The 57,172-nt window shown below is 63.4% G+C and carries 50 protein-coding genes (2 of these 50 only partly in view); 28 read left to right on the forward strand and 22 right to left on the reverse strand.

Features of this window, described 5'->3' with window-relative positions:
• On the forward strand, positions 1-495 hold the 3' end of the coding sequence (locus ACYG97_RS26840; RefSeq protein ID WP_023732500.1) for an amidase. 879 nt of this gene lie to the left of the window's left edge; only the last 495 of its 1,374 coding nucleotides appear in the window; its start codon lies off the left edge, out of view; it ends in the stop codon at positions 493-495.
• On the opposite strand, the gene ACYG97_RS26845 is transcribed toward ACYG97_RS26840, so the two are convergent.
• Positions 489-1,562 carry an NAD(P)/FAD-dependent oxidoreductase gene (locus tag ACYG97_RS26845; RefSeq protein ID WP_023732499.1) on the reverse strand — a complete coding sequence of 358 codons (1,074 nt, stop codon included), beginning with the start codon at positions 1,560-1,562 and terminating at the stop codon, positions 489-491. The genes ACYG97_RS26840 and ACYG97_RS26845 overlap by 7 nt on opposite strands.
• Positions 1,563-1,702: 140 nt before the next feature.
• On the opposite strand from ACYG97_RS26845, the gene ACYG97_RS26850 reads away from it, so the two are divergent.
• The gene (locus tag ACYG97_RS26850; protein ID WP_023715580.1) at positions 1,703-3,295 is read left to right on the forward strand and encodes a peptide chain release factor 3; all 1,593 of its coding nucleotides are present in this window, start codon (positions 1,703-1,705) and stop codon (positions 3,293-3,295) included.
• A gap of 163 nt (positions 3,296-3,458) precedes the next feature.
• On the opposite strand, the gene ACYG97_RS26855 is transcribed toward ACYG97_RS26850, so the two are convergent.
• Positions 3,459-3,944, reverse strand: coding sequence for a VOC family protein (locus ACYG97_RS26855; RefSeq protein ID WP_023715581.1), 486 nt, complete (start codon positions 3,942-3,944; stop codon positions 3,459-3,461).
• A 271-nt stretch (positions 3,945-4,215) separates the two neighbouring features.
• Here ACYG97_RS26855 and ilvD point away from each other — a divergent pair, with 271 nt between their 5' ends.
• Positions 4,216-6,060: a dihydroxy-acid dehydratase gene (gene ilvD, locus ACYG97_RS26860; protein WP_023692643.1), complete on the forward strand. Its 1,845-nt coding sequence runs from the start codon at positions 4,216-4,218 to the stop codon at positions 6,058-6,060.
• Positions 6,061-6,126: 66 nt separating this feature from the next.
• Here the strand turns inward: ilvD and ACYG97_RS26865 are convergent, their stop codons facing one another.
• A complete protein-coding gene (locus tag ACYG97_RS26865; RefSeq protein ID WP_023685110.1) occupies positions 6,127-7,884 on the reverse strand; it encodes an ABC transporter ATP-binding protein in 1,758 nt (585 codons plus the stop codon).
• A gap of 175 nt (positions 7,885-8,059) precedes the next feature.
• Between ACYG97_RS26865 and ACYG97_RS26870 the strand changes: the two genes are divergently transcribed.
• Positions 8,060-9,340, forward strand: coding sequence for an amidohydrolase family protein (locus ACYG97_RS26870; protein WP_023732498.1), 1,281 nt, complete (start codon positions 8,060-8,062; stop codon positions 9,338-9,340).
• 72 nt (positions 9,341-9,412) lie between these two features.
• On the forward strand, positions 9,413-10,336 hold the full coding sequence (locus ACYG97_RS26875; RefSeq protein ID WP_023732497.1) for a DMT family transporter: 924 nt from the start codon (positions 9,413-9,415) through the stop codon (positions 10,334-10,336).
• 1 nt (position 10,337) lies between these two features.
• On the opposite strand, the gene ACYG97_RS26880 is transcribed toward ACYG97_RS26875, so the two are convergent.
• Complete coding sequence (locus ACYG97_RS26880; protein WP_023732496.1) at positions 10,338-11,240, reverse strand: phosphotransferase family protein; 903 nt, start codon at positions 11,238-11,240, stop codon at positions 10,338-10,340.
• Positions 11,241-11,346: 106 nt separating this feature from the next.
• Between ACYG97_RS26880 and ACYG97_RS26885 the strand changes: the two genes are divergently transcribed.
• Entirely contained in the window at positions 11,347-11,979 is a 633-nt protein-coding gene (locus ACYG97_RS26885; RefSeq protein WP_023732495.1) for a class I SAM-dependent DNA methyltransferase, read from the forward strand.
• 28 nt (positions 11,980-12,007) lie between these two features.
• Here ACYG97_RS26885 and ACYG97_RS26890 read toward each other — a convergent pair whose 3' ends face one another.
• On the reverse strand, positions 12,008-14,461 hold the full coding sequence (locus ACYG97_RS26890; RefSeq protein ID WP_023732494.1) for a GcvT family protein: 2,454 nt from the start codon (positions 14,459-14,461) through the stop codon (positions 12,008-12,010).
• On the reverse strand, positions 14,458-15,342 hold the full coding sequence (locus ACYG97_RS26895; RefSeq protein ID WP_023732493.1) for a phosphotransferase family protein: 885 nt from the start codon (positions 15,340-15,342) through the stop codon (positions 14,458-14,460). The genes ACYG97_RS26890 and ACYG97_RS26895 overlap by 4 nt, the downstream gene beginning before the upstream one ends.
• 420 nt (positions 15,343-15,762) lie before the next feature.
• Between ACYG97_RS26895 and ACYG97_RS26900 the strand changes: the two genes are divergently transcribed.
• The 10 genes from ACYG97_RS26900 to ACYG97_RS26945 all read left to right on the forward strand — a co-directional run bounded on the left by ACYG97_RS26900 (position 15,763) and on the right by ACYG97_RS26945 (position 25,478).
• Positions 15,763-16,527 carry a DeoR/GlpR family DNA-binding transcription regulator gene (locus tag ACYG97_RS26900; protein WP_023685103.1) on the forward strand — a complete coding sequence of 255 codons (765 nt, stop codon included), beginning with the start codon at positions 15,763-15,765 and terminating at the stop codon, positions 16,525-16,527.
• Between the two features lie 157 nt (positions 16,528-16,684).
• The gene (locus ACYG97_RS26905) at positions 16,685-16,870 is read left to right on the forward strand and encodes a hypothetical protein (RefSeq protein ID WP_156933986.1); all 186 of its coding nucleotides are present in this window, start codon (positions 16,685-16,687) and stop codon (positions 16,868-16,870) included.
• 55 nt (positions 16,871-16,925) lie between these two features.
• On the forward strand, positions 16,926-17,537 hold the full coding sequence (locus ACYG97_RS26910; RefSeq protein ID WP_023732491.1) for a DedA family protein: 612 nt from the start codon (positions 16,926-16,928) through the stop codon (positions 17,535-17,537).
• 80 nt (positions 17,538-17,617) lie between these two features.
• Positions 17,618-18,529, forward strand: coding sequence for a LysR family transcriptional regulator (locus ACYG97_RS26915; RefSeq protein WP_023673412.1), 912 nt, complete (start codon positions 17,618-17,620; stop codon positions 18,527-18,529).
• A gap of 210 nt (positions 18,530-18,739) precedes the next feature.
• The gene (locus tag ACYG97_RS26920) at positions 18,740-19,894 is read left to right on the forward strand and encodes an ABC transporter substrate-binding protein (protein WP_023692632.1); all 1,155 of its coding nucleotides are present in this window, start codon (positions 18,740-18,742) and stop codon (positions 19,892-19,894) included.
• 210 nt (positions 19,895-20,104) lie between these two features.
• Positions 20,105-21,103, forward strand: a complete 999-nt coding sequence (locus ACYG97_RS26925; protein WP_023732490.1) for an ABC transporter ATP-binding protein — start codon at positions 20,105-20,107, stop codon at positions 21,101-21,103.
• A gap of 220 nt (positions 21,104-21,323) precedes the next feature.
• The gene (locus ACYG97_RS26930; protein ID WP_023732489.1) at positions 21,324-22,289 is read left to right on the forward strand and encodes an ABC transporter permease; all 966 of its coding nucleotides are present in this window, start codon (positions 21,324-21,326) and stop codon (positions 22,287-22,289) included.
• Positions 22,279-23,094 carry an ABC transporter permease gene (locus ACYG97_RS26935; RefSeq protein WP_023673416.1) on the forward strand — a complete coding sequence of 272 codons (816 nt, stop codon included), beginning with the start codon at positions 22,279-22,281 and terminating at the stop codon, positions 23,092-23,094. The genes ACYG97_RS26930 and ACYG97_RS26935 overlap by 11 nt, the downstream gene beginning before the upstream one ends.
• A 104-nt stretch (positions 23,095-23,198) precedes the next feature.
• Positions 23,199-24,626, forward strand: coding sequence for a gamma-aminobutyraldehyde dehydrogenase (locus tag ACYG97_RS26940; protein WP_023732488.1), 1,428 nt, complete (start codon positions 23,199-23,201; stop codon positions 24,624-24,626).
• Positions 24,627-24,779: 153 nt separating this feature from the next.
• The gene (locus tag ACYG97_RS26945) at positions 24,780-25,478 is read left to right on the forward strand and encodes a DUF3592 domain-containing protein (protein WP_023732487.1); all 699 of its coding nucleotides are present in this window, start codon (positions 24,780-24,782) and stop codon (positions 25,476-25,478) included.
• 28 nt (positions 25,479-25,506) lie between these two features.
• Here the strand turns inward: ACYG97_RS26945 and ACYG97_RS26950 are convergent, their stop codons facing one another.
• From ACYG97_RS26950 to ACYG97_RS27000, 11 genes are all read right to left on the reverse strand, one after another.
• Positions 25,507-25,821 carry a hypothetical protein gene (locus ACYG97_RS26950; protein ID WP_023732486.1) on the reverse strand — a complete coding sequence of 105 codons (315 nt, stop codon included), beginning with the start codon at positions 25,819-25,821 and terminating at the stop codon, positions 25,507-25,509.
• A 54-nt stretch (positions 25,822-25,875) separates the two neighbouring features.
• Positions 25,876-26,238, reverse strand: a complete 363-nt coding sequence (locus ACYG97_RS26955; RefSeq protein WP_023688799.1) for a nuclear transport factor 2 family protein — start codon at positions 26,236-26,238, stop codon at positions 25,876-25,878.
• A 76-nt stretch (positions 26,239-26,314) separates the two neighbouring features.
• Positions 26,315-26,794 carry a carboxymuconolactone decarboxylase family protein gene (locus tag ACYG97_RS26960; RefSeq protein ID WP_023688798.1) on the reverse strand — a complete coding sequence of 160 codons (480 nt, stop codon included), beginning with the start codon at positions 26,792-26,794 and terminating at the stop codon, positions 26,315-26,317.
• 110 nt (positions 26,795-26,904) lie between these two features.
• Positions 26,905-28,458 (reverse strand): alpha/beta fold hydrolase, encoded by a 1,554-nt coding sequence (locus ACYG97_RS26965; protein WP_023732485.1) that lies wholly within the window; start codon positions 28,456-28,458, stop codon positions 26,905-26,907.
• 134 nt (positions 28,459-28,592) lie between these two features.
• Positions 28,593-28,907, reverse strand: a complete 315-nt coding sequence (locus ACYG97_RS26970; RefSeq protein ID WP_023688796.1) for a formate dehydrogenase subunit delta — start codon at positions 28,905-28,907, stop codon at positions 28,593-28,595.
• Positions 28,897-29,724, reverse strand: coding sequence for a formate dehydrogenase accessory sulfurtransferase FdhD (gene fdhD, locus ACYG97_RS26975; RefSeq protein ID WP_023698930.1), 828 nt, complete (start codon positions 29,722-29,724; stop codon positions 28,897-28,899). The genes ACYG97_RS26970 and fdhD overlap by 11 nt, the downstream gene beginning before the upstream one ends.
• Complete coding sequence (locus tag ACYG97_RS26980; protein ID WP_023688794.1) at positions 29,724-29,948, reverse strand: hypothetical protein; 225 nt, start codon at positions 29,946-29,948, stop codon at positions 29,724-29,726. The genes fdhD and ACYG97_RS26980 overlap by 1 nt, the downstream gene beginning before the upstream one ends.
• Before the next feature lie 32 nt (positions 29,949-29,980).
• Positions 29,981-32,893, reverse strand: coding sequence for a formate dehydrogenase subunit alpha (gene fdhF / locus ACYG97_RS26985; RefSeq protein ID WP_023732483.1), 2,913 nt, complete (start codon positions 32,891-32,893; stop codon positions 29,981-29,983).
• Between the two features lie 10 nt (positions 32,894-32,903).
• Positions 32,904-34,460: a formate dehydrogenase beta subunit gene (locus ACYG97_RS26990; RefSeq protein WP_023732482.1), complete on the reverse strand. Its 1,557-nt coding sequence runs from the start codon at positions 34,458-34,460 to the stop codon at positions 32,904-32,906.
• Entirely contained in the window at positions 34,457-34,930 is a 474-nt protein-coding gene (locus ACYG97_RS26995) for a formate dehydrogenase subunit gamma (protein WP_031261903.1), read from the reverse strand. The genes ACYG97_RS26990 and ACYG97_RS26995 overlap by 4 nt, the downstream gene beginning before the upstream one ends.
• Positions 34,931-35,129: 199 nt before the next feature.
• Positions 35,130-36,029: a LysR family transcriptional regulator gene (locus ACYG97_RS27000; protein WP_023688790.1), complete on the reverse strand. Its 900-nt coding sequence runs from the start codon at positions 36,027-36,029 to the stop codon at positions 35,130-35,132.
• Positions 36,030-36,187: 158 nt separating this feature from the next.
• Between ACYG97_RS27000 and ACYG97_RS27005 the strand changes: the two genes are divergently transcribed.
• The 3 genes from ACYG97_RS27005 to ACYG97_RS27015 all read left to right on the forward strand — a co-directional run bounded on the left by ACYG97_RS27005 (position 36,188) and on the right by ACYG97_RS27015 (position 39,105).
• Complete coding sequence (locus ACYG97_RS27005; RefSeq protein ID WP_023673429.1) at positions 36,188-36,829, forward strand: DUF47 domain-containing protein; 642 nt, start codon at positions 36,188-36,190, stop codon at positions 36,827-36,829.
• A gap of 3 nt (positions 36,830-36,832) precedes the next feature.
• Positions 36,833-37,837: an inorganic phosphate transporter gene (locus tag ACYG97_RS27010; RefSeq protein WP_023703518.1), complete on the forward strand. Its 1,005-nt coding sequence runs from the start codon at positions 36,833-36,835 to the stop codon at positions 37,835-37,837.
• 77 nt (positions 37,838-37,914) lie between these two features.
• The gene (locus tag ACYG97_RS27015; protein WP_023732480.1) at positions 37,915-39,105 is read left to right on the forward strand and encodes an Mrp/NBP35 family ATP-binding protein; all 1,191 of its coding nucleotides are present in this window, start codon (positions 37,915-37,917) and stop codon (positions 39,103-39,105) included.
• Between the two features lie 142 nt (positions 39,106-39,247).
• Here ACYG97_RS27015 and ACYG97_RS27020 read toward each other — a convergent pair whose 3' ends face one another.
• A complete protein-coding gene (locus ACYG97_RS27020; RefSeq protein ID WP_023732479.1) occupies positions 39,248-39,724 on the reverse strand; it encodes an SRPBCC family protein in 477 nt (158 codons plus the stop codon).
• A gap of 143 nt (positions 39,725-39,867) precedes the next feature.
• On the opposite strand from ACYG97_RS27020, the gene ACYG97_RS27025 reads away from it, so the two are divergent.
• The 3 genes from ACYG97_RS27025 (at position 39,868) to ACYG97_RS27035 (ending at position 43,959) form a co-directional block, all read left to right on the forward strand.
• Positions 39,868-41,673, forward strand: a complete 1,806-nt coding sequence (locus tag ACYG97_RS27025) for an IlvD/Edd family dehydratase (RefSeq protein WP_023688786.1) — start codon at positions 39,868-39,870, stop codon at positions 41,671-41,673.
• Positions 41,674-42,005: 332 nt separating this feature from the next.
• Positions 42,006-43,487 carry a flavin monoamine oxidase family protein gene (locus ACYG97_RS27030; protein WP_023732478.1) on the forward strand — a complete coding sequence of 494 codons (1,482 nt, stop codon included), beginning with the start codon at positions 42,006-42,008 and terminating at the stop codon, positions 43,485-43,487.
• 73 nt (positions 43,488-43,560) lie between these two features.
• Positions 43,561-43,959 carry a hypothetical protein gene (locus tag ACYG97_RS27035; protein WP_031193314.1) on the forward strand — a complete coding sequence of 133 codons (399 nt, stop codon included), beginning with the start codon at positions 43,561-43,563 and terminating at the stop codon, positions 43,957-43,959.
• Between the two features lie 17 nt (positions 43,960-43,976).
• Here the strand turns inward: ACYG97_RS27035 and ACYG97_RS27040 are convergent, their stop codons facing one another.
• Together ACYG97_RS27040 and pdxR are read right to left on the reverse strand one after the other, a co-directional pair.
• Complete coding sequence (locus tag ACYG97_RS27040) at positions 43,977-45,596, reverse strand: trimethylamine methyltransferase family protein (RefSeq protein ID WP_023732476.1); 1,620 nt, start codon at positions 45,594-45,596, stop codon at positions 43,977-43,979.
• A 206-nt stretch (positions 45,597-45,802) separates the two neighbouring features.
• Complete coding sequence (gene pdxR, locus ACYG97_RS27045; RefSeq protein ID WP_023669484.1) at positions 45,803-47,296, reverse strand: MocR-like pyridoxine biosynthesis transcription factor PdxR; 1,494 nt, start codon at positions 47,294-47,296, stop codon at positions 45,803-45,805.
• Positions 47,297-47,723: 427 nt separating this feature from the next.
• Here pdxR and pgi point away from each other — a divergent pair, with 427 nt between their 5' ends.
• From pgi to ACYG97_RS27060, 3 genes are all read left to right on the forward strand, one after another.
• Positions 47,724-49,367, forward strand: a complete 1,644-nt coding sequence (pgi, locus tag ACYG97_RS27050) for a glucose-6-phosphate isomerase (protein ID WP_023732474.1) — start codon at positions 47,724-47,726, stop codon at positions 49,365-49,367.
• Positions 49,364-50,095 carry an HAD family hydrolase gene (locus ACYG97_RS27055; protein ID WP_023688783.1) on the forward strand — a complete coding sequence of 244 codons (732 nt, stop codon included), beginning with the start codon at positions 49,364-49,366 and terminating at the stop codon, positions 50,093-50,095. Before pgi ends, ACYG97_RS27055 begins: the two co-directional genes overlap by 4 nt.
• A gap of 69 nt (positions 50,096-50,164) precedes the next feature.
• A complete protein-coding gene (locus ACYG97_RS27060; RefSeq protein WP_155922478.1) occupies positions 50,165-50,386 on the forward strand; it encodes a hypothetical protein in 222 nt (73 codons plus the stop codon).
• 84 nt (positions 50,387-50,470) lie between these two features.
• Here ACYG97_RS27060 and ACYG97_RS27065 read toward each other — a convergent pair whose 3' ends face one another.
• On the reverse strand, positions 50,471-51,178 hold the full coding sequence (locus ACYG97_RS27065; RefSeq protein WP_031198174.1) for a class I SAM-dependent methyltransferase: 708 nt from the start codon (positions 51,176-51,178) through the stop codon (positions 50,471-50,473).
• A gap of 28 nt (positions 51,179-51,206) precedes the next feature.
• Positions 51,207-53,198 carry a long-chain fatty acid--CoA ligase gene (locus ACYG97_RS27070; protein WP_023732473.1) on the reverse strand — a complete coding sequence of 664 codons (1,992 nt, stop codon included), beginning with the start codon at positions 53,196-53,198 and terminating at the stop codon, positions 51,207-51,209.
• A gap of 475 nt (positions 53,199-53,673) precedes the next feature.
• On the opposite strand from ACYG97_RS27070, the gene ACYG97_RS27075 reads away from it, so the two are divergent.
• The 3 genes in view from ACYG97_RS27075 to ACYG97_RS27085 are tightly spaced (at most 47 nt apart) and all read left to right on the forward strand, a layout consistent with a single transcriptional unit that may run on beyond the window.
• Positions 53,674-55,272 carry an ABC transporter substrate-binding protein gene (locus tag ACYG97_RS27075; protein ID WP_023732472.1) on the forward strand — a complete coding sequence of 533 codons (1,599 nt, stop codon included), beginning with the start codon at positions 53,674-53,676 and terminating at the stop codon, positions 55,270-55,272.
• 47 nt (positions 55,273-55,319) lie between these two features.
• On the forward strand, positions 55,320-56,327 hold the full coding sequence (locus ACYG97_RS27080; RefSeq protein ID WP_023669492.1) for an ABC transporter permease subunit: 1,008 nt from the start codon (positions 55,320-55,322) through the stop codon (positions 56,325-56,327).
• A 26-nt stretch (positions 56,328-56,353) separates the two neighbouring features.
• A protein-coding gene (locus ACYG97_RS27085; protein ID WP_050485757.1) for an ABC transporter permease subunit crosses the window boundary here: on the forward strand, positions 56,354-57,172 show its 5' portion. 66 nt of this gene lie beyond the right edge of the window; only the first 819 of its 885 coding nucleotides appear in the window; the start codon lies at positions 56,354-56,356; the stop codon falls past the right edge of the window.

Genomic DNA, 57,172 nt, shown 5'->3' on the forward strand with positions numbered 1-57,172 from the left:
GTAGGGGTGATTGTGGAAGAAGCGAACTTGCCGAAGCTCGATCTGCATGACGATCTGAAGCAGGGCGGCGATCTGATCGGCATGATGCTGGAGGCAGCGCAGCCCGAACCGCCGAAGCAGTCAACGCCGATCACCAATTGGTTCGAGGCGCTCGCTCGCCGCGACCGCTCGATCCTGGCCTGGGACAGGTTCTTCGAGACCTGCGATGCCTTGCTGTGTCCGGTCGCCATGACCACGGCCTTCGCGCATTGTGAGCCCGGCACGCCGATCGAAGTCGACGGCAAGGAGCAAAGCTATTGGATGCTACCGGCCTATGGCGCGGTCTTCAATTATTCCGGCCATCCGGCACTCTCGCTGCCCTGCGGGCAAGACCGCGACGGCCTGCCTATCGGCCTGCAACTGGTCGGCAAGCGCTGGTCGGAATCGCGGCTGCTCGGCATCGCCAAGGCGATCGAAGCGCTGACCGGCGGCTTCAAGCGTCCGCCGGGCTACTGAGCAAACCGACCCAACCCATAAGGCGTCAGCAGCGGATCACGCTCGCCGTCGAGAATTTCGCGCGTGGCGAACAGCCCGACCGCCGGCGCCAGCGTTATGCCGGAATGCATGACGGCGACATAGAGACCTTCCGTGCCCTCGGCGCGGCCGATGATCGGAAAGCCGTCGATCGGCGTCGGCCGGTAGCCAACCGTGTGGAAATCAAATTCCAGTTCGTCGGCGCCGCGCAAAGCCGCCTTCATTGCTGCAAACAGCTCGCGCGCCGTGGCGTCGGGATTCTCACCGGGATCGCTCCCCGCGAAATCCGAGCCGGCGATGATGCGGCCCTCCGCCGTCTGGCGCATATGCAGCTTTTCGGCATGCACCAGCCCGTTGAGGAGCTTCTTGTAGGGCTGCGAGTGGACGATCAGACCGGGCGGCGTCTCGATCGGCAGCTTGATGCCGGCGGTAGCGGCAATATCGGGCGCCCCGACACCGGCTGCGATCACCACCTCGTCGGCTGCCATCAGCCCATGCGATGTATCGACACCGGCAATCCTGCCATCGGTCTGGACAAGTGCGGTTACAGAACTGGAAAGAATGCGCGCGCCGCGCCGTTCTGCATCGGCCAGCAGCGCCTTGGCCGCCGCAACCGGTTCGGCCACGCCTTCCTCCGCGACATAAACCGCGAATTCAGGCGGCTCGACCAGTTTGGGCTCGATCTGCGCGGCTCGCTTGGCGTCAACGCGCTCGATGCCGTAGCCCCAGGCCGAATGCTTGGCCGCGTAGGCTTCGAGCCGGTCGGCCGGCAAATCCCAGCACAAGCCGCCGCACCAGGCGAGCGGCAGTCCAGGCAACTCGTCTGCCAGCCGCTTCCACTCGGCCATGGCGCGGGTGCGCAGCCGGAAATAGGTTTCGGGGTTACCCCAGCTGGCGTTGATCCAGGCAAAGGAATTGGGCGTCGCGACGCCACCGGCGCCGCTCTCCGAAACCACCGTCACCCGCGCGCCAGCCTTGGTCAGGTGCCAGGCGATGGAAGCGCCGATAATGCCGGCGCCGATGACGATGACTTCCTTAGCGCTGCTCATACCGGACCTCTCAGAATGGGCTCCTCTGATGCCACCACAGCGGGTTAAGCTCAAGGGCGGTCGAGGCCTGCCGGCCCGAAACTGTCGACAGGCCAGCAATGCGCTGCTAGAAGCCGGCGCCACAGACAGGATTCCAGAAATTGGCAGAAGACATCGAACAGGCGGTATCGCGCCGCCGCACTTTCGCGATCATCGCCCACCCAGACGCCGGCAAGACGACGCTCACCGAAAAGCTGCTGCTGTTCGGCGGCGCCATCCAGCTTGCGGGCGAGGTCAAGGCCAAGAAGGACCGCATCCAGACGCGGTCCGACTGGATGAAGATCGAGCGCGAGCGCGGCATTTCGGTCGTCACCTCGGTGATGACCTTCGAATACGAGGACAATGTCTTCAACCTGCTCGATACGCCCGGCCACGAGGATTTTGCCGACGACACCTACCGCACGCTGTCGGCGGTGGACTCGGCCGTCATGGTCATCGACGCCGCCAAGGGCATCGAGCCGCGCACGCTGAAGCTGTTCGAGGTCTGCCGGCTGCGCGATATCCCCATCATCACCTTCATCAACAAGATGGACCGCGAAAGCCGCGACCCCTTCGAGATTTTGGACGAGATCGAGCAGAAGCTGGCGCTGGACACTGCCCCCATCACCTGGCCGATCGGCCGCGGCAAGACTTTTGCCGGCACCTACCACCTGGCGCTCAACGCTGTGCGCAGGGGCGATGCCGAGAAAGACCGCACGCCGGTCAACGGCCCCGACTCCAACCGCGTCGCCGGCCTGCTGCCGGAAAACGAGCGCGAAGCCTTCATCGAGGAGCTGGAACTCGCGCGCGAGGCCTGCCGACCTCTTGATATTGACGCGTTCCGTGAGGGCCATCTGACGCCGGTCTATTTCGGCTCGGCGCTGCGCAATTACGGCGTGCGCGACCTGATCGAGGCGCTCGGCGCCTTCGGCCCGCCGCCGCGTGCGCAGGACGCAGACACCCGCAAGGTCGAGGCGACGGAGGAGAAGATGACGTCCTTCGTGTTCAAGATCCAGGCCAATATGGACCCCAACCATCGCGACCGCATCGCCTTCGTGCGCGTCTGTTCGGGCAAGCTCGAGCGCGGCATGAAGGCCAAGCTGGTGCGCACCGGCAAGCCGATGAGCCTGTCGGCGCCGCAGTTCTTCTTTGCCCGCACCCGCGTCACCGCCGACGAAGCGTTTGCCGGCGATGTCGTCGGCATTCCCAACCACGGCACGCTGCGTATCGGCGATACGCTGACCGAAGGCGAGGAGATACTGTTCCGCGGCGTACCCAACTTCGCGCCGGAAATCCTGCGCCGTGTGCGCCTCGGCGACGCGATGAAGGCGAAAAAACTCAAGGAAGCGCTGCACCAGATGGCCGAGGAAGGCGTCGTGCAGCTGTTTTCGCCCGAGGATGGCTCACCTGCCATCGTCGGTGTCGTCGGCGCGTTGCAGCTCGACGTTTTGAAGGAGCGGCTGAATTTCGAATACACGCTGCCGGTCGAATTCGAAATGTCGCGCTTTTCGGTCTGCCGCTGGATTTCGGCCGACGACAAGGCCGAAACACTTCGCTTCATCGAAGCGCATCGCGGCGACATCGCCCGCGACCTCGACAACGACCCTGTGTTTCTGGCCCAGCACGCCTTCTCGCTGAACTACGAAGCCGAACGCTGGAGGGCGATCCGCTTCGCCACCATCAAGGACTACCAGGTCCGCGACAAGGCGGCGTAAGGCGCCCCTTTTCCTTCTGCCCGCTTACGCGGAGAAGGTGCCCGAAGGGCGGATGAGGGGCAGCGCCGACCTTGAAGGGTCAATTGGCTCCAACGCGCGCCGGCCGTTCGCATGGCTCAGGGCGTTCGAAGCTCGAAAAGCCAACCAATTGGCTTTTCGTCCGCTACGCGGACCCCTTCTCACCCTCCGCAGCTTCCTCGATCTTGGCAATATCGATCTTGCTCATCTGCATCATCGCCGACATCACCCGCCCGGCCTTGGCCCGGTCCGGATCCAGAAGCAAGCGCGGCAGTTGCTCCGGCACGACTTGCCAGGAGACGCCGAACTTGTCCTTCAGCCAGCTGCATTGCGACGGTTCGCCGCCGCCTTCGATGAGCTTGTCCCAGAAATAATCGACCTCTTCCTGGGTCTTGCAGTCGATCGACTGTGACATCGCCTCGTTGAACTTGAATTGCGGTCCGCCGTTCAGTGCCTGGAACTGCACGCCGTCGAGTTCGAACGTGGTCACCAGCGCCTTGCCGGCATCGGCATGGCCTTCGGGCCAACGCAGCACGCTCAGCACCTTCGAATTCTTGAAGATGGAGACGTAGAAATTCATCGCCTCTTCGGCCTGGCCATCGAACCACAGGCAGGTGGTGATCTTTTGCATGTCATGCTCCTCGGGGTGTTTTGTTGCGGTTACAGGTGAAGCGGCTGACTTATAGAAATGGTGCCATTCCCTTGCCGTCGTCCCAAGGACGAATGCCGGGCTAGCGATCCGACACTGGCCGGCAATCTTTTTCGAACCCTGATTTTCAGCGAGACTCTGGCGCATTGCAAAAATGTGGTCAGACCATACTTGCCGGTCTATAAACCCTGCGATCCAAGTTCCGCGCCGCCACGCTCCGCACCGGGCGCAGCCAGCCAGCCAAGGAAAATTCATGCCTGCCTATCGCTCCCGCACCACCACCCACGGCCGCAACATGGCCGGCGCCCGCGGCCTGTGGCGCGCCACAGGCATGAAGGACTCGGATTTCGGCAAGCCGATCATTGCGGTGGTCAACTCCTTCACCCAGTTCGTGCCCGGCCATGTGCATCTGAAGGACCTTGGCCAGCTGGTGGCGCGCGAGATCGAGAAGGCGGGCGGCGTCGCCAAGGAATTCAACACCATCGCCGTCGATGACGGCATCGCCATGGGCCATGACGGCATGCTCTATTCGCTACCATCGCGCGAGCTGATCGCGGACTCGGTCGAATATATGGTCAACGCGCATTGCGCCGATGCCATGGTCTGCATCTCCAATTGCGACAAGATCACGCCCGGCATGCTGATGGCCTCCTTGCGCCTCAATATCCCAAGCGTCTTCGTCTCCGGGGGGCCGATGGAAGCCGGCAAGGTGGTGCTCGCCGGCAAGACACAAGCGCTCGACCTGGTCGACGCCATGGTTGCCGCCGCCGACGACAAGATCTCCGACGAGGACGTCAAGGTCATCGAACGCTCGGCCTGCCCGACCTGCGGCTCGTGCTCCGGCATGTTCACCGCCAATTCGATGAATTGCCTGACCGAGGCGCTCGGCCTGTCGCTACCCGGCAATGGCTCGACCCTCGCAACCCACGCCGACCGCAAGCGGCTGTTCGTCGAGGCCGGCCATCTCATCGTCGATCTCGCCCAGCGCTACTACGAGCAGGATGATGAGTCGGCACTGCCGCGCAGCATCGCCTCCAAAGGCGCCTTCGAGAACGCCATGACGCTCGATATCGCCATGGGCGGCTCGACCAACACCGTGCTGCATATCCTGGCCGCCGCCCATGAGGGCGAGGTCGATTTCACCATGGAAGACATCGACCGGCTGTCACGCCGCGTTCCGGTGCTGTGCAAGGTCGCACCAGCCAAGTCCGACGTGCATATGGAAGACGTCCACCGCGCCGGCGGCATCATGGCGATCCTCGGCCAGCTCGACAATGCCGGGCTGCTCAACCGCAACCTGCCCACGGTGCATACGGCGAGCCTCGGCGAAGCGCTCGACCATTGGGACATCTCCCGCACCTCGAGCCAGAGCGTCCGCGACTTCTTTCTCGCCGCTCCGGGTGGCGTGCCGACACAGGTCGCCTTCAGCCAGGACCGCCGCTGGGACGAGCTCGACCTCGACCGCGAGAAGGGCGTCATCCGCTCAGCCGAGACGCCGTTCTCGAAAGACGGCGGCCTTGCCGTGCTGAAAGGCAATCTGGCGCTCGACGGCTGCATCGTGAAGACGGCCGGCGTCGACGAGTCGATCCTGAAGTTCACCGGCCCGGCCCGCGTGTTCGAAAGCCAGGACGCTTCCGTGAAGGCGATCCTGTCCAACGAAATCAAGGCCGGCGATGTCGTCGTCATCCGCTATGAAGGACCGCGCGGCGGTCCCGGCATGCAGGAAATGCTCTACCCCACGAGCTATCTAAAGTCGAAAGGCCTCGGCAAGGCCTGCGCGCTGGTCACCGACGGCCGCTTCTCCGGCGGCACATCAGGCCTGTCGATCGGCCATGCCTCGCCCGAAGCAGCGGAAGGCGGCACGATCGGACTGGTGCAGGAAGGCGATACGATCGAGATCGACATCCCCAACCGCACGATCCGGCTTGCTGTCAGCGACGCTGAACTCGACGCGCGCCGCGCGGCCATGGAGGCGAAGGGCGCCATGGCCTGGAAGCCCGAGGAAAAGCGCAAGCGCAAGGTGACGACCGCGCTGCGCGCTTACGCCGCCTTCGCCACCAGCGCCGACAAGGGCGCGGTGCGGCACGTGCCGGAGTGAGGGTGCGGCGCCGACCCCCACCCCGCTGCTGCGCAGCGACCCTCCCCACAAGGGGGAGGGTAAAGCTCACGGCATCAGCTGATATTCGTAAAGCTTCTGATACAGGCCGCCCTGGTTGAGCAGCGTGCGATGCGCGCCGCTTTCCACCACCTTGCCGGCCTCCAGCACCACGATCGTGTCGGCCTGGTGCACGGTCGACAGGCGGTGGGCAATGACGATGGTGGTGCGCCCGACCGTCAGCTGCTGCAGCGCGTCGCGGAACAGCGCCTCGGATTCGGCGTCGAGTGCGCTGGTCGCCTCGTCCAGAAGCAGGATTTCGGCATTGCGTAGCATGGCGCGTGCGATCGAGATGCGCTGGCGCTGGCCGCCTGACAGCAGCGCGCCATTCTCGCCGACATCCGTGTCGTAGCCTTTCGCCTGGGCGCTGATGAAGTCATGTGCATTGGCGGCCCTTGCGGCGGCCATCACTTCCTCGTCCGTGGCGCCCTCGCGCCCGAGCCTGATGTTGTGCATGATCGTGCCGGCAAACAGGAACGTGTCCTGGCTGACATAGGCGATCTTTTCCCTGACCGAGGTGAGCGTGGCACAAGAAATGTCCTGCCCGTCGAACATCACCCTGCCGCTCTGCGGGTCGTACATGCGCATGATCAGGTTGAGGATGGTCGACTTGCCGCTGCCCGAGGGTCCGACCAGCGCCGTCATCTTGCCGGCGGCAAGCGTCAGGTCCAGTCCCTCGAACACCGGCGCGCTTTCGGGGTAGGCGAAGCTGACATTGTCGAAATGGATCTCGCCCGGCCCGGCCCGCAGCGGCTTTGCATCCGGCTTTTCGGCCAGCGTCAGCGGCCGGTCGGCGAGCTGGAACATCATGCGCACGCCGACAATGCCGGTTTCAAGCGAGATGCGTACGCGGGCCAGGCGCTTGGCCGGCTCATAGGCCAACAGCAGCGCCGCGATGAAGGCCATGATGTTGCCCGGCATCTGACCGCCGCCGCCCAGAACCAGGAAGCCGCTGACAAAAACGGCGCCAGCGATGGCCAGCCCCGCAAGCGTTTCCATAACCGGGCTGGTGGCGGCCTCCAGCGTGGCGATGTTGTTGGCGCGGCTCTCCACGTCCGACACGGCCTTGTACATGCGCTTGCGCATGGCGCCTTCGAGGCCGAAGGATTTGACGACGCGCACGCCGATCGCAGTTTCCTGCATCACCTGCACGATCTGGCCGAGCGAACGGAATTCTTGCGAGGCAATTTTTCGGACGCGCTTCAGGATACGATTGACGCCGTAAATGGCGATCGGCCCGATCACCAGACAGATGAGGGACAGCGCCGGCTGCTGCCAGACCATCACACCCACCAGCGCAGCCAGCGTCACCAGATCGCGAACATAGGACGTGACGATTTGGTCGAGCACGCTGCGCGCGGCCTGGGCATTGTTCGTCATGCGCGAAATCAGTTCGGACGAAGAGGTCGAATGATAGAATTCGATGCCTTGCGCGAGAATGCTGTCATAGATCTTGCGCTGCCGGTCGGCGATGATGGCATTGCCGACCCTGCTCATGAAGTAGGCCTGGATGAAGTTTGCGAAGCCCTTGAGAATGAAAATCGCTCCGGTCGCCGCCGCGATCAGATTGACCTGCCCAATCCTCTTGTAAACCACGAATTCATTGGTGATTTCGCGCAGCATATAGGCGCTGGCTGCTGTCGTTGCCGCCACCACCAGCATCGACAGAATGGCCGCAGCGTAGCCAAATCTATGTGCGTGAAAGGATTCCCGCAAAAGCCTTGCGATAAGGCGCTGGTTTTCCGTCGAACGGAAGAAGCGAAACAAATGGCCGATCCCATGCCTGACTGACGAATTTCGGATTCGCCACCGGGGCGAAAGGCGGCTTATAGAGCGAGTTGTGACCGGATGGAACCTTTCGCTGTCGCGGAGACAATCGGCTGCGGCACGGTGTCTTTTGCGCCACGATTGCGGCGACTGATCTGCAGGGAGATGACGACAGATGGATTTCGATCTTGTTGTGCGCGGCGGAACGCTGCCCGACGGCACCGTCGCCGACCTAGGCGTCATCGGCGAGACGATCGTCGCCATCGAGTCCGAACTGCATGTCAGCGCCGGCACGGCGATCGACGCCCGTGGCAATCTGATCTCGCCGCCCTTCGTCGATCCGCATTTCCATATGGACGCGACGCTGTCCTACGGCATTCCACGCATCAACGCTTCGGGCACGCTGCTGGAAGGCATTTCGCTGTGGGGCGAACTGAAGCCGCTCTTGACCCATGACGCGGTGCGCGAGCGGGCGCTCGCCTATTGCGACTGGGCGGTCTCGATGGGCCTGCTCGCCATCCGTACCCATGTCGATGTCTGCGACGACCGGCTGCTGGCGGTCGAGGCGCTGCTCGACGTCAAGAAGATTGTCGCGCCCTATATCGATCTGCAACTGGTCGCTTTCCCGCAGGATGGCTTCTACCGTTCGCCGACGGCGCGCCAGAACACGCTGCGCGCGCTCGACGTGGGCGTCGACATCGTCGGCGGCATCCCGCATTTCGAACGCACCATGGCCGACGGCACGCGCTCGGTGACCGAATTGTGCGAAATCGCGGCGAAGCGCGGGCTGATGGTCGACCTGCATTGCGACGAGACCGACGATCCGTTGTCGCGCCACATCGAGCAGCTTGCCTATGAGACGCAGCGCCTTGGCCTGCAGGGCAAGGTAGCCGGCTCGCATCTGACTTCAATGCACTCGATGGACAATTACTACGTCTCCAAGCTGCTGCCGCTGATTGCCGAGGCCGGTGTGTCGGCGATCCCCAATCCGCTGATCAACATCATGCTGCAGGGCCGCCACGACACGTTTCCCAAACGCCGCGGAATGACCCGGGTGAAGGAGATGCTGGCGCTCGGCATCCGAGTCGGTTGGGGCCAGGATTGCGTTCTCGACCCCTGGTATTCGCTGGGCACCGCCGACATGCTCGACGTCGCCTTCATGGGGCTTCACGTCGCTCAGATGTCGAGCCCTGCCGACATGGCACGCTGCTTCGACATGGTCACCAATGTCAACGCCGCCATCATGGGCCTCGATCATCTCGGCCTTGCCGTGGGCAAGCGCGCCAGCTTCGTCATCCTCGATGCAGGCAACCCGATCGAGGCCTTGAGGCTGCGTGCCGAACGGCTGTGCGTCGTCGCCAGGGGCAAGGTGGTGGCCGAGCGCACGAAACAGGAGACACGGCTGTCGATCGCCGGCCGTCCCGGACAGGTGAACCGGCGGCACAAAACTGCGTAGAAACAGCCGATTTCCGCCGCTGGTCTTACCGATTTGCCTCGTCAAAGCGACCGCTTGCAGCTAGGGAGCCGCATGGCCCAGTCGCTCGTCCGCACCTTCACTATCAGGAACGCGCTTCTGGCCGGCATCCTCTTGATGCTGGCCGGCGACTTCATGTTCGCGCTGAACGACGCGATGGGCAAATGGCTGGTCGCCAGCTTCTCGGTGGGGCAGGTGGTGCTGATCCGATCGATCGGGGCCTTCATCGTGCTCGGCCCGATGATCGCCAACCAGGGCGCCGGCAGACTGTTCCAGATGGAGCGGCCGGTCCTCCAGATTCTGCGCGTGCTGGCGACCACGGTGGACACAGCCTTGTTTTACGCGGCCGTCGTCTATCTGCCGCTGGCCGATGTGATGAGCTTCTACATGGCCGGGCCGATCTATGTGGCGGCGCTGTCGCATTTCCTGCTCGGCGAAAAGGTCGGCTGGCGCCGCTGGGCCGCCATCCTGGTCGGCTTCTGCGGCGTGCTGATCATCTTGAAACCCTCTTCGGCGGCGTTTTCGCAGTCCTCGCTGTTCGCGCTGGTCGGCAGCCTCGCCTTCGCCTTTGCCATCATCCTCAGCCGCCGCCTGCGCGGCACCAGCGACACAACGCTGGTCACCTGGCAGACTATCGGCACGCTGCTGGTCGGCGGCGTGATGACCATAGGCGCCTGGCAGACGCCCTCGGCACTCGATTTCGGCGCCATGCTCCTGCTCGGCATCGTCTCCTGCAGCGCGCATCTGATGATTACCAGGGCGCTGAAACTGGCCCCTGCCTCGACGCTGGCGCCGCTGCACTACAGCCTGCTTCTATGGGCGGTGATCTTCGGCCTGGCATTCTTCGGCGACGTGCCGGGACCGCGCATCCTGATCGGCTCGGCCATCGTCGTGCTCGCCGGCCTGTTCATCTTCCACCGCCAGAAGGTGGTCGAAACAGTCGTGCCGCCGGAGAACGTGCCGAAAGGCGTGAATTGACCTAACCTTGGCGCACCGCCGCCAGATGCCGTGAAAACTCAGGCGTTTCCATCAGCGCCTTGCAACGGGCGAAGCGGCCGTCGGCATAGGCGCGGAAATCCTCGACCGGGTTGTTGTTGGCAAGCTGGATAAGGCCCCAGAGCGTCCACAACAGGTCGCACATCGCCTTGTAGGTGACGACGCGGCCGCGCTCGGCCGGTTTTGCCTCGCCGCCGAAATAGGCGCGCATCATCTCTTCCTCTTGCGTGGTGTCAAACCGGCCTTCGACCGAGAGGTCGCCGAGGTCCCAGAGCGGGTCGTTCATCCCCGAATATTCCCAGTCGACGATCCACATCCGCTCGCCCGTATCGAGAAAATTCTCGCACAGTGGATCGCAATGGCAGGCGGCAATCGGCAGTCTATGCGCGGCAAGGGACGCACGCACGGTGTCGGATTCGCGCACCACGTCGTGGTAGCCCGGCGGCAAGGCGACTTCCTTGGTCGACAAGACCTTGAGATAGTCGTCGATCATCGCAAACAGCTCGAAGCGGAACGGAAATACCGCACCGGACGTGTGCAGCTTGCGGAAGGCTTCGCCGGCGCGGGCCGGGCTGCCGGCGCGCAGCTTGAACTTTTCCGGCGACATCGTCACGGCGCCGGCAACGAAGCGGCTCGCCAGCACGCCTGTCGCGGGGTCGACATGCAGCACCTCGGGACTGACGCCCGCTTTGGCCGCCTCACGCGCCGCCACCGCTTCATTAGCGCGGTTGATATACTCCTCGGTGCCTTTGCCGGGGATACGCAGGCAGATATCGCCGGCCCGAAAGACGAGATTGGTCATCCCGCCCAGCCGCTCCAGCGGTCCGTCATAGCCCGCTAATGCCGGAATTGCCGCAAGTGTTGCGCGTGCCTCGTCGGTCCCCATGCCTGTTGCCCCTGGCGTGTTATTTCTTGCGACAACGGTTCCACAGTTTTCGCCGTTTGGCTATCATCCGATCGAGGGTGAGCAGCGAGCTGGCGGAGAAACAGCCATGGCGGGCAACAAGGATCATGGCGGGCTTGGCGCCGCCTATGCGGCGCAACGGCCCGAGGACGTCGCCGCGATCTATGACAGTTGGTCGGAAACCTACGATGCCGACATGTCGGCCGCCGGCTACCGCCATCCGACGATCTGCCTGGCCCTGCTCGCACGGCATCTGCCGCGCGGCGCCGCACCGCTTCTCGACGCCGGCGCCGGCACCGGGCTGATCGGCGAGTGGCTGGCCATCACCGGCTATCCCCAGGTCGAAGCGCTCGATATTTCGCAAGGCATGCTGTCTAAAGCGGCGGCAAAGGGCGTCTATTCGGCGCTGCATTGCCTGGCGCTCGGCGGGCCACTGCCCTTTGCCGACAATGCCTATGCCGGCATCGTCTCGGCCGGCGTTTTCACCTCCGGCCATGTCGGCGCCGAGGGGCTGGACGAACTGATCCGCGTCTGCCGTCCCGGTGGCGTCATCGTGCTGACCATCAAGAACACGCTGTGGAACGCCGGCTTCGCCGAACGCATCGCTGTACTCGAAGCTGAGGGCAGGGTTGTCCCCGCCGAGGAGACGGCGCCCTATGTCTCGATGCCGGGCGAGGCGGATACCGTGCCCAGCCGCGGCCTTGTGCTGCGCGTGAGCTGAATCCTTTGACCTCAAATCCGGGCTCGGGCTATGCCTTGATCCTGCTCATCGAAGGATCGTACATCGGCTCGAGATGGATCTTGGCCGGCGTCCGTTCCATCGCCACCACCAGCTCATAGTCGCCTGAGCTGAGAAAATCGTCGCTGACGCCATCGGCGTTGCGGACATAGCCATAGCCGATGTTCTTAGCCAGCGTGTAGCCATAACCGCCGCTGGTGAGATAGCCGACCGGTTCGCCATTGCGCAAAATCGTCTCGCGCCCGACCAGCACGATATCGGGATCGTCGACCGTGAAGCCGGCAAAGCGTTTCTTCAGGTCGGCGCCGCTGATCTTTTCGAGCGCCCGCCGGCCGACGAAATCCGTGTTCTTTCTCAGCTTCACCGCCCAGCCGAGGCCGGCCTCCTGAGGCGTGTCGTTGGGGGTGATGTCGGAGGCCCAGGCGCGGTAGCCTTTCTCCAGCCGAAGTGATTCCAGCGCCCGGTAGCCGATCGGCCGGATGCCGTGCGGCTTGCCTGCCGCCATCACCGTGTCGAAAATCTCGCCGGTGGCGGCGATCGGCACATGCAATTCCCAACCAAGCTCGCCGACATAGGTGACGCGCAGCGCCCGAACCGTATGACCGGCAATGGCGATCTCGCTGACATGGCCGAACGGGAAGGCGACATTCGAGACATCCGCGTCGGTGACGGCCGAAAGCACATCGCGGGCGCGCGGCCCCATCAGCGACAGCGTGCCGAAATCCTCGGTGACATCTTTCAACGTCACGTCGAGGCCCTTGCCGACATGGTCGCCGATCCAGGAGAGATCATGCGTGCGGAAGCCGGTGCCGGTCACGATGTAGAATTTGTCTTCGGCGAGCCTGGCCACCGTCAAATCGGCCTCGATGCCGCCGCGCGTGTTGAGAAGCTGCGTGTAGGTCAGCCGTCCCACCGGCTTGGCGACATCGTTGGCGCAGATCCAGTCCAGCGCCTTAGCCGCATCCGAACCCGTCATTTCGTATTTGGCGAAGGACGACTGGTCGAAGATGCCGACCTTCTCGCGCACATGGCGATGCTCTTCGCCGACCGGGCCAAACCAGTTCTGCCGGCCCATGGAATAAATGTCTTCGGATGTGGCGCCCTGCGGCGCGAACCAGTTCGGCCGTTCCCAGCCGAGCTTGGAGCCGAACACCGCGCGGTGCGCTTTCAGCCGCTCGTAGAGCGGCGAGACGATGCGCGGCCGGCCCGAGACGTACTCCTCATGCGGAAAGCCGATCGTGTAATGCTTGCCATAGGCTTCCAGCGTGCGATCGCTGACCCATTGCCGGTCGCGGTGCAAATTGGAAAAGCGCCTGATGTCGACCACCCAAAGGTCGAGCGGCGCTTCACCATCGACAACCCATTGCGCCAGCACCCAGCCGGCGCCGCCGCCGGAAGCGATGCCGAAGGCGTTGAAGCCGGCGCCGACGAACATGTTGGCGCATTCGGGCGCGACACCGAGGATGAAATTGCCGTCCGGCGTAAAACTCTCCGGCCCGTTGATCATCTGCTTGACGCCGACCGTCTCCAGCGCCGGCACGCGCGCGATCGCCTGGCTCATATGCTGTTCGAAATGATCGTAGTCGTCGTCGAACAGGCGGAACTCCCAGTCATCGGGGACATCGCCGCCGGGCAGGCCGGTCGCCCAGGCCTGCGGGTTCGGCTCATAGCCGCCCATCACCAGCCCGCCGACCTCTTCCTTGAAATAGGTACGGCGGTCGGGATCGCGGATTGTCGGCGCGTCGGTCGCCAGCCCGTCGACCTTCTCGGTGATGATGTACTGGTGCTTGACCGGTTGCAGCGGCACGCAAATGCCGGCCATCGCGCCGACCTGGCGTGACCATTGCCCGGCGCAGTTCACCACCTTGTCGCAAGCAATGTCGCCCTTGTTGGTCTTCACCGCGGTGATGTGCCCGTCCGTCACGTCAAAGCCGGTAACGCGGACGTCCTCGAACAGCTTGGCGCCATGCATGCGCGCGCCCTTGGCCAGCGACTGCGTGATGTCGGAGGGGCTGGCCTGCCCATCGGTCGGCAGCCAGGAGGCGCCGACGAGGTCGCCGGTCTCCAGCAGCGGCCACATCTTTTTGACCTCCCCCGGCGACAGCAACTGCATGTCCATGCCGAAGCTCCTGGCCGTCGTCGCCAGCCGTTTATATTCGGTCCAGCGGTCGGCATTGGTCGCAAGCCTGAGGCACCCGGTCATCTTCCAGCCGGTAGCGAGCCCGGTTTCGGCTTCCAGTCCCTTGTAGAGCTCGACCGAATATTTGAGCACGCGGGTGATCGAGGCCGACGAGCGCAGCTGGCCGACCAGCCCGGCCGCATGCCAGGTCGAGCCCGAGGTCAGCTTGCCCTGTTCCAGCAGCACGACATCGGCCTTGTGGTCGCGCGCCAGGTGATAGGCCGTCGAACAGCCCATAATGCCGCCGCCGATGACGACGATGCCGGCATGTGTGGGCAATGTCATGACTGGGTCCCGTACTTCGTGCGGTAATTGCCCAGCGCCGCGTCAAGCCGCGTCAGGTTCTCTGCGGTGTAGGCGACGTAGTCGATGCCGGGCGCGTCTAGGTAAAGTTCGGAAACCATGCTCCACATCGCCTCGCGCAGCAGCGAGGCGCATTGCATGGCCGCGTGCGAGCGGCGGATCGCCTCATCCGGCTCGCGCATGAAATACGCCGTGAGGAAAGTGAAGGACTCCGCGTCGCTCATCTCGGCGTTGGAGGCAACGCCGGCAAGATCGAACATCGCGGTGTTGAAACCGGCATATTCGAAATCGATGAGCCACAACCTGTCGCCATCGTCGAGAATATTTGCCGGCAAAAGATCATTGTGGCCGAAGACGATCGGCAGCAGTTTCTGGGCCCGCTCCAACTCGTCGGCCAGAGCCAGCAGCCTGGGCAGCTCGTCGCGCTTGCGGCTGCCGCCTTCGCTCAGCGTTCGCGCATAGTCGCGGATGACATGGAAGACCCAGAACATGAAGCCGGCGCCGGAGATGTGATTGGGCATCTCGCGATGGAACCCGCGCATAAGGGCCGCGACGCGGCCGATATTGGCGCGCACGTCCTCGGCAACATAGGTTTTCGCGCCGAGAAATTCCGTGACCATGATGCCGGGTTCGGAATGGTGGACCGCCGGCGCGAAGCCTGCGGCGTGCGCCGCGCGGGCCGTCATCACCTCGCGGTCGCGAAAGACGTGGTGAAATGGATAGTCCTGGCCGAAGCGCACGACATGCCGCCCGGCCGCGTCCTTGACCAGATAGTTGGCGTTGCTGAGGCCGCCCGGCAGCGGCGCAATGTCGATGCTGCCATTCCAGCAAGGCAAGGCCCGGATGCGGTCTTCAGCAGTCACGGGGCCATCCCTGACTTTTGCGGAGCTTTCCTGGGCGCCATGCGCCGCGCAACGAGCGTTGGGAAACGCAAAAAATCTCGTCGGTGCGGGACGCAGGAACTCCTATCCCGCGCCGCACCGACGAGCCCCTCTGGCCAGGTTTTGATACCCGGTCTCCGCCCCCGCGGATTTGAGAAACTTTTGTGCCAGTTCAAACCCAGACGGTCTGGCCAGACGGTCCGGTCCGTGAATTGCGGCTCTGCCATCACCCTCCCGTGGCAGTTCCGAAGCTGTCACGCCGTCAATGTCACGCCAGTGCTACCTAACTGTCAATGAAATGTTGCGACTTTTTTTGGGTGTTTTGCCCGAAACCACGAGCAATTCCTTTAAAAACGGCGGCATTGCCCTAAAACCGGGCAGGCCGCAAATTGAGGAAGCCAGATGATCCATTCGAAACGGCATGGCGAAATCCTCCGCCTCCTCAAGGAAGAGGGCACCGTCACCATTGCCAGCCTCGCCGACCGGCTGGGGGTTTCGCTTGAAACGGTGCGCCGGGATGTCAAGCCACTGACCGGCAATGGCTCGGTGCTCAAGATGCATGGCGCCATCGGCCTGCCGTCGATGGCCGGCGAAGCGCCCTTCGAGCGGCGCATGCGCGACAATGCCGAGGCCAAGCGTCTGATCGCCCGCATGGTCGCTGCCACCATTCGCGACGGTGAATCGGTCATGCTGGACACCGGCACCACGACCTCGTTCCTGGCCCGCGAACTGCTCGGCCACCGGCGGCTGACGGTCGTCACCAATTCATCCGACATCGCCCGCACGCTGGCCACCGTCAACGGCAACAAGGTCTATATGGCCGGGGGCGAATTGCGCAGCGATTCCGGGGCCGCCTTCGGCGCCTCGGCGATCGATTTCGTCAGCCGCTTCTCGGTCAGCCATGCGGTGATTTCGATCGGCGCCGTCGATGCCGCCGCAGGCCTTGCCGACTACGATCTGGAAGAGGCGGAGTTCGCCCGCATGGTGCTGTCGCGCGGCCAGCGCTCGCTGGTCATCACCGACCACACCAAGTTCGGTCGCCAGGGTCTGGTCCAGGTCTGCGGCTTCGACGGTTTTTCCGAACTCGCCACCGACCAGCCGCCGCCGCGCGACATTGCCTCGGCACTTGCCGAGGCTGGAGCGCGCCTCAGCATCGCTGCGGCCTAGCCAAACACCAGCGACTGGCGCGCCGCGATCCCGGCCCATGCCGCCACCCGATACCACGAAGGCGATGTTGTGCATCATGCGCGCCGCGTCGCCGGCCGCATAAGATGTCGTTCTGGTGAAAAATTGTTTTTCAATCATCCCGCTCTTCGCAATGTCCATGCAACTTGGCAGCCGCAAACAGCGCCTCGTCGAAATGCGGGCCGGGCGAATCGCCCGCATCAGCAATGAGGCCACCATGCTGCAAACGATGCCTTGTCTTTCCTGGACGCTTGCGCGCTCCGACCTGGAAGCGGACCCGGCTTGGCCGGACATTCCGCAACTTTCCGCCGGCGACGGTGTATGACGGTGTATAAGGTGTCCAGGATCAAGAACCTCAAAACCTATGACTGGCGCTTCGCATGACTGATCCACTGTCGGCGATCCTGGGCTTCGGCCTGCTTGGTGTCGGCTGTCTCGCCTTCACTGAAAAGATCCTGCCGCTGCCGCCCTCGCATGTGCTGCTGCTGTTCCTCGGCATGACGGCAGCCTCCGATCTCCTGGCGCTGGCGATCCTGCTTCTGGTGACGACGCTGTCCGCCATCACAGGCTGCCTTGTCTGGTATAGTGTGGGTCGTCGGATTGGCTTGGATCGTGCCGACAGGCTGGTCCAGCGTTTCGGCAAATATGTCTGCTTGCGCTATGCGACCTACAGCAAGCTTGGTCAGGCCTATCGCCGCCATCATGTCCGGGTCTCCTTGCTGGCGCAGTTCATCCCGACGGTTCGCAACTATCTGCCGATCGCGGCCGGCGCGCTCCGTCTTCCACTCTTGCCCTTCGCGGCGGCGACGCTGCTCGGCGCCACGCTATGGAACACCGGCTTCCTCGTCACCGGCTACCTTATGCGCGGCAGCGGCAGGGATTCCTATGCCATCGGTTTTCGCATCATCATCATCGTTTTGGCGCTGGAGACGGCGTTTATGCTCGCGCTTCGCTACGGTCCTGCCTGCCGGCGGCGCCTCGGGTTCGGCTGACCAGGAGGCGCCTCAAGCAGTATGGGTATAAGCTCCGCCTTCGGCTTTCCTTCCCCGGCGCGCCGGTGTTTAGTCCGGCCATGGCTTTCACCATCCGCCAGCTGCAGTTCTTCATTGCCGTCGCCGAGCAAGGCACGGTGTCGGGCGCCGCACAAAACCTCTCCATCTCGCAATCCTCGGTCACCGAGGCGATCAAGGAGCTGGAGAGCGATCTCGGCGTCGAATTGTTCGAGCGCCATCCGCGTGGCCTCAACATTACCCACAAAGGCCACCAGTTCCTGCGCCATGCGACCAAGATCCTGGCCGACGTCTCCGACGCGCGCCGCGCTTTTTCCGACGACCAGGTGGTGGCCGGCGGGCGGCTGCAGCTCGGCGTCACCTCGCTGGTCGCGGGCTATGTGCTGTCCGATCTGCTGGCGCGCTACCGCCGCGCCTATCCCGGCGTCGATGTCTCGGCCATCGAGGACAATGGCGACTATCTCGAACATCTGCTGATCGGCGGCAAGCTCGACATTGCCGTCATGGTCACCTCCAATTTGCGCGACCGCACCGCGCTGCAGTCGGAAATCCTCGAGGTCTCGGCCTACCGGCTGTGGGTCCCGCTCGGCCACAAGCTGGCCAGCGCCGACATTATCGGCATAGGCGACATTGCCGGCGAGCCGCTGATCATGCTGACCGTCGACGAGATCGAGGAGAACACCGGCAAGCTTCTGGCGGCGATCGGCGCCAGGCCGCATGTCGCCTTTCGCACCCGCTCGGTCGAAGCCGTTCGCAGCCTCGTCGCCACAGGTGCGGGCGTGGCGTTGCTGCCCGACCTAGTCTACCGGCCGTGGTCGCTGGAAGGCGACCGCATCGAATCGCGCGACATTTCGGGTTCCCTGCCGGTCGTCCAGGTCGGCATGGTCTGGCGCCGCGGCTCCGGTCTGCCGCAGGCGTCGCGCGACTTCATCGGCCTTGCCCAGTCGCAGCGTATGGTACGCCAGCAGCGTTGATAGGGTGCGTGGTTATCTATCGGAAAAACCGATATCGCGTTTCTGATAAATGAATTTGCGAAACCGGAATTTTCCGAGCACTTTTCATGTCAGGGACGAAAGCCGCCATCAGAGCGGCAACGTGCCATCGGATGAACTGACGCTTTTCAGCCTGCGGCTGACCGCGGCGGCGACTCGCTTCGCAGTCAGGCGCCAAATGGGAGATTGACGATGAATTCATTCCTGAAGACGTGCACCGCCTTGACGGTCGCGCTGACCTTTTCCGGTCAGGCTGTCGCCCAGGTCAAGGAACTTGGCAAGGGCGAAGGGGAGGTCAGCATCGTTGCCTGGCCGGGGTACATCGAGCGCGGCGAAACCGACAAGGGCTATGACTGGGTGACCTCCTTCGAGAAGGAGAGCGGCTGCAAGGTCAACGTCAAGACCGCGAACACCTCCGACGAGATGGTCTCGCTGATGAATGAGGGTGGGTTCGATCTAGTCACCGCTTCGGGTGACGCATCGCTGCGCCTCGTTGCCGGCAAGCGCGTGCAGCCGATCAACACCGATCTCATCCCGAGCTGGAAGGCGGTAGACGACCGTCTGAAGGATGCGCCCTGGTTCACCGTCGACAAGGTGCATTACGGCGTTCCCTATCAGTGGGGCCCGAACATCCTGATGTACAACACCGATGTCTTCAAGGAAGCGCCCAAGAGCTGGAACGTCGTCTTCGAGGAAATGAACCTGCCGGACGGCAAGTCCAACAAGGGCCGCGTCCAGGCCTATGACGGCCCGATCCACATCGCCGACGCCGCCAACTATTTGATGTTCCACAAGCCGGAACTCGGCATTAAGGACCCGTACGAATTGAACGAAGACCAGTACAAGGCAGCGCTCGAGCTGCTGCGTGTTCAGCGGACGCTGGTCGGCCGCTACTGGCATGACGCCGCCATCCAGGTCGACGATTTCCAGAACGAAGGCGTCGTCGCTTCCGGTTCGTGGCCTTACCAGGTCAACACGCTGGTTGCCGCCAAGAAGCCGGTCGCCTCGACCGTGCCGGAAGAAGGCGTCACCGGCTGGGCCGACACCACCATGATGGAGGCCGACGCCGCGCATCCCAACTGCGCCTATATGTGGCTTGAGCATTCGCTGTCGCCCAAGGTCCAGGGCGATGTCTCGGCCTGGTTCGGCTCGCTCCCCGTGGTGCCCGCTGCCTGCAAGGGCAACGAGCTGCTCGGCGAGGAAGGCTGCAAGACCAACGGCTACGAGAACTTCGACAAGATCAAGTTCTGGAAGACCCCGGTCTCCAAGTGCGCAACCCAGAACGACCAGTGCGTGCCTTACTACCGCTGGGTGTCCGACTATATCGGCGTCATCGGCGGGCGTTGAGCTCCCTTTAACCCACCCCCTTGTGGGGAGGGTCGACGCGCAGCGTCGGGGTGGGGGCAGCGCTGACGTCCGGTGCTAGTCACCCCCACCCGCGGCTTCGCCGCGACCTCCCCATCGAGGGGGAGGTGAAGTGCCGTGCCCGCTGGCCTGATTGGTGGCGGCAAGAGCTATTTCGACGAACCACAAACCGGCAACAGATCAGGACAGCCCATGACCTCGGCCGTTTCCTTCCAGAAAGTCTCTCGCCATTTCGGCAGCGTGCGCGCCGTCGATGCGGTCGATCTCGATATCGTGCCGGGCGAGTTCTTCGCCATGCTCGGTCCGTCGGGGTCCGGCAAGACGACCTGCCTGCGCCTCATCGCCGGCTTCGAGCAGCCGACCTCGGGCTCGATCTCGATCTTCGGCGACCGCGCCGAGGGCGTGCCGCCCTATCGCCGCAACGTCAACACGGTGTTCCAGGACTACGCGCTGTTCCCGCATTTGAACGTGCTGGACAATGTCGCCTACGGGCTGATGGTCAAGGGCATCGCCAAGCCGCAGCGGCAGAAGGCGGCGGAAGAGGCATTGTCACTGGTGCGGCTTCCCGGCTATGGCGCCCGCCGTCCCGGCCAGCTCTCCGGCGGCCAGCGCCAGCGCGTGGCGCTGGCCCGTGCGCTGGTCAACCAGCCCAAGGTGCTTCTGCTCGACGAGCCGCTCGGCGCGCTCGATCTCAAACTGCGCGAGAACATGCAGGAAGAGCTGAAGTCGCTGCAGAAGGCGCTCGGCATCACCTTCGTCTTCGTCACCCACGACCAGGGCGAAGCGCTGTCGATGGCCGACCGCGTCGCCGTCTTCAATGACGGCAAGATCATGCAGATCGGCACGCCGGAAGACATCTACCAGCGGCCGAAGACCCGCTTCGTCGCCGATTTCGTCGGCTCCTCCAACGTACTGCCGCCGGACTTCGTCCAGCGCTATTCCGGCCAGCACCGCTGGGGCAGCCTGCGTCCCGAATCCATCCGCATCGGCCGCGCCGCCAAAGGCGAGGGCGTTGCCGCGCGCCTGGTCGGAACCAACTATCTCGGCGCTACGACCAAGCTGGCGCTCGACGCCGACGGGTTGAGGCTGCACGCCATCGTGCCGGCCGGGACAAAGCTGCCGGCGGAAGGCGAAGCGGTGGTGCTGACGTTCAACCGCGAGCATTTGCATTTGATGGACGAGCCGGCATGATTGAGGTTTGCGCCAAGCACCCCCCTCTGTCCTGCCGGACATCTCCCCCTCAAGCGGGGAGATTGGCTGTTCCTCCCGGTTTCGCCAATCTTCAACGTTGGGGATTTGGCGAGACAGCGAAACTGCTGATCTCCCCCCTTGAGGGGGAGATGTCCGGCAGGACAGAGGGGGGTGTGAAGGAACGCGGCTTCTCAGGGTTCCTTCAGCACGCGGTCGCCCCATGACCATCGCCGCGCTCAACTCAACCTCCGCCCCCGCCATCCTGCCCGGCAGCGGTGGCATGCGCGGCGCACTGTCGGACCTTTTCTGGCGCAAGCCGCAACTGCTGCTGTTCCTCATGCTGGCGCCGCCGGTGCTGTGGTTGGGCGTCGTCTATATCGGTTCGCTGTTCGCGCTCTTGGCGCAGAGCTTTTTCTCGATCGACGAGTTCTCCGGCCTCATCAACCACGAATTCACGCTGAAGACCTATGGCGACCTGTTCCAGCCCGCCAATCTCGACATCATCCTGCGCACGGTGACGATGGCGGTGCTGGTCACGCTGGCCTCGGCCGTCATCGCCTTCCCGATCGCCTATTATGCGGCGCGCTATGCCCGCGGCCGCTGGAAGGCGCTGTTCTATCTCGGAATCATGCTGCCGCTATGGTCGAGTTACCTCGTCAAGATCTACGCCTGGAAGCTGATCCTCGCCAAGGAAGGCATTTTGACCTGGCTGCTCGCCAAATTGCATCTGCTCTGGGTGCTCGATGGCTGGCTGTCGCTGCCGGTCGTCGGCGGCAACTCTTTGTCGGTCTCCGCCACCGGCACCTTCATCGCTTTCGTCTATGTCTGGCTGCCGTTCATGATCCTGCCGGTGCAGGCGGCATTGGAGCGCGTGCCCGGCAATCTGGTCGAGGCGTCCTCCGATCTCGGCGCATCGCCGGGCCAGACCTTCCGCAACGTGCTGTTCCCGCTGGCGCTGCCCGGCATCGTCGCCGGCTCGATCTTCACCTTCTCGCTGACGCTGGGCGACTACATCATCCCACAGATCATCGGCACATCGCGGCTGTTCATCGGGCAGGCCGTCTATTCGCAGCAAGGCACAGCCGGCAACATCCCGCTCGCCGCAGCCTTCACCGTCGTGCCCATCGTCATCATGGGTTTCTATCTCTGGGGCGCCAAGCGCATGGGGGCCTTCGATGCGCTCTGACGGTTCGCAATCCGCTCCGCTCGGCCTCAAGATCGCTGCCGCCTGCGGCCTGCTGTTCCTGCATCTGCCGATCTTGTTGATCTTCGTCTACGCCTTCACCACGGAAGAGAAGAGCTTCGTCTGGCCGCCGCCGGGGCTGACCACACAATGGTTCGCCGTCACCTGGAACCGGCCGGATGTCTGGCAGGCGCTGTCGCTTTCGGTCCGTGTCGCCGCCATCTCGACCGCGATTGCCTTGATACTGGGCACGCTGTGCGCCGCCGCCGTGTCACGGACGAAATTCTTCGGCCGCGAGACGATCTCGCTGCTCGTCATCCTGCCGATCGCGCTGCCCGGCATCATCACCGGCATCGCGTTGCGCTCGGCCTTCTCGCTAGCCGACATCCCGTTCTCGTTCTGGACGATCGTGCTCGGCCACGCCACCTTCTGCGTTGTCGTCGTCTACAACAATGCGGTCGCCCGTTTCCGCCGCACTTCCGGCTCAATGATCGAGGCCTCGATGGATCTCGGCGCCGACGGCTTCCAGACCTTCCGGCACGTCGTGCTGCCCAACATCGCCACCGCTCTGCTTGCCGGGGGGATGCTCGCCTTCGCGCTCTCCTTCGACGAGGTCATCGTCACCACCTTCACCGCCGGCCAGCAGCAGACCGTGCCGATCTGGATGCTGGAAGAGCTGATCCGCCCACGCCAGCGTCCGGTCACCAATGTCGTCGCCATGGTCGTGGTGCTGGTGACGCTGCTGCCCATCCTTGCCGCCTATTACCTGACCCGCGACGGCGACCAGATCGCCGGTTCGGGCAAATGAAGAACAGCGAATAGGGAGTAGCGAATAGCGAATAGGGAGATTGCACGACCAGCCCTATTCGCTACTCGCTATTCGCTACTCGCTCCTGACCAAGGAGAACCCGCATGGACACCCAGATGCTGATCGGCTCGAAGTTCGAGAACGGCACCGACACCGAGGAGCCGATTCTGAATCCAAAGACCGGGGCGACCATTCTCAACCTGCCTGAAGCCAGCCAGGCGCAGATCGAGGCGGCTGTTACTGCCGCCGGGCGAGCGTTCGTCTTGTGGTCACGCACAACGCCGGCGCAGCGCTCCGGCTATCTCCTCAAGATCGCCGACCGCATCGAGGCCAACGCGCGGGAGTTCGCGGCGCTCGAGGCGCTGAATTGCGGCAAGCCGATCAACGCCGTGCTCAATGACGAGATTCCGGCGATCATCGACTGCTATCGCTTCTTTGCCGGCGCTGTGCGTTCGATGCCGGGCGTGGTCGCCGGCGAATACATTCCCGGCCACACCTCGATGGTGCGGCGCGACCCGATCGGCATCGTCGCTTCCATCGCGCCGTGGAACTATCCACTGATGATGATGGCCTGGAAGCTGGCGCCGGCCATTGCCGGCGGCAACACCGTCGTCTTCAAGCCGTCGGAGCAGACGCCGCTGACGGCGTTGAAGCTGGCCAGGATCCTGGCCGAGGTGCTGCCCGAGGGCGTCGTCAATGTCGTGCTCGGCCGCGGCGACAGCGTCGGCAACACGCTGATCAATCACGCCAAGGTCAACATGATTTCGATCACCGGCGACGTCGCCACGGGCAAGAAGGTGCTGCAGGCCGCCGCCAAGTCGGTCAAGCGCACGCATCTGGAACTCGGCGGCAAGGCGCCGGTCATCGTTTTCGACGATGCCGACCTCGGCGCCGTGGTCAACGGCCTGCGCGCTTTCGGCTACTACAATGCCGGGCAGGATTGTACAGCCGCCTGCCGCATCTATGCCGGCAAGAAGATCTACGACAAGCTCGTCGCCGATCTCTCTTCTGCCGTCTCGACCATCAAATACAACCAGCCCGACGACACCGAAAACGAGATCGGGCCGCTGATCTCGCGCCGCCAGCGCGATCGCGTGTCGAGCTTCGTCGAGCGCGCTTCGGAACTGAAGCACATCGAGATCACCACCGGCGGCAAGCCGGGCGCAGGCTCCGGCTTCTACTACCAGCCGACGGTGGTTGCCGGCGCGCTGCAGGAAGACGAGATCGTGCGCCGCGAAGTGTTCGGCCCGGTCGTTTCCATCACCCGCTTCTCCGAAGTCGATGAAGCCGTGAACTGGGCCAATGACAGCGACTACGGCCTGGCATCCTCGGTGTGGACCAAGAACGTCTCGCGCGCCATGGCGACGGCCGCCCGTCTGCAATATGGCTGCACCTGGATCAACACCCATTTCATGCTGACCAACGAGATGCCGCATGGCGGGCTGAAGCAGTCCGGCTACGGCAAGGACATGTCTCTCTATGCGCTGGAGGATTATACCGCCGTTCGTCATGTGATGGTGGCGCATGGGTAGAGGCCGCCACTATCTCTAAAATATTCGCCACCGCGTTTTCTGTATATTAAGCGTGAGTAACCTTTGCGGTACGGCGGGAGTTCACGATTTACTGAATATTCAACCTGAACGAGCAGCCTCTTGCCGGGAAACCGCGCGGCGAGGGGTTTGCGCATGAACACGACCAAGATCAAGCTGGTACTCATTGGCGGCTTCTGTCTGCTGATCGCTGTGTTCGGCGGCAAGGACATGATCAAGAAGAGCGGCTGGCCCGAGGCGCCTGCTGAAATCCTCGCGGTCAATGTCGAATGCGACATGGAATCGACCGCCCACAAGATTGTCTACAAGACCGTCAGCACCGCCACGATCCCGTGCGAACTGGTGGATGCGTTCAAGACGGTCCATGCTGACAAAGAGTGGAAGGTGACCCAGAAATTCACCGGCACCTTGCGCGTCGGCACCGGCGCCGACGCCGTCGAGGCCACGATGGAGCTGAACAAGAACGGTGCCCGCGAACCGCAGGTCGGCGACAAGCTCACCGTCGTCCAGAACCCCGCCAACCCTACCCAGATCGAACACACCGGCATGACCGGCACGCGTTTGACGATCGTCATTGGGGCTGGACTGCTCGGCGCGTTGCTTCTCTATCTTGCTTTCAAACCCCGCCGGCGGATGTCGAGCTCCGCCGTGGCGGGCAACCCTGCCGGAGATGCCGGCGCGGACCAGCGCGCGCGCCAGGCCGACGCCTTGATAGCGGCGGCCCTGGCCAAGCAGGCCACATTGCCCAATCAGCCGGCACGTGTCGCGGCTGCCGGATTGGCCAGGGAAGGGCGGTTTCCCGGGCAGCGGACGAGTTTCGGCCGCCGCAACTGATGGCCGAAAACTGCTGCACCTGCCACGGCTACTCCACGATGCGATAGATGTTCCAAAGGCTGGTGCCCGACACGACGTAGGGCTCCATCTCCTTGCCCCATTTTGCGTGCGCGTCGATCTTGCCGATCTTGGCGAAGAATCCCTCCAACTGGGCAAGGCTTTCGACCTGATGATGCGATTCGACCGTCGCTTCCCGGGCGCCGATCGAACCGGTCATGATCTGGAATTTGAGGTCGGCGATGCCGACCTGAGAGCCGATCTCGCGTTCCCATTTCTTGAGCAGTTCGAGCACGGTCTGCTTGTGTCCGAACTTGGCGTCGATCTGCCATCTGGCGCTGAACATTTTTGTCTCCTCCAGTTATGCGGCCCCAAACCGCGGTTGATCTTTCGCGGTGACCTACTCGTCCCAGGCTTGCACGACGGTCTGTCGCGCAATCCGCCCATTCTTCAGCTCCAGCATCGCCGCGCAGAACACTTTCGTTCCGTCCGGATAGGCGCAGGCCTGGGTGAAGGCGAGATTGTCGCCATCGGCGATGGTGGTGTCGACCTTGTGGGTCATCGCCCGGCTGCAGATGTCGTCCCAGAACGTGCTGATCGCCGCCCGGCCGCGGATCTCGCGCGGCTTGCTCGGCGGATTGTTGCGGTCGATCACCCGCACCAGCGCGTCGTCGGCATAGAAGCTCGCCAGCATCCTGCCGTCCCGTCCTTCGATCGCTTTCTTGATCGCCGCGCCGTCCACGCTTTGCGTCTTTGTCAGCATTTCTTCCTCCATGGCCCGTCGATCGGGCGGTTGATGATCAAGCACTGCCCGGCGCGCACCGCCGGGCGTTTGTCTTTCACTGCGACTTGGCTTTGACGGCTGCGAACACGCCGTCGGTCTGTTGTTTGAAGGTCGCGAAATCGACCTGGCTGCCGTTGAGCATCGTCGACCAGTGGCGCACGATGGCCGCCATCGCGATCGCTTCCTTGATCTCCTCATCGGTCGCGCCATTGAGCTTGGCGGCCTCGGTGTGGAAATAGATGCAGTACTGGCAGGGGATCTGCGAGGCGACGGCCAGCCCCAGCAGTTCCTTGGTCTTGCCGTCGAGCGCGGTCTTGGGGTTGAGCTGCACACCCTTGATCTCGGCCCAGGCGCCGGCAACCGCGACATCGGGCAGCGTCTTGAACATGTCCGGCACTGAGCCGAGCGTCGCCTCGATGTCCTTGTAGGCGGCGGCCGCCGAGGCATCCTCGGCTCTGGCGGGAGCGATCGTGAACAGCGCGCCAACGCCTGCCGCTATCACCAGCGATTTGATCGACCTGTTTGACTTCAGCATTGCATCCTCCATCCGCAGTGCCTTTCCCGGCGACATCCGCCTGGCCTGCATGGAGAGAATTGGTACGCCTCGACCCCACCTGGCCGCTTCGCCCGAAAGCGCCATGGTCCCTATGGCCCGTCCGGGCCAGCCTGCCTGGCGGAAAATGCCGCTGCCGCCGCCCGTGACGGCAAATCGAGCTTCAGCAATATGTTGGCGACATGACGCTTGACCGTATGCTCGCTGAGCCTCAGCTCGGCGGCGATCGCGGCATTGCTCTTGCCGTCGGCGATCAGGATCACCACCTCGCTTTCGCGCGCCGTCAGTTGAGCCGGCTCGGCGGGTTTCGCCTTGGGGCGGCAGGCCGGCTCCAGGTGCTGTTCCGACGTTGCCTGGACCAGCGCCAGCGGCTCGTCCAGCTCATCCACCGTGACACGCCCGGCATCGATGAAATGCAGGCCGGACCCCGCCGCCAGATCGGCGGCCAGCCGCGACGCCAGAATATCGCCGCGCCCGGCATGGGCGGCGATCTGCATCGTCACCCGTGCCATCAGCCCCACCGGCGGCCCGCGCATTTCGACCTCTCCGACATGGGCGCCCTGGGCGCTTGCAATGCCCATATGTTGCGCCGCATCGCGCAGTGCCGCCGCGCAGCGTATGGCCCGCGCCGGCCCGTCGAAGCGCGAGATCATCAATTCGCCATGGATGCCGGCGACGCGTCCGCCATGACGGCCGACCAGCTGCTGCCAGCTCTCCTGGAAGCGCTCGCTACGTTCGCTCCACATGCGGTCGCCAACCCGCGCCGTGTCGTAGATGCGTGTCGCCAGAAGAGCGGCAAGCACGCGCTCCGCTTCGGCCACGGCACGCTCGCCGGTCAGGAATTCCTCGATCAGGTCGGCCACCCGGTCGACATCGCCGGTCCAGATCGGGTGGTCGCGCCCGGGGACCTCGACCAATCGCGCATTGGCGATCTCTTTCGCCAGGAAGCGGCTGGCGTCCGGGTCGACCCGCGCGTCGTTGCGGCGATGAATGAGCAGTGTCGGTGCGCCGATCGCCGAAAGCACGCCGCGCACATCGATTCCGGCATTCATCCGGGCAAGGGCTGCCGCTGCCGTCGGACTGGCCGACAGCCGCTCGAAGCGGCCCCACCACTGGGTGAAATGCGCATCATCTACCCGGCCGGGAGCGAAGTTGGGCAGTGTGGCGCCCGTGCCCCATTCCGTGCCGGCCGTCGCGATGAAGGCCTCGAGGCGCTCCGGCGACATCACCCATTTGTGGAAATGCGCATAACCGCCATAGAGCGCCAGCGCTCGTGTCCGTTCCGGATAGGTGGCGGCAAACAACATTGCCATCGGCGCGCCTTCCGAAGCGCCGAGCAAGGCCGCGCGGCCGCTGCCGGTGGCATCCATCACCGCGCGCACATCGTCCATGCGGGTTTCAAGGCTGGGCAGGTGGCGTGGGTCGACGCGGTCGGACAGGCCGGTGCCGCGCTTGTCGAACAGGATCAGCCGCGAGAACGCCGAGAGCCGTTTCAAGAGCCTGGCGTAGCCCTCGTCTTCCCAATGCAGGTCGAGATTGGAGATGAAGCCGGGCACGAAAACCAGGTCGAACGATCCCTGGCCGACCACCTGATAGGCGATCCGCACGTCGCCGCTGAGGGCATATCGCGTCTCGATCGGCCTCACGTTGCTATCCCGCCCGGCCAGACGATTTCTGATCGCCGACCATAGCAGACGCCTGGCGGATGCGGCAGCCAAACTTTAGAAGACAGGAATATAGCCCGCGGCGAACCGTGTTCGCCCGCCATTTCTGGGGGAGGCTATTTCTGGGGAGCGGCGCTCTCTGCACCCGTGGGTTGGACGTAGCCGATGCTCACATCGGCCTGCTCCTCGGTCTTCGGCCGCTTGATCCTGGCCGAGGCCACGACGACGAGTTCGTCAAAACCTTCGCCGCCACTGTCCAGCATCTCGAAGAACTGCCGGCGCATCCTGGGCTCCCAGAACTTGTTGATGTGCTCGGCCACGCCCGCCACACCTTCCTCGCGGGGCCTTGAATGGAAGAAGGCGGCGATCTGGTTGGCCATGCGCACCAGCTTTTCCCCGGTGCTCGTGATGTGTTCTTCGTCATGCGACATGCTGGGCAACTCCCAAGACCACCCGTTCCGGGTGGGTGAAAACATCGAAATCGTCGCCGCGCACCAGCGCCACCAGCGTCATGCCGGCCTCTTCGGCGGTGCGGATGGCAAGGGCTGTCGGCGCCGACACGGCGATGATGAAGGCGGAGCCGATCGCCGCCGTTTTCTGCACCATCTCCACTGAGACGCGTGATGTCACCACCACCGCGCCCGATGCACCGTCAATGCCGGCCTTGGCCAGCGCGCCGGCCAGTTTGTCCAGCGCATTGTGCCGGCCGACATCCTCGCGCGCCATGACGATGCCTTTGCCGGGAATGTAGAAGCCCGCTGCATGCACGGCGCCGGTTTCTGAATGCAGAGGCTGCACCTTGGACAAAAGCTTTACCGAACGGGTGATGTCGTCGGCTTCAAGCGTAAGCTTGGACGCACCAACCTTATCGACCGAGCGCATCGCTTCCTCGATGGATTCGATGCCGCACAGCCCACAGCCGACCGGGCCGGCGAGCCGCCGCCGCCGCGCCTCGAAGCGCGTATTGGCCTGGTCCTTCAGCCGGATCTGGATATCGATGCCGGCGCCATGGTCCTCGACCTCGATCGCCTCGATCTCGTCAGGCAAACCGATGATGCCTTCGGTCAGCGAGAAGCCGAGCGCGAAATCCTCGAAGTCGGCCGGGCTCGCCATCATCACCGCATGGGTGGTGCCGGCAAACGAGAACGCCACCGGCGTCTCCTCCGGCACCATGCGGTTGGCCGCCGCGGTGCCACTTGCACGGTGGGCGAGGCGAGAGATCTGGCTGATTGGCTGGCGGGAGCGCATCAGGGTCCCTTCATCCAATCCGGTGTCAGTTCCGGAACATCGCGCGCGATGGATTCATAGGCCTTATGATGCCCGTAGCCCATTATGTACGCGACAATGCGGCGAAGGTTGTTGAAATCCTCCTCGGAAGCATGTCCCTGGATATCGAACAAAAACTGGTTCAGGTCGGCGCCTTGCTTCTCACATAGGCGCAGAAGCGTTTCGTAGGCTTCCTTTTGAGTCACTCTTGTTTCCTCCGGCGGCGAGTCTACCCAGACTACTCCGCCGCCTGTAGCGGAGCGATGCGGCGGCTCTGCTCGGCCTGCTCGTTATAGTCGCGCTGCCAGTCCGAAGGTCCGTTCGACGCGCCGACCTGCACTGCGGTCACCTTGTACTCCGGACAATTGGTCGCCCAGTCGGAGAAGTCGGTGGTGATGACGTTGGCCTGCGTGTCCGGATGGTGGAAGGTGGTGTAGACCACGCCCGGCGACACCCGGTCGGTGATCAGCGCACGCAGCGTCGTCTCGCCCGAACGGCTGGTCAGCCGCACCCAGTCGCCATCGCGCAGGCCGCGGTTCTCGGCGTCGTGCGGATGGATCTCCAACCGATCTTCCGAGTGCCACATGACGTTTTCGGTGCGCCTTGTCTGTGCACCGACATTGTACTGGCTGAGAATGCGGCCGGTGGTCAGCAGCAACGGGAAACGCGGCCCGGTCCGCTCGTCGGTCGCGACATATTCAGTGCGGATGAACTTGCCCTTGCCACGCACGAAGCCATCCATATGCATGATCGGTGTGCCGAGCGGCGCCTTCTCGTTGCAGGGCCATTGCACGGATCCGACACGGTCGAGCAGCTCGAAGGACACGCCGGCGAAGCTCGGCGTCGTTTTTGCAACCTCGTCCATGATCTCGGAGGGATGCTGATAGTTCCAGTCCAGCCCGATCGCACGGGCAAGCTCCTGTGTCGCTTCCCAGTCGGCGTAGCGCGCCTTCGGCTCCAGAACCTTGCGCACCATGTTGATGCGGCGCTCGGCATTGGTGAAAGTGCCGTCCTTCTCCAGGAAGGTCGAGCCCGGCAGGAAGACATGCGCGTAGTTGGCGGTCTCGTTGAGGAACAGGTCGTGCACGACCACGCATTCCATCGCCGCCAGGCCGGCCGCGACATGCTTGGTATCAGGGTCCGACTGCAGGATGTCCTCGCCCTGGATGTAGATGCCCTTGAACGAGCCGTCGACGGCGGCATCCAGCATGTTGGGGATGCGCAGGCCCGGTTCGTCGTCGAGCTTCACCCCCCACAACGTCTCATAGATGTCGCGCACCGCCTCGCCGGAGATGTGGCGGTAGCCCGGCAGTTCATGCGGGAACGAGCCCATGTCGCAGGAACCCTGCACGTTGTTCTGGCCGCGCAGCGGGTTCACGCCGACGCCGGGACGGCCGATATTGCCCGTCGCCATGGCAAGGTTGGCGATAGCCATAACCGTGGTCGAACCCTGGCTGTGTTCGGTGACGCCAAGGCCATAATAAATCGCGCCATTGCCGCCCTTGGCATAGAGGCGCGCAGCACCCCGGATCAGTTCGGGGTCGACGCCGGACAGCTTGCCGACGATTTCGGGGCTGTTTTCCGGCAAGGCGACGAAAGAAGCCCAATCCTGGAACTCCGCCCAGTCGCAGCGATCGCGGATGAAGGCTTCCTCGAAAAGCCCTTCGGTAACGATGACATGCGCCAGCGCCGTCAGCACCGCCACGTTGGTGCCGGGCTTCAGCGGCAGGTGATAGTCGGCCTCGATATGCGCTGACTTGACCATTTCGGTGCGGCGCGGATCGAGCACGATCAGCTTGGCGCCCTGGCGCAGCCGCTTTTTCAGCCGCGAGGCGAACACCGGGTGCGCGGAAGCCGGATTGGCGCCGATGATGACGGCGACGTCGGTGAAATCGACGGAATCGAAATCCTGCGTGCCGGCCGAGGTGCCATAGGTCTGGCCGAGGCCGTAGCCGGTCGGCGAGTGGCAGACGCGGGCGCAAGTGTCGACATTGTTGTTGCGGAAGCCTTGGCGCACCAGCTTCTGCACCAGATAGGTCTCTTCATTCGTGCAGCGCGAGGACGTGATACCGCCGATCGAGGTGCGGCCGTATTGATACTGGATACGGCGGAATTCCTTGGCCGTATGGGCGATGGCCTCTTCCCAACTCACTTCGCGCCAGGGATCGCTGACCTTTTCCCGGATCATAGGCGACAGGATGCGGTCCTTGTGGGTGGCATAGCCATAGGCGAAACGGCCCTTCACGCAGGAGTGGCCGTGGTTCGCCTTGCCGTCCTTGTAGGGCATCATGCGAATGACTTCGTCGTCCTTCACTTCTGCCTTGAACGAGCAGCCGACGCCGCAATAGGCGCAGGTGGTGACGGCGGAGCGCTCGGGCATGCCTTTCTCAAGCACGGTCTTTTCACGCAGCGCATCGGTCGGACAGGCCTGCACGCAGGCGCCGCAGGATACGCATTCGGAGGCGATGAAATCCTCGTGCATGCCGGCGACCATGCGCGATTCGAAACCGCGGCCCTCGATCGTCAGCGCGAAGGTGCCCTGCACCTCCTCGCAGGCCCGCACGCAGCGCGAGCAGACGATACATTGCGCCGGATCATAGGTGAAATATGGGTTGGACTCGTCGCGGGCGATGTAGTCGACCGCCAGCGAGCCATGGCCGGGCGCGACGCCGTTTTCCTGCTTGACGTGGTTGCGGCCCTCGATGCCGAAGCGGTTCTCGGTCAGGCCGACCGATTTCGCCACAACGTCGAACTCGCTGGCGCCGGTGCCGGCCTTCTCGTCCCAGCCGGTCGGGTGGTCGGAGACGTAAAGCTCCATGACACCGCGGCGGATGGCGTCGAGCCGCTCGGATTGCGTGCGCACCACCATGCCTTCGCCGACGGGCGTCGTGCAGGATGCCGGCGTGCCGCCGCGCCCGTCGATCTCGACCAGGCAGACGCGGCAGGAGCCGAACGAGTCCAGCATGTCGGTAGCGCAGAGTTTTGGGATCTCGACCCCGCCTTCCATCGCCGCGCGCATGATCGACGTACCCTCCGGCACGCTGATGCTGCGGCCGTCGACGATCAGCGTAACCTGCTTTTGCGCCTTCGATTCCGGGGTTCCGTAATCGAGTTCTTCGATGAGTGTCGGGAAGTCGGCCTTGATATTCATCTGCCAGCTCCTATTCAGCAGCCACGCGCGCCGGCGCGGGCTTGAAATCTTCGGGGAAATGGGTGATCGAGCTCATCACCGGGTAGGGCGTGAAGCCGCCCAGCGCGCAGAGCGATCCGAACTTCATCGTGTTGCAGAGATCGGTGACCAGAGCCAGGTTCTTCTCCGGCTCGATGCCGGCGGCAATCCGGTCGATGGTCTCCACCCCGCGTATCGAGCCGATGCGGCAGGGCGTGCACTTGCCGCAGCTTTCGATGGCGCAGAACTCCATGGCAAAGCGCGCCTGCTTCAGCATGTCGGCCGTGTCGTCGAACACGGTGATGCCGGCATGGCCGATCAGCCCGTCGCGCTTCGCGAACTCTTCGTAGTCGAACGGCGTGTCGAACAGGCCGCGCGGGAAATAGGCGCCGAGCGGGCCGCCGACCTGCACCGCCTTCACCGGGCGACCAGTGGCCGTACCGCCGCCGATATCGTCGACGATTTCGCCCAGCGTCATGCCGAAGGCCGCCTCGAACAGGCCGCCGAATTTGACGTTGCCGGCGATCTGTATCGGGATCGTGCCGCGCGAGCGGCCCATGCCGAAATCCTTGTAGAAGGCCCCACCCTTGTCCATGATGATGGGCACGGAGGCTAGGCTGATGACGTTGTTGATCACCGTCGGCTTGCCGAACAGACCCTGGATTGCCGGCAGCGGTGGCTTGGCTCGGACCACGCCGCGCTTGCCTTCAAGGCTGTTCAGCAGCGACGTTTCCTCGCCGCAGACATAGGCGCCGGCGCCGACGCGGATTTCCATGTCGAAGGCGTTGGGCGAACCCAGCACGCTGACGCCGAGCACGCCTGCCTTGCGGGCGACCTCGACAGCCTTGTTCATGACAGCCACCGCATGCGGATATTCCGAGCGGATATAGACGAACCCCTTGGTCGCCCCGGTGGCGATGCCGGCAATCGCCATGCCTTCGATGAGCACGAAGGGGTCGCCCTCCATAATCATGCGGTCGGCAAAGGTGGCGCTGTCGCCCTCGTCGGCATTGCAGACGATGTATTTGCGGTCAGATGTCGTATCGAGCACCGTCTTCCACTTGATGCCGGTCGGGAAGCCGGCGCCGCCTCGGCCGCGCAAGCCCGATTCCGTGACCTGTTTGACGATGTCGAGCGGCGCCATGGCCACCGCGTTCTGCAGGCCCTTGAGCCCGCCCAGTGACTTGTAGGCATCGAGCGATAGCGGGTCGTTGATGCCGCAACGCGCAAAGGTCAGGCGCGTCTGCTTGGCAAGGAACGGGATTTTGTCGGGCGCGCCCAGCCAGCGCTTGTGATGCCCGCCGGTGAGAAAGCCGCTGTCGAACAGGCTCTTGACGTCCGATGGCTTGACCGGCCCGTAAGCGACGCGGCCCTTTTCGGTCGCGACCTCGACCATCGGTTCGAGGAAATAGGCGCCGCGCGAGCCGTTGCGGACGATCTTGGCCTCGACGCCCCGTTCAGCCAGTTCCGCACGAACAGCCTTGGCGACCTTTTCGGCGCCGAGCGCCAGCGCGCCGGAGTCACCTGGAATGTAGATGCGCGGGATCATGAGCGTACCTCGGCGACGATCTCTTCGATCTTCTCGTCATCGAGCCGCCCGATCACCTCGCCATCCAGCATCGCCGACGGTGAACAGGCGCACAGCCCGAGGCAATAGACGGGCTCAAGTGTAACCGATCCGTCGCGGGTGGTCTCATGGAAATCGATGCCGAGCAACTGCTTGACCTTTGCGGCGATCTCATCCGAACCCATCGACTGGCAGGCTTCCGCCTGGCAGAGCTTGAGCACGTGCCGGCCGGCCGGCCGGGCACGGAAATCATGATAGAAGGTCACAACGCCGTGCACCTCGGCCCTCGACAGGTTCAGCCCATCCGCGATGACCGGCACGGCGTCCTGCGGCACGTGGCCAAATTCTTCCTGGATCTCGTGCAGGATCGGCAGCAGCGGGCCTTCGAGGCCCTTCAACTCCTGGATGATCGCCGCCGTGCGCGACTGTATCTCGGTACTTGCTGGCTGCATCGTCACGCAGCGCCCTCCCTATCATAGCGATCGATGCATATATCGTCCAAAAGCATGAAGCGGTTTTGGAACAACGACATGCCTACGCCGCTTAATCGCTAAGTGCTTAAGAAATCAGAGAAAACCTCTGAAATCAATAAAGCGGTTTCGTTGCACGATAGAAAATTTCTATCGCGCCGATTGACCAGTTATGACTAGCTCAGCGATTGGCGCGGAAATCGTCTGCCAGCGCCATCGCCTCGTCCAGCAGCGCCTGCACCAACGGGGTGTGCGGTTCGCGCGGAGCGGCGACCAGCCCGACAGTGTGGCTGGCATCCGGTTCGACGATCGGAATGGCCCGGATCGGTTCGGAAAAACCGAATGTTTCCGCCAGGTTGAGCGGCATGATCGACGACCATTTGCCTGTCCGTATGTGGGAGAACAGCACGATCATCGAGTTGGATTCCAGTGTCGGCCGCACCTGCACGCCGGCCTCGGCCAGATGCTGGTCGATGATGCGGCGGTTCTGCATGTCCGGCGTCAACAAGCAGAGCGGCAGCTGGCTGATTTCGGCCCATGTCACTTTGTCGCGATCCGAATAGGGATTTCCGACCGCCGTGATCAGCTGGTAGCGCTCGTCATAGAGCGGCACGCTGGTCACCCGTCCGAGAGGCTCGTTGTCGAGATAGGTGATGCCGGCATCGACGTCGAAATTGCCGAGCAGCGACAACACCTCGATCGAGGTGCGCGACAGGATAGAGAAGGTGACGCCCGGATGCTTCTCGCGAAATGGCGTCGTAAGCCGCGCCACCATGGCGAGGGCGGTTGGGATGGCGGCAATACGGATACGCCCGGACAGGCCATGTCGCGCCGCCCGCATCTCTTCGCGCATGGTCCTGGAATCGCCGACGATGCGACGCGCCCACACCAGCACCTGCTTGCCTTCCGGCGTCAGCCCCTGAAAGCGCGAACCGCGATTGACCAGCATGACGCCGAGCTGGCCCTCCAGCTGCTTGATCCCGGCCGACAAGGTCGGCTGCGTGACGCCGCACGCTTCCGCCGCCCGGCCGAAATGCTCCTCCTTGGCCAGCGCGATGAAGAATTCGAGCTTGTCGATCATACCATCCGTCCGTTCGTTGCGCGCAAGGTCGGAGAAATTGCCTTTCGCCGCAAGCTCTACCCGCAATTGGCCATGCATCCACATCTTTGGGCCGGCTGGCTGTTTCCCCCGGCCGAACACGGCGCTATGTGGTTGGATGGAATACGAGGAGATCGGACATGCTGGGCTGGTTCCGCAAGCTTTTGCCGCGCGAAGATCGCTTCTTCGACCTCTTTGAACGGCATTCCCGCACCGTGGTCGGCGGCGCCGAGGCGCTGGAGCAGCTCCTGCAGGGCAAGGACATCGATCGTTGGTGCCAGAAGATCATCGATCTCGAGGACGAGGCCGATCATATCACGGCCGAAGTGCTGCTGGCGGTGCGGCGTTCCTTCATCACGCCCTTCGATCGCGGCGACATCAAGGACCTGATCCAGTCGATGGATGACGCCATCGACATGATGCACAAGACCGTCAAGACGGTGAAGCTGTTCGAAAAGAAGGAATTCGACCCGCTGATGCAGGAGATGGGCGGCGTCATCGTTGCCGCCTCCAGGCTGGTTGCCGAAGCAATCCCGCTGCTCAGCAAGGTCGGCACGCACACGGTACGCCTCAACGCCATCGCCGAAGAGGTGATGCGCGTCGAAAGCCGCGCCGACGATCTGCATGAGCAGGGATTGAAGGACCTGTTCAAGCGGCATGGCCGCAGCGATCCGATGGCCTACCTGATCGGCTCGGAGATCTACGGCCAGCTGGAGAAGGTGGTCGACCGCTTTGAGGACGTCGCCAACGAGATCAGCGGCATCGTCATCGAGAACGTTTAGGCAATGGAAGCCACCATCGCCTTTCCCGTGCTGATCGGCCTTGTCGCCGTCGCGCTGTTTTTCGATTTTCTCAACGGCCTGCACGATGCAGCGAACTCCATCGCCACCATCGTCTCCACCCGCGTGCTGAGACCGCAATATGCGGTCCTGTGGGCGGCTTTCTTCAATTTCATCGCCTTCATGTTCTTCGGCCTTCACGTGGCTGAAACCGTGGGAAAAGGTATCGTCGACGTCAGCATCGTCACGCCGGCGGTGATCTTCTCGGCGCTCGTCGGCGCCATCGTCTGGAACATCGTCACCTGGATTGCCGGCATCCCGTCCAGCAGTTCGCATGCCCTGATCGGCGGGCTTGTCGGCGCCGGCGTTGCAAAGGCTGGGCCCGGCGCCATCGTCTGGACCGGGCTTGGCAAGACGGTCGCCGCAATCGTCGTGTCGCCGGCGACAGGGTTTGTTCTGGCGCTGGTCCTCATCCTGGCCGTTTCCTGGCTGTTCGTGCGCCAGACACCGTTCGCCGTCGACAGCACTTTCCGCGTCATGCAGTTCTTTTCGGCCTCGCTTTATTCGCTAGGGCACGGCGGCAACGACGCCCAGAAAACCATGGGCATCATCGCCGTGCTGCTCTATTCGCAAGGTATGCTCGGCGGGACGTTCTACGTGCCGCTGTGGGTCGTCCTCACCTGTCAGACAGCACTGGCGCTCGGCACTTTGTTCGGCGGCTGGCGCATCGTCCACACGATGGGCTCGAAGATCACCCGGTTGAACCCGATGCAGGGCTTCTGCGCCGAGACCGGCGGCGCCATCACCCTGTTTGCCGCCACCTGGCTCGGCGTTCCCGTGTCGACCACCCATACCATCACCGGGGCCATCATCGGTGTCGGCGCCGCCCGCCGCGTCTCGGCCGTGCGCTGGGGCATTGCCGGCAACATCGTCATCGCCTGGATCGTCACCTTGCCGGCCACGGCTGCAATTTCGGCGCTCACCTACCTAGCGGTTGGCCTGGCAGGGTGAGGCGGACACCGGTGGTGCTTGGAGTCGCTGCCAATCTGCACTATCTGAGCCGCAGCCAAACGCCTAGGGAACAATGCATGTCCGTCACCAAGGAAATCGTCACCGAGCGTCTGAAGACGGTCAACGGGCCGGACTTCACCGGCAACATCGTCGACCTCGGCATGGTTTCGGAGATTTTCATCGCCGATTCGAAAGTGTTTTTCTCGATCACCGTTCCCGCCGCCCGCGCACAGGAGATGGAGCCGCTGCGCGCCGCAGCCGAGCGTGTCGTCAAGGCGATCCCTGGTGTCGCCGGCGCCGTCGTCGCGCTGACGGCGGAGAAGAAGGGCGGCGGCATGGAGGCTCCGGTTGCGTCGCGTCCCGCGCCCAGGCCCGCACCGCCGGCTGCGCCAGCCGCGCCGCGCCCAGCTCCACACTCTCCAGCCCCGCACGCCCCGGCCTCGCAAAGCTCGGGCAAGCGCGGCGTGCCCGGCATCGAGGCGATCATCGCGGTGGCGTCCGGCAAGGGCGGCGTCGGCAAGTCGACCACCGCTGTCAACATCGCGCTTGGCCTCGCCGCCAACGGTTTGCGTGTCGGCGTGCTCGATGCCGATATTTATGGGCCGTCCATGCCCAGGCTGCTCAACATCCATGGCCGGCCGCAGACCGTCGACGGCAAGATCCTGAAACCGATGGAGAATTACGGCCTTAAGGTGATGTCGATGGGCTTCCTCGTCGACGAGGAGACGCCGATGATCTGGCGCGGTCCGATGGTGATGTCGGCGCTGACGCAGATGCTGCGCGAGGTCGAATGGGGCCGCCTCGACGTGCTCGTCGTCGACATGCCGCCCGGCACCGGCGACGCCCAGCTGACCATGGCCCAGCAGGTGCCGCTGGCCGGCGCCGTCATCGTCTCGACGCCGCAGGACCTGGCGCTGATCGACGCCCGCAAAGGATTGAATATGTTCAAGAAGGTCGACGTGCCGCTGCTCGGCATCGTCGAGAACATGAGCTATTTCATAGCCCCCGATACCGGCAAGCGCTACGACATCTTTGGCCATGGCGGGGCGCGGCGCGAGGCCGAGCGACTCGGCGTGACCTTCCTCGGCGAAGTGCCGCTGGAAATGGGAATTCGCGAAAGTTCTGATGAAGGCTCGCCCGTGGTGGCGTCGAAGCCCGACAGCCCCGAGGCGAAGATTTACCGCGATATTGCTTCGAAGGTCTGGGACCGGGTCAACGAAGAACGCGGCGCGGCCGAAGCGGCGGTGCCGAACATCGTGTTCGAGTAGCTCGGATATCCCTCCCCCTTGAGGGGAGGGTCGCCCGAAGGGCCGGGTGGGGTCCGCGGTGACACGCTCGACGCTATTTCTTTACAAGTCGAGGCAGCTCAACTCACGTTGAGGCAGTTGAGGCGACCCCACCCGCCTCGCTTCACGAGGCACCCTCCCCTAAAGGGGGAGGGGAACCCACCTTCTCGCCAAAGCTTGAAAAGAACTGCCCGGCCAGCTTCTTCGAAGTCGATTCGATGAGCCGGCTGCCGAGTTGGGCGATCTTGCCGCCGACTTCGGCTTTGGCCGCGTATTTGAGGACTGTCCCATCCGGCCCGTCCGCCGTCAGCGTCACGTCGGCGCCACCCTTGGCGAAGCCGGCAATACCGCCCTTGCCCTCGCCCTGGATGGTGTAGGAGTGCGGCGGCTTCAGGTTCTTCAGCGTCACCTCGCCGTTGAATGTCGCCTTGATCGGTCCGATCTTCAGGACCACCGTCGCCGCCATTTCGGTCGGCGATTTCATCTCCAGGTGCTGGCAGCCGGGAATGGTCGCCTGCAAAACCTTCGGATCGTTCAGCGCGTCCCACACTTTCTGCAGGGGGGCGGCAATGCGTTCCTCGCCTTCGATCACCAAAGCCATCGACACCTCCCGGACAGACTTCGAAGGCCTAACGCACGGTCTGGTCTGTGTCTATCGCACCAAAGTCCGGTTGCGACGGTGCGCCCTCTTGCCTGCTTCCGCGCGTTGCCATATCGATTTGTCTTACAAATACGGAGACCATGATGGCAGGCGCCCCCACCGGAAAGAAGAAATTTCGCTCGCAGGAGTGGTTCGACAATCCCGACAATCCAGGCATGACCGCGCTCTACCTCGAGCGCTACCTGAACTATGGCCTGACGCGGGCCGAGCTGATGTCGGGCAAGCCGCTGATCGGCATCGCCCAGACCGGCTCGGATCTGTCGCCATGCAACCGCCACCATATCGAGCTCGCCAAGCGCGTGCGCGAAGGCATCGTCTCGATGGGCGGCATCCCCTTCGAATTCCCGTGCCATCCGATCCAGGAGACCGGCAAGCGCCCGACCGCGGCACTCGACCGCAACCTTGCCTATCTCGGCCTGGTCGAAGTGCTTTACGGTTATCCGCTCGACGGCGTCGTGCTGACCATCGGCTGCGACAAAACCACGCCGGCGCTGCTGATGGCGGCGGCCACCGTCAATATTCCGGCCATAGCACTTTCGGTCGGACCGATGCTCAATGGCTGGCACAAGGGCAAGCGCACGGGATCGGGCACCATCGTCTGGGAATCGCGCCAGCGCCTCTCGGCCGGCGAGATCGACTATGACGAGTTCATGGACATCGTCGCCTCATCGGCGCCGTCGACCGGCTATTGCAACACCATGGGCACCGCCACCACGATGAACTCGCTGGCCGAGGCGCTCGGCATGCAATTGCCGGGCTCGGCTGCCATTCCGGCACCCTACCGCGAGCGCGGCCAGATCTCCTATGAGACGGGCAAGCGCATCGTCGAGATGGTGCATGAGGATCTGAAGCCATCCGACATCATGACGCGCAAGGCGTTCGAGAACGCCATTGTCGTCAATTCGGCGATTGGCGGCTCGACCAACGCGCCGATCCACCTCAACGCGATTGCCCGCCATCTCGGCGTGCCGCTCACCAATGACGACTGGCAGACGGTCGGCCTCCATGTGCCGCTCATCGTCAATCTGCAGCCATCGGGCGAATATCTCGGCGAGGACTATCATCATGCCGGCGGCGTGCCGGCTGTGGTGGCCGAACTGATGAAGGCCAAGCTGCTGCCTTATCCCGAAGCGATGACCGTCAACGGGAAATCGATCGGCGACAATTGCAAGGATGTCGCCAACGAGAACACCGACGTCATCCGCACCGTCGCCGAGCCGCTGAAGGCCAATGCCGGCTTCATCAATCTCAGCGGCAATCTGTTCGATTCCGCAATCATGAAGATGAGCGGCATCTCGCCGGAATTCCGCGAACGCTATCTCTCCAACCCGAACGACCCGGAAGCCTTCGAGGGCAACGCCATGGTCTTCGATGGTCCCGAGGACTACCACGCCCGCATCGACGATCCGGCGCAAGGCATCGACGAGCACACCATCCTGTTCATGCGCGGCGCTGGCCCAATCGGCTATCCCGGCGGCGCCGAGGTCGTCAACATGCAGCCGCCCGCCTATCTCATCAAGAAGGGCATTCACGCGCTGGCCTGCATCGGCGATGGCCGCCAGTCGGGCACATCCGGCTCGCCGTCTATCCTCAACGCTTCGCCGGAGGCCGCCATTGGCGGCGGCCTGGCGCTGCTCAAGACCGGCGACCGTGTGCGCATCGATTTACGGAAAGGCACTGCCAACATCCTCGTCACCGACGAGGAAATCACGCGCCGCCGTGCCGAACTGCAGGTCGATGGCGGCTATCATTATCCCAAGCATCAGACGCCATGGCAGGAGATCCAGCGCTCCATGGTCGACCAGTTCTCGGAGGGCATGGTGCTGAAGCCGGCGGTGAAATACCAGGACGTCGCGCACACCAGCGGCGTGCCGAGGGACAACCACTGAGCACCCGCTTGATATGAAAATGCCGGCCTGATCGGGCCGGCATGAAAGCCTTGGCGTAAGCTTGTTTGGATGGCGGCCTCAGGGTGGAGGCGGGCCGGACGAAGCGGCGATGGCTGTGATGCCGGAAAGTCGTCCTGCCTTGCGGATGACTGGTGTGTGATACTGTTTCTTCATAGGACCCGTTGCCCGTTTTAGATCACTGCTCGCACGCCAACTGATCCCACCTGTCAGTATGACATTGCAGTCCTCGTCAGTTTCGGGTTTTTTGACACGAAATCAAGAGGGGTCCAGAGCGTCGTCCATGATGATGGTTTTCCGCCACGGGCGTATCCTTGCCGCCTAGCCCGATCGACATTGCCCCGGTCGACATTGCTATTGTCGGCGCGGGCATGGCCGGTCTCTTCCTGGCGTGGCGCTTGTCCCAAAGTGAAAAGCCCGCAAGGATCGCTGTTTTCGAATCCGCCGGTCGCGTCGGCGGTCGGGCCTCCACGGTCTCATTTCCCGGAGAGCCGAACTTCGGCATCGATCTCGGCGCGATGATGCTGATGCCGCAACATCGGCTGCTCAAAAAACTCATGGCGACGCTGGATGTAAAGCTGTCGGGTATGGACGTCGTCACCGGCGCCAACCGGCTCCATCTGCGCGGTAGGAGCCTGCCCTACGCCGCTATATCGCGCTTTGCGCCGCGCCGCCTGTTTGCCTATGACGTGACGCGTCGGCTGCAGGAAAAAGGCCCGTCCCGCCTGCTGCGAAAGGCGGCAGCACTGATCCTGCCGGGTTCGGAGGCCTTCGGCAGCGCCGAATGGAACGGCGCCGCAGGCTTCGTTTATCGCGGCCGCAAGCTGGCGGATTGGGCGACTTGGGATGTGCTGGCGACTGTCTTGACCCCGGAGGAAATGGCTTTTGCCGAGGACGCGGTGGGCTATTCGTTGCTCCTGCGTGGACCCAACGCCGCCGAGACGTTCAGGCTTGCGCTCGGCGAGCTGAGCGGCGGCCGCTCCTATTGTTCCCCCGATGGCGGGTTCCAGCCGGTTGCGGAGCGAATGGCCGGGCGGATCGCTGTCAGCGGCGGCGCCGTCCATCTCGATCACACCGTGACCGCCATCGCCCGCTCGGCGCAAGGGATGGTCTTGTCTGTCGAGGGGCAAGGCGGGACGGTCGAGGCGCGCAAGGTCGTGCTGGCGTTACCGGTCCGCCCCCTGCGGACCCTGCTGGAAAAGTCCGGCATCGAGCAGCCCAGCGATCTGCCGGCACCGGAACCCTGGCCGATGCTCACGCTGGCCGCCTGCTATGCCAGCCCATGGTGGGCTCGAAACGGCATCGCGGCTGGCCACAGCGTGACCGATCTGCCGGCTCGCCAGATATGGCAGTTCACAAAAGTGGACGCGCGCGACGCGACGATTCGCCGGAGCGTCGCCATGGCCTATTGCGATGGCAGGCACATGGTATTCTGGCGCTCACTGCTGCCTGAGCTCGCTCGGCGCCACGGTTTTGCGGTTTTGGCCGAGGGACATTCCGCGCTGGAGGCCTTTCACGGCCAGATGGTCGAAGTCCATGGCAAACACGGCGCCATCTCGAAACCCATCGGCGGGTTTGCGCAGGATTGGGGTGCGCCGGCCTATGGCGGCGCGTCGCATGTCTGGGACCGTGGCATAGATATCTCCGGTATAAAACTGGCGAGCCATACGCTCGCTCCGGGCATTCATGTCTGTGGCGAAGCGTGGTCCAACAATCACGGCTGGATCGAGGGCGCGCTGGAAAGTGCGGAAGACCTGTTGCAGCGGGAATTCGGGCTCGACGCCTGGCTTGCCTGAGACTCCGCAAGGGCGATGAAAAACGATCCTACATTCCGTATGAGTGGTCGGCTATCGGACGGAAAGTATCAACGTGACTAAACGGCGCTCTTCAATCGGTTTCCTCGGCATGTTCGGTCGCTCCGGCGATTTGCGGGAACTGGACAACGCGCTGCGCGGCGCCGATCTTCATCCGGCGCTTGTTCCCGAGGGGATAAAGCTCACCATCGTCAATTTGATGAAGGATCATTGGCCGGACGAGCCGCCGCCCGACGCCTACCGGTCCGTGGCGCAGCTGTTTGGCTATTGCATCGCAGGCCCACAAACCTTCGAGCAGGCCAATGGGCCGGAGCGGCGGCTGGACGCTGAGCGCCGCATCGAGGCTGCGCTTGAAACCGGCGACAGCCTGGATGCCCAGATCGTGTTGATGGCGCTGCATGGCAAGCTGATCAGCGCCGAAGTCGTCGAGCGCTTTGGGCTAAGTGCGGACTGACCTTCGTAAGGTGAAGCTTACCCGCCCATGCCGCTGCGTGGCAGCTTGATCATCTCGCCGAAGCGGGCGCGCAATTTGTCGTCGAGCAGCTTCGGCACATGGCGCGGGAAGCGCTCGGCAAGCACGCGCTTCTTTTCGATGATCGCCCGCTGCAAGATGTCGGGCCGGCCCTTCTCGTTCCATTCCTTGGGCGAAAAGCGGTCGCCCACGGCCGGATAAAAATACTCGGTCTGCATCAGCCGCAGCGTCTGCTCATTGCCGAGATAGTGGCCTGGGCCATTCATGCAGACTTCGGTGATGGTGTCGATCGACAGTGCTTCATCGGTCACTTCGATGCCGCGCACGCAGCGTAGACAGTGGCCCAACATGTCATTGTCTATGATCAGGCTCTCCAGGCAAAAGCCGAGCAGCGAGGCGTGCATGCCTGCCGATTCATAGACCAGATTGAGGCCGGCAAGACCGGCCATCACGTCGGTGATCCCCTTTTCATAGCCGGACTGGATGTCGGGCAGTTTCGAATCCGTCATGCCGGCGGCCGAACCGCCCGGCAGATCGTAGAACTGCGCCATCTGCGCACAGGCCGAAGTCAGCACTGCCTGCTCGGCCGAGCCGCCCGACATGGCGCCGGTCCTGAGGTCGGAGACGAACGGCCAGGTGCCGAAGATCGCCGGATGCCCGGGCTTGATGGCGTTGACGTAGATGAGGCCGACCAGCACTTCGGCCACCGCTTGCACCACAGCGCCGGCAATCGCCGCGGGAGCGGTGGCGCCGGCCTGGCCGGCCGATAAAAGCAGGATCGGAATGCCGCCTTCGACACAGGCTTCGAGCACGCCGCAGGCGTCCTCGGCAAACTTCATCGGCGGTACGACGAAGCAGTTGGAGTTCGACACGAACGGCCGGGCGCGGAAATTCTCCTCGCCGCCGGCGATCGCATAAAGCATGTCCAGCGCCGGCTGCACGTTCTCGCGCACCGTGAAGGAGGTGCCGACATGCTTCGACGTCCCCATCACGCAGGCGTAGAGCGTGTTGAAGTCCATTTCGAGCGGATCGGGAATGTCGCGCGGCACCATGGGCCGCTGGAAGAAATGGATGTTGTCGAGCCCTTCGACGAGGCGGGCGGCGTCGTAAATGTCCTGCACCAGCGACTCGCGGTATTCGCGCTTTTCGACATCGACCAGATGCACCGCCGCACCCGCCGTGCCGTAATGCACGCGCTTGCCCTGGATCAGCATGTCATGCCTGGGGTCCTGGCCGTGCAGCGTAAAATTCCGCGCGGCTCGTCTGATCGTGTCCATCACAAGCCCGCGTGGGAAACGGACGCGGCCGTCATCGCCATAGACGGCGCCGACCCCGGTCAGCGCCTCGATGCAGGAGGGAATGGCATTGGCGAAGCCGACGGTCTCCAGCAGCGTCAGCACCGCTTCATGGATGCGCTCCTGGTCGTTCTGGTTGAGCGGCCCGTAGCTGCCGCCTTCGAGGCCGGCGCGCACCGGCCGGATATCGTCGGCAAGCGGTGCGGCCCGCATGGCGCGGCGCGCTTCGCGCCCGCCGGATCGTCGCGAACGCTGGTCGGCTGATGTATCTTTAGGAGCCGCATCCTTAAGAGCCGCATCCTGCTGCTCAACAGCCACTGACATGGGGGGCACTCCACCTTTAGCTTGCGAACACGGCGCGGTGATTGGTCCACCGTCGGCTTGCTTCGTCCCTCTGTCAGCCGACTATGCCGTTGCCATTGGCCCAGCCTATGGGCCAGTCAACGCAGCCGAGTATGCCAGAGAGCTAATGCAGAATGTTGGTGATCATGCCAAGGGCCGGGGCTGTTCAAAGCTCCGGCACAGGCAAATCAGGCTGCCGCGGGCCTGCGTCCGGCCGCAGTCGCGAGCTCGCGAATACCCGGCTCGATGTGCTGCAGCGCGATCGAGGAAATGCCCAAGCGCATGAAACGCGAGGGCTTTTCGGTGCGATCGAAGAAACGATCGCCGGGCTCGATGATGACGCTGCGCGACGCCGCGGCCTCGGCCAGTCCACGTGAATCGGTGCCGCGCGGGCCTTCCAGCCAGAGCGATGTGCCGCCGGCCGAATCGGTCGAGCGCCATTCCGGCAGGAATGCGGAAATCGCATGGACCAGACGCTTGCGTCGCTCATCGAAGGCCGACGACAGCCGCCGCACCAGGGCTTCGTGATGGCCGAGCGACAGGAACAGCGCGACCGCGCGCTGGTTGTTGGCCGGCGGGTGCCTGAGCATGAAGCGGCGCAGCGCCCTAAGCTCGGAGATTAGTCCAGCCGAAGCGACGATGTAGCCAAGCCGCAGGCCCGGAGCCAGCGTCTTCGACATCGAGCCGACATAGACGACGCGACCCGAGCGATCGAGGCTCTTCAGCGCCTGCTGCGGCGCCTCGTCGAGAAGCTGGCTGTCATAGCCGTCCTCGATGATGATCTGGTTGTGGCGGTTGGCGCGCGCCAGAAGGTCCTGCCGCCGCTCTGCCGACAGCGGCACCATGGTCGGGCAATGGTGGCTGGGGGTGACGAAGACGAAGCCGGAATCGTTGGGGATGGACGAGGTGACGATGCCGGACTGATCGACCGGAACCGGCTGGATTTCGGCGCCTGCCAGGCGGAAGATCGAGCGCGCGTCGGGGTATCCCGGGTCTTCCATCGCGACCTTGGAGCCCTTTGTCATCAGCAGTGTCGCCAGCATATAGAGCGCGTTCTGGGCGCCGAGCGTGACGATAATCTCGTCCGGATTGGCGAAGATGCCGCGCCGCGGCAATAGCCGCGCCTGGATCTGCTCGATCAAGAGCGGATCGTCGCGATCGACCATGTCGGAGGCCCAGTTGCGGATTTCGAGCACGGCCAGCGCCATGCGGTTGCACTCACGCCATTCGGCTGTCGGGAACAGCGCCGGGTCGAACTGGCCGTAGACGAAGGGGTAGGACGACTTGATCCAGTTGTCGTGCTTGGCCGGTGGCGGCATATCGCTGGCGGCGATCTGCCGGCGTGCCTTCCAGTCGATCTCGTTCTGCTGGTCGGGCGCCTTCTGGTGCGGCTTGGCGGGGGTGGCCAGCACATCCGGATTGACGAAATGGCCGCGCCGTTCGCGCGCCACCAGGAAACCCTGATCGACCAATTGCTGGAACGCCAGCACCACAGTGCCGCGCGCGACGCCGAGTTTTTCAGCCAGGATGCGGCAGGACGGAAGCGGCATCGAAGCGGCGATCTGCCGGTCGAGAATGGCGGCGACGATCGCCTGACGGATCTGCGCCTGCAGGGTCTGGCCCGATTCCGCCGAAATCCGGAACAGGCCGGACCATATGGCCGTGTCGTTACGCTGTGGCATGGTAGGTGTTCCTCGATGGCCAGTCTTTTTTGCTTGGCTGGACCAGCGGAAGGTAACCGTGGCACAAGGGGTTGCGCCAATCAATTTTTCTGATCGCTGGGATTTATGCCAGTGATCTATGCGCGACGCGCAGCGTCGTCGCATCCCCGGGTGACGCTTGCGTCATCCCGCAGCGCGGACGCCCGCGCGATGCGAAGCGTCGTCGCGCCTCATTATCCCCAGCGCGACGCGTAGCGTCGTCGCTACTCCCATCACATCATCCAGCGCGACGCGCAGCGTCGTAGCTCCATCAGATCGCACTATGCTGCACTGCGTCATCCCCACGCATTGAAACATGGGGAATTCGGCTCGATAACATCACCCCGACGACACGCGCCGGAAACATCCGGTCTGATAAGATGTCGTGAAAAACGATCAGGAGCCGGCATTGGATCATTCCTCCTTCGACAAACAGCTTGTCGCCTTGCGTGCTGCGCGCGCGGCAGCATCGGGCACGATGCGCGAGGCTTTCGCCGCTGACCCCAAGCGCTTCGAGACGTTTTCGGCCAGCGACGGCGACCTTTTGCTCGACTGGTCGAAATGCGCGGTCGACCAGCGCACGATGGAACTGCTCGAGAAGCTCGCCGCCGCCGCCGATCTCGAAGGTCGCCGGGCCGCAATGTTTTCCGGCAAGAAGATCAACATCACCGAGGACCGCGCCGTGCTGCACACGGCGCTTCGCAACCTCTCGGGCAAGGGCGTCACGGTCGATGGCCAGGACGTCAAGGCGGATGTGCTGTCCGTGCTCGACGCCATGGGCGCTTTTGCCGATGCCATTCGTTCCGGCAAGGCCGCCGGCGCCACCGGCAAGAAGATTACCGACATCGTCAATATCGGCATTGGCGGCTCCGATCTCGGCCCGGCCATGGCGACGCTGGCGCTGGCGCCCTATCACGACGGCCCGCGCGCGCACTACGTCTCCAACATCGACGGCGCCCATATCCACGACACGCTGAAGGGCCTGTCGGCCGAAACCACCCTGTTCATCATCGCCTCGAAGACCTTCACCACGGTCGAGACGATGACCAATGCCGAGACGGCGCGCGAATGGGTGCAGAAGGCGCTCGGCAAGGAAGCTGTCGGCAAGCATTTCGCCGCCGTCTCGACCGCGCTCGACCTGGTTTCCAAGTTCGGCATCGAAGCGGATCGCGTGTTCGGCTTCTGGGACTGGGTCGGCGGCCGCTATTCGCTGTGGGGCGCCATCGGCCTGCCGGTGATGATCGCCATCGGTCCGCGCAATTTCCGCGCCTTCCTCGACGGCGCGCATGAGATGGACGAGCACTTTCGCACCGCACCCCTGCAGAAGAACCTGCCTGCGCTGCTTGGGCTGGTCGGCTGGTGGCATCGCGTGATCTGCGGTTATCCTGCGCGTGCGGTCATCCCCTATGACCAGCGCCTGTCGAGGTTGCCGGCCTATCTGCAGCAGCTCGACATGGAATCGAACGGCAAGGGCGTCACCCTCGACGGCACGCCGGTGACGACGCCGACTGGGCCGCTGGTCTGGGGCGAGCCCGGCACCAATGGCCAGCACGCCTTCTTCCAGCTGCTGCACCAGGGCACCGATTTCATCCCGGTCGAGTTCCTTGCCGCTGCCGTCGGCCATGAGCCTGATCTCAAGCACCAGCACGATCTGCTGCTTGCCAATTGCCTGGCGCAGTCGGAAGCGTTGATGAAGGGCCGCACGCTGGACGAGGCGCGCGCGCAGATGCTGGCCAAGGGCATGAAGCCGGCCGATGTCGACAGAATAGCCCCGCACCGTGTCTTCTCCGGCAACCGCCCCTCGGTGACGATCCTCTACCGCAAGCTCGACCCGCGCACCTTCGGCCGCCTGATCGCGCTTTACGAGCACCGCGTCTTCGTCGAAGGCACTCTGTTCAACATCAATTCCTTCGACCAATGGGGCGTCGAGCTCGGCAAGGAACTGGCGACCGGCCTGTTGCCAGTCGTGGAAGCCAAGGAGAGCGCCGACAAGCGCGACGCATCCACGGCCGGGCTGGTGGCGCGCATCCAGCAACTGCGGGGGGCGCAATGAAAAATCCGGCCGACATCAAGGGCATCTTGTTCGACAAGGACGGCACGCTTGTCGATTTCAACGCGACCTGGCTCGGCATCGCCGATTTCATGGCCATGGATGCTGCCGAGGGCGATCGCTGGAAAGCCGACAGGCTGCTTTCAGCGGCGGGCTTCGATTTTGTCGCCAAGCGTTTCAAGCCGGATTCCATCTTCGCCTCGGGCACCAACATGGATGTCGTCGAACTATGGTTCCCGCGCCTGTCCGACGAGGACCAGATGCTGGCCGTCGCCCGTTTCAACGAGATCACCTCGGTGCAAGGCTCATCGATGGCGGTGGCCTTGCCCGGCATCGTCGCGGCGCTGACGGCTCTGCACAAGCGATCCTACCGGCTCGGCGTCGCCACCAATGATTCGACTGCCGGTGCCGAAAAGACCATGGTCACGCTCGGCGTCGCGCAGCTGTTCACCGCCGCCTATGGCTATGACGCGGTCGCCAATCCGAAACCGGCGCCGGACACGATCGTCGCCTTTTGCGACCTGACCGGGTTGAAGGCGTCCGAGATCGCCATGGTCGGCGACAACCGCCACGACCTGGAGATGGCGCGTGCCGGCGGCTGCGGCCTGGCGGTCGGCGTGCTCTCCGGCACCGGCACGCGGGAATCGCTGGCGTCGATCGCCGATGTCGTTCTGGATTCGGTTGCCGACTTGCCGGACTTTCTGTCGGCGCGGGTCAAGGAGACGGTCTGACGGGGGCCTGGGGCAAACTCAATTCGGCTCGGGATTTCCCCGCCAATGGCCGAGTTGGGGGAAGCAGCCATGAAACTATGGAGCTTCTGGTTTGTTTTCGGACATAGTGGGCTACTCATCAGCAGAGCAAACGTACCCGCATCTGCCGCACCTGATCTTGGCGCTTGCGTTATCGATGTCTTCGCCAGGCTGAAGCTCGAAGCCGCGATTTTCGCACTTTGGGCAAACTATGAAGCCGATACGTTGAACAACTTTAATCCACGCCATTCGACTTCTCCTATCAACGGCTAATCCAATCTATTTTCTGCCCCTTGAGGTTTGTCCACAATGAGTAGAATCCGGCCATTCAGAGCGACTGGGCTTTGCCGCGTCGCGCTAGCAATCTTCCGGCTCGAACCAAAACACACCGCTCGGCTTGGTCACATCACCCTTTGCGTCGCCGAAATCCGGCACCTGATATTCGGCGAGCAATCGTAGCCGCGACAGCGGCAGATCGGCGCGGCGGGGATCGCCGACCAGCACCTCGATGCCGGCTGCCAGGCAGCGGTCGAGGAACGGGATCACCCGCAGAGCAACCTCGCGGCCGTAGAACACGTCGCCGGCAAGCACGAGATCGACCGCTGGCGGCGGGCCCGTGGTGATATCCTGGTCGACAATGGTGATCTCGACGCCGTTGGCCAACGCGTTGAGGCCGATCGCGGCGACGCCGTTGCGATCGCTCTCGGCGGCGATCACCGCGCTGGCGCCGGCCTTGGCGGCGGCGATGCCGACGAGGCCCGAGCCGGCGCCGAGGTCGAGCACGCGGTGACCGGCCACGATTTGCGGATGGTCGAGTATATAGCGCGCCAGCACGGCGCCGCCGGCCCAGGCATAGGCCCAGTAGGGCGGCTGCGGCTCAGCTTCGTGCTCCTCGGTCTGGCTGCCGTCTTCCGGTCCATGAGCTCGCCACTCGACAAGCCGCCTCAGGCCGCTGCCGGAATGAGCCGTATAGAGCTGGATTTCACGAAGGGCGGGAACGGGCGCAAGCCGCAGGTTCGCCTTGATGAACACTACTGCATCGGGACGCCGACTATCGTCCGCCATCCCGCCGTCGCCAGGCTCGCCGTTCAAATTATTCCCGCAGCGCCCGGCGCAAAATCTTGCCCACCGGCGTCTTCGGCAGCTCGGTCCTGAACTCGATGTATTTCGGCCGCTTGTAGCCGGTCAGGTTCTCGCGACAATACGCAGTGATTGCCTCAACGGTCAGCGCCGGATCCTTCTTGACGATGAACAGCTTCGGCACTTCGCCCGAATGCTCGTCCGGCACGCCGACCGCCGCCACTTCGAGCACGCCCGGATGCTGGGCGACGACTTCCTCGAGTTCGTTGGGGTAGACGTTGAAGCCGGAGACCAGGATCATGTCCTTCTTGCGGTCGACGATCTTGGTGTAGCCGCGCTCGTCCATGAAGCCCATGTCGCCGGATTTGAAAAACCCGTCCTTGGTCATCACCTTGGCGGTCTCGTCCGGCCGGTTCCAGTAACCGGCCATGACCTGCGGCCCGCGAATGCAGATCTCGCCGACCTCGCCGAGCGGCAGGTTGTTGCCGTCATCGTCGCGGATGACGATCTCGGTCGACGGCAGCGGCAGGCCGATCGTGCCGGTGAAATTGCTGTCGCTGAACTTGTTGGCGGTGGCCACCGGCGAGGTCTCCGACAGCCCGTAGCCCTCGGTGATCGAATTGCCGGTCAGCGCCTTCCAGCGCTCGGCAACCCCCTTCTGCACCGCCATGCCACCACCCAGCGTCATGATCAGCGGCTTGAAGTCGAGCTTGCGGAAATCCTCGTTGTTGAGCAGCGCGTTGAACAGCGTGTTGAGGCCGGGGAAAATGTGCATCGGGTATTTCTGCAGCTCCTTGACGAAGCCGGGAATGTCGCGCGGGTTGGGAACGAGCACGTTCTGGGCGCCCTGCTGCATGCCCATCAGCGCGTTCACCGTCAGCGCGAAGATATGGTAGAGCGGCAGTGCGCAGATGAAGTTGAGATGCGCCGGTTTCGGCTTGATCGCATAGGCGTCCTGCAGCCACAGCGTGTTCTGCGCGACATTGGACAGCACATTGGAGTGCAGCAGCACAGCACCTTTGGAAATCCCCGTGGTTCCGCCGGTATATTGCAGGAAGGCAACGTCGCCGGCCTCCATCTTGGCCGGTTTGAAGGCGATGCCGGCGCCGGCTTTCACCGCCGCATTGAATTTGACATGGCCGGGCAGCGACCAGGCCGGCACCATCTTCTTCACCCGGCGCACGACGAGGTTGACGATCGTGCCCTTGAGGGCGCCGAGCATGTCGCCCATCGCCGCGACCACCACATGCTTGACCGCCGTCCTGGCAATCACCGCGTCCAGGGTGCTGGCGAAATTCTCCAGAATGACGATCGCCTGCGCGCCGGAATCCTTGAGCTGATGTTCGAGCTCGCGCGGCGTGTAGAGCGGATTGATGTTCACCACGACATAGCCGGCGCGAAGCACGGCCATCATCGCCACCGGATATTGCAGCACATTCGGCATCATCAGCGCCACGCGTGCGCCTTTCTGCAGGCCCTTCGATTGCAGATAAGCGCCGAAGGCGGCCGATTGCCGCTCGAGTTCGGCATAGGAGATCGACTTGCCCATGCAGACGTATGCCGGCTGGCCGGAAAACTGCTTGCAGGCGCCGACGAGGAAGTCGCCGATCGAACTGTAGGGCAGGGCGCCGATCTCCGCCGGCACGACTTTCGAATAGCTTTTTAGCCATGGCTTTTCCGGCAAGCCCGCGGCAAGCGCCGTCAGCGTATTCGGCAGTTTTTTGGCCGCGCCCGGCGACGGCTTCGAGGCGGGCTTCGCCGCGGCTGTCTTGGCGGCTGGCGGCTGGGCGGGCTTTGCAGCGGGTGCTGTCTTCGCCGCGCGCTTGACCACAGGTTTCGCCGCCGGCTTGGCGCTTGCCTTCGCCGGCGTCGAGGTTGCCGTTGGCTTGACAGCGGGAGTGGCTTTGGCCGGTGGCGCTTTCGACTTGGCGGCAGCGGCGGCCGGTTTTGAAGCTTTCGCCGTTTTTGCTTTCGCCGGGGCCGTTGTCTTTGTTGCTTTCGCCACCTCTAGCCTCCCTCGGTCGTTCTGTTGCCTGCTCCTGCTGCGCCGCCTCGATGTGGTGAGGCGTCCTCCGCTGCAGCGATGTCGCGGATTCCCGGAAAATCCAGCGTGTCATCTATCTATTGCGACTATCGGCGGCCGTGCAAGTCTTGCCCCAGCGGCAGGACGGCAAAGATTTGCCGTCGAAATCCTTCCCGCGACGCCGGCTCGGCAATGCCGTCCTGTCATCTCGGTGGCGAAACCCAGGCTTGTGGATTTTTGGCTTACGATTGCTGCGATCAATGAAAAAATGCGGTCGTTAACAATCCCGTGATTAGCAGATTTTGCTATTTGTTTCTGCAGTTCGTCAAAGACCGAGAAATATTTTCTGCTTACGGTGGGGTAGGCAAACAGGGTGTTCCAAAGCCGGAAAAACGGTGCTTATATGCGCGCTTCGCGAGCCTATAGAGGGGCTTGGAAGAACATCAGGGAGTGCTCAATGAAAAAGAAACTGACTTTTGCAGCCGCGTTGCTGGCTGCAAGCGTCCTCGGCGGTGTGGCCAATGCCAAGACGCTGGTCTATTGCTCGGAGGCCTCGCCGGCCAACTTCGACCCGGGTACCACGACGGGCGGCAACGACTTCGACGCCTCGTCGCGCACCGTCTATTCGCGCCTGGTCGAGTTCAAGCATGGCGGCACCGAAGTTGTGCCCGGTCTCGCCGACAAATGGGAGATTTCGGACGACGGCCTGGTCTATACTTTCCACCTGCATCCGGGCGTGAAGTTCCAGACGACGGATTTCTTCAAGCCGACGCGTGATTTCAATGCCGACGACGTCGTCTTTTCGTTCGATCGCCAGTTCAACAAGGAAAACCCCTGGAACGGCGAGAAGTACCTGCCGAACCTGACCTGGGACTACTACACCGGCATGGACATGCCGAAATACGTCGCCAAGTGGGAAAAGGTCGATGACCTGACCGTGAAGCTGACGCTGACCGAGCCGAACGCGCCGATGCTGGCCAATCTCGGCATGGACTTCGCCTCGATCGTGTCGAAGGAATATGCCGACCAGCTGGAAAAAGACGGCAAGATGGCCGACTTCTCGACCAAGCCGGTCGGTACAGGTCCGTTCCAGTTCGTCGACTACCAGCTGGATTCGGTCATCCGCTATGCGGCCAACCCGGACTACTTCAAGGGCAAGGAAAAGATCGACGATCTCGTCTTCGCGATCACGCCTGACGCCACCGCCCGCATCCAGAAGGTGCTCGCCGGCGAATGCGATATCGCGCCCTATCCGAATCCTGCCGACATCGGCACGATCAAGGCCAACGCCGACGTGACCCTGATGGATCAGGCTGGCCTCAACATCGGCTATATGAGCTACAACACCACCATCCCGCCGCTCGACAAGCCTGAAGTGCGCCATGCGCTCAACCAGGCGATCGATCGGGAATCGCTCATCAAGTCGCTGTTCCAGGACGCCGGCGCCACGCCGGCCGTAAACCTGATCCCGCCGACCATGTGGTCGTGGAACAAGGACGTGAAGTCCGACGCCTATGATCCGGAAGCCGCCAAGAAGGTGCTGGCCGATGCCGGATTGAAGGAGATCCAGCTTTGGGCCTCCGACCGCGTCCGTCCCTACAACCCGAACTTCCAGCGCGCCGCCGAACTGATCCAGGCTGACTGGGCCAAGGTCGGCGTCAAAGCGGAAATCGTCAGCTACGAGTGGACGAAGTACCGCGAAGAAGGCAAGAAGAAGGAACGCCCGGGCGCCTTCCAGATCGGCTGGACCGGTGACAATGGCGATCCGGACAATTTCTTCGCCACGCTGTTCGCCTGCTCGGCCATCGGCGTGTCGAACTACTCCAGCTGGTGCGACAAGGACTTCGAGGATCTGATCCAGAAGGCCAAGAAGACCAGCGACCAGGCCGAACGCACCAAGCTCTATGAAGAGGCGCAGGTTGTCTTCCAGAAGCAGGCTCCGGCCTTCCTCATGGCACACAGCCAGGTCTACGCAATCGTGCGCAAGAATGTCAGCGGCTTCATGATGGACCCGCTCGGCATTCATCGCTTCGACGGCGTCGACAAGGCCGAATAGAACTGTTAGGCGGGCGGCGCGCAATCAGGCGCCGCCCGCTTTTCAAGATGCTCCGATATCTCCTAAACAAAATCGTCTTGGTGCTGCCGACGCTGATCGGCATCACCATCTGCGCCTTCGCTTTCGTCAGGCTGCTGCCCGGCGATCCCATTCTTGCCATGGCCGGCGAGCATGGCGTGTCGCCCGAGCGTTACGCGGAACTGAAGGAACAGTTCGGCTACAATTTGCCGATCTGGCAGCAATACGCGCATTATGTCCGCGATGCCGCGACCGGTAATTTCGGCGTGTCGATTTCGTCCAAGCGGCCGGTCATCGAAGATTTCATGACGCTGTTCCCGGCAACCATCGAGCTCTCCGTCTTCGCCATGATCTTCGCCATGGTGCTGGCCATACCGGCCGGCATCATTGCTGCGGTCAAACGCGGCTCCTGGTTCGACCAGGGGCTTATGGGCACCGCCCTCGTCGGCTATTCCATGCCGATCTTCTGGTGGGGCCTGCTGCTGATCATCTTTTTCTCCGGCTATCTCGGCTGGACCCCGGTTTCAGGCCGCATCGGCCTTCAGTTCTTTATCAAGCCGATCACCGGCTTCCTGACCCTCGACAGCCTGCTCTACGGCAAATGGGATGCTTTCCGCTCGGCATTGAGTCACCTGGTGCTGCCGACAATTGTGCTCGGCACCATCCCGCTGGCGGTGATCGCGCGCCAGACGCGCTCGGCCATGCTCGAAGTGCTGGGCGAAGACTATGTGCGGACCGCCCGCGCCAAGGGCCTGTCGTCGTCCCGCGTCATCGGCGTGCATGCGCTGCGCAATGCGCTGATCCCGGTGGTCACCACCATCGGCCTGCAGGTCAGTACCCTGCTCGCCGGCGCCATTCTCACAGAAACCATCTTCGCCTGGCCGGGCATCGGCAAGTGGATGGTCGAATCCATCTCCAAGCGCGACTATGTCGTCGTGCAGTCAGGCTTGCTGCTGATCGCCCTTATCGTCATGGCCGTGAACCTGATCGTCGACGTGCTTTATGCCGTCATCAACCCGCGCATCAGGGCGGCGTGATGAGCCAGTCGACCGAAATCGCCCCGATGGCCGCCGGCAACCCTGACCGTCTGACCGGCTTCAGGACCTTCTGGCACTATTTCTCGGTAAACCGCGGCGCCGTCATCGGCCTGTTCGTCTTCATCCTTTTGGTGCTGGCCGCGCTCTTTGCACCGCTGCTGGCACCCTATGCGCCCGACATCCAGGACAAGACAGCTTTCCTGCGTCCGCCGGCCTGGCAGGCAGGCGGCAGCATGGAATATCTGCTTGGCACCGACGCGGTCGGCCGCGACATGCTCTCGCGCCTGCTCTATGGCGCGCGTTTCTCGCTGCTCATCGGCGCCGTCGTGGTCACGCTGGCGCTTGTCGGCGGCATCACGCTCGGCCTTTTGGCCGGCTATTTCCGGGGCTGGGTCGACGTGGCGATCATGCGGGTCATGGATCTGATCCTGTCCTTCCCGTCGCTGCTCTTGGCGCTGGTTCTGGTCACCATCCTCGGCCCCGGCCTGTTCAACGCCATGCTGGCCATCGCGCTCGTCCTGCAACCCCACTTTGCCCGTCTGGTGCGCGCTGCCGTCATGGCCGAAAAGAGCCGCGAATATGTGGTCGCCGCCAAGGTCGCCGGCGCCGGCCATATAAGGCTTATGCTGCGCACCATCCTGCCCAATTGCCTGGCGCCGCTGATCGTCCAGGGCACGCTGTCCTTCTCCAACGCCATCCTGGAGGCGGCCGCTCTCGGCTTTCTCGGCCTTGGCGCCCAGCCGCCGACACCGGAATGGGGAACCATGCTCGCCTCGGCGCGTGAATTCATCCTGCGCGCCTGGTGGGTGGTGACCTTCCCCGGTCTGGCCATCCTCATCACCGTG

This window comes from Mesorhizobium sp. W067 (genome assembly GCF_054719525.1).

Excerpts from the sequence above, each read along its gene's own strand:
- ACYG97_RS26845 (WP_023732499.1), bottom strand. The coding sequence starts at position 1,562 with ATGAGCAGCGCTAAGGAAGTCATCGTCATCGGCGCCGGCATTATCGGC.
- fdhD (WP_023698930.1), bottom strand. The coding sequence starts at position 29,724 with ATGCGCTCCCGCCAGCCAATCAGCCAGATCTCTCGCCTCGCCCACCGT.
- ACYG97_RS27080 (WP_023669492.1), top strand. The coding sequence starts at position 55,320 with ATGCTCCGATATCTCCTAAACAAAATCGTCTTGGTGCTGCCGACGCTG.
- ACYG97_RS26880 (WP_023732496.1), bottom strand. The coding sequence starts at position 11,240 with ATGGGGACCGACGAGGCACGCGCAACACTTGCGGCAATTCCGGCATTA.
- ACYG97_RS26870 (WP_023732498.1), top strand. The coding sequence starts at position 8,060 with ATGGATTTCGATCTTGTTGTGCGCGGCGGAACGCTGCCCGACGGCACC.
- ACYG97_RS26970 (WP_023688796.1), bottom strand. The coding sequence starts at position 28,907 with ATGTCGCATGACGAAGAACACATCACGAGCACCGGGGAAAAGCTGGTG.
- ACYG97_RS27025 (WP_023688786.1), top strand. The coding sequence starts at position 39,868 with ATGGCAGGCGCCCCCACCGGAAAGAAGAAATTTCGCTCGCAGGAGTGG.
- ACYG97_RS27015 (WP_023732480.1), top strand. The coding sequence starts at position 37,915 with ATGTCCGTCACCAAGGAAATCGTCACCGAGCGTCTGAAGACGGTCAAC.
- ACYG97_RS26905 (WP_156933986.1), top strand. The coding sequence starts at position 16,685 with ATGCAACTTGGCAGCCGCAAACAGCGCCTCGTCGAAATGCGGGCCGGG.
- ACYG97_RS26890 (WP_023732494.1), bottom strand. The coding sequence starts at position 14,461 with ATGACATTGCCCACACATGCCGGCATCGTCGTCATCGGCGGCGGCATT.
- ACYG97_RS26995 (WP_031261903.1), bottom strand. The coding sequence starts at position 34,930 with ATGCAGCCAGCAAGTACCGAGATACAGTCGCGCACGGCGGCGATCATC.
- ACYG97_RS26875 (WP_023732497.1), top strand. The coding sequence starts at position 9,413 with ATGGCCCAGTCGCTCGTCCGCACCTTCACTATCAGGAACGCGCTTCTG.
- ACYG97_RS26920 (WP_023692632.1), top strand. The coding sequence starts at position 18,740 with ATGAATTCATTCCTGAAGACGTGCACCGCCTTGACGGTCGCGCTGACC.
- ilvD (WP_023692643.1), top strand. The coding sequence starts at position 4,216 with ATGCCTGCCTATCGCTCCCGCACCACCACCCACGGCCGCAACATGGCC.
- ACYG97_RS26960 (WP_023688798.1), bottom strand. The coding sequence starts at position 26,794 with ATGCTGAAGTCAAACAGGTCGATCAAATCGCTGGTGATAGCGGCAGGC.
- ACYG97_RS26935 (WP_023673416.1), top strand. The coding sequence starts at position 22,279 with ATGCGCTCTGACGGTTCGCAATCCGCTCCGCTCGGCCTCAAGATCGCT.
- ACYG97_RS26940 (WP_023732488.1), top strand. The coding sequence starts at position 23,199 with ATGGACACCCAGATGCTGATCGGCTCGAAGTTCGAGAACGGCACCGAC.
- fdhF (WP_023732483.1), bottom strand. The coding sequence starts at position 32,893 with ATGAATATCAAGGCCGACTTCCCGACACTCATCGAAGAACTCGATTAC.
- ACYG97_RS27075 (WP_023732472.1), top strand. The coding sequence starts at position 53,674 with ATGAAAAAGAAACTGACTTTTGCAGCCGCGTTGCTGGCTGCAAGCGTC.
- ACYG97_RS27010 (WP_023703518.1), top strand. The coding sequence starts at position 36,833 with ATGGAAGCCACCATCGCCTTTCCCGTGCTGATCGGCCTTGTCGCCGTC.
- ACYG97_RS26855 (WP_023715581.1), bottom strand. The coding sequence starts at position 3,944 with ATGCAAAAGATCACCACCTGCCTGTGGTTCGATGGCCAGGCCGAAGAG.
- ACYG97_RS27005 (WP_023673429.1), top strand. The coding sequence starts at position 36,188 with ATGCTGGGCTGGTTCCGCAAGCTTTTGCCGCGCGAAGATCGCTTCTTC.
- ACYG97_RS26910 (WP_023732491.1), top strand. The coding sequence starts at position 16,926 with ATGACTGATCCACTGTCGGCGATCCTGGGCTTCGGCCTGCTTGGTGTC.
- ACYG97_RS26955 (WP_023688799.1), bottom strand. The coding sequence starts at position 26,238 with ATGCTGACAAAGACGCAAAGCGTGGACGGCGCGGCGATCAAGAAAGCG.
- ACYG97_RS26945 (WP_023732487.1), top strand. The coding sequence starts at position 24,780 with ATGAACACGACCAAGATCAAGCTGGTACTCATTGGCGGCTTCTGTCTG.
- ACYG97_RS27065 (WP_031198174.1), bottom strand. The coding sequence starts at position 51,178 with ATGGCGGACGATAGTCGGCGTCCCGATGCAGTAGTGTTCATCAAGGCG.
- ACYG97_RS26950 (WP_023732486.1), bottom strand. The coding sequence starts at position 25,821 with ATGTTCAGCGCCAGATGGCAGATCGACGCCAAGTTCGGACACAAGCAG.
- ACYG97_RS26925 (WP_023732490.1), top strand. The coding sequence starts at position 20,105 with ATGACCTCGGCCGTTTCCTTCCAGAAAGTCTCTCGCCATTTCGGCAGC.
- ACYG97_RS27055 (WP_023688783.1), top strand. The coding sequence starts at position 49,364 with ATGAAAAATCCGGCCGACATCAAGGGCATCTTGTTCGACAAGGACGGC.
- ACYG97_RS27000 (WP_023688790.1), bottom strand. The coding sequence starts at position 36,029 with ATGATCGACAAGCTCGAATTCTTCATCGCGCTGGCCAAGGAGGAGCAT.
- ACYG97_RS26915 (WP_023673412.1), top strand. The coding sequence starts at position 17,618 with ATGGCTTTCACCATCCGCCAGCTGCAGTTCTTCATTGCCGTCGCCGAG.
- ACYG97_RS27060 (WP_155922478.1), top strand. The coding sequence starts at position 50,165 with ATGAAACTATGGAGCTTCTGGTTTGTTTTCGGACATAGTGGGCTACTC.
- ACYG97_RS26930 (WP_023732489.1), top strand. The coding sequence starts at position 21,324 with ATGACCATCGCCGCGCTCAACTCAACCTCCGCCCCCGCCATCCTGCCC.
- ACYG97_RS27020 (WP_023732479.1), bottom strand. The coding sequence starts at position 39,724 with ATGGCTTTGGTGATCGAAGGCGAGGAACGCATTGCCGCCCCCCTGCAG.
- ACYG97_RS26885 (WP_023732495.1), top strand. The coding sequence starts at position 11,347 with ATGGCGGGCAACAAGGATCATGGCGGGCTTGGCGCCGCCTATGCGGCG.
- pdxR (WP_023669484.1), bottom strand. The coding sequence starts at position 47,296 with ATGCCACAGCGTAACGACACGGCCATATGGTCCGGCCTGTTCCGGATT.
- ACYG97_RS26990 (WP_023732482.1), bottom strand. The coding sequence starts at position 34,460 with ATGATCCCGCGCATCTACATTCCAGGTGACTCCGGCGCGCTGGCGCTC.
- ACYG97_RS27040 (WP_023732476.1), bottom strand. The coding sequence starts at position 45,596 with ATGTCAGTGGCTGTTGAGCAGCAGGATGCGGCTCTTAAGGATGCGGCT.
- ACYG97_RS26900 (WP_023685103.1), top strand. The coding sequence starts at position 15,763 with ATGATCCATTCGAAACGGCATGGCGAAATCCTCCGCCTCCTCAAGGAA.